Annotated in this window: 40 protein-coding genes; 9 read left to right on the forward strand and 31 right to left on the reverse strand. The window is 62.5% G+C overall.

The window, feature by feature from the left end; genetic code table 11:
* Both R3217_03565 and R3217_03570 read right to left on the reverse strand, forming a co-directional pair.
* On the reverse strand, positions 1 to 225 hold a 225-nt coding region (locus tag R3217_03565), incomplete at its 3' end, for a hypothetical protein (protein ID MDX1454512.1).
* An 83-nt stretch (positions 226 to 308) separates the two neighbouring features.
* Positions 309 to 761 carry a hypothetical protein gene (locus R3217_03570; GenBank protein MDX1454513.1) on the reverse strand — a complete coding sequence of 151 codons (453 nt, stop codon included), beginning with the start codon at positions 759 to 761 and terminating at the stop codon, positions 309 to 311.
* A 173-nt stretch (positions 762 to 934) separates the two neighbouring features.
* Between R3217_03570 and R3217_03575 the strand changes: the two genes are divergently transcribed.
* Positions 935 to 1,828 carry a phosphoribosylaminoimidazolesuccinocarboxamide synthase gene (locus R3217_03575; GenBank protein ID MDX1454514.1) on the forward strand — a complete coding sequence of 298 codons (894 nt, stop codon included), beginning with the start codon at positions 935 to 937 and terminating at the stop codon, positions 1,826 to 1,828.
* 47 nt (positions 1,829 to 1,875) lie between these two features.
* Here R3217_03575 and R3217_03580 read toward each other — a convergent pair whose 3' ends face one another.
* Entirely contained in the window at positions 1,876 to 2,676 is an 801-nt protein-coding gene (locus R3217_03580; GenBank protein ID MDX1454515.1) for an ABC transporter substrate-binding protein, read from the reverse strand.
* Between the two features lie 23 nt (positions 2,677 to 2,699).
* On the opposite strand from R3217_03580, the gene R3217_03585 reads away from it, so the two are divergent.
* The 4 genes from R3217_03585 (at position 2,700) to R3217_03600 (ending at position 7,763) form a co-directional block, all read left to right on the forward strand.
* On the forward strand, positions 2,700 to 3,713 hold the full coding sequence (locus R3217_03585) for a serine/threonine protein kinase (protein ID MDX1454516.1): 1,014 nt from the start codon (positions 2,700 to 2,702) through the stop codon (positions 3,711 to 3,713).
* A 119-nt stretch (positions 3,714 to 3,832) separates the two neighbouring features.
* A complete protein-coding gene (locus tag R3217_03590; GenBank protein ID MDX1454517.1) occupies positions 3,833 to 4,927 on the forward strand; it encodes a GNAT family N-acetyltransferase/peptidase C39 family protein in 1,095 nt (364 codons plus the stop codon).
* Positions 4,924 to 6,411 carry a RimK family protein gene (locus R3217_03595; GenBank protein ID MDX1454518.1) on the forward strand — a complete coding sequence of 496 codons (1,488 nt, stop codon included), beginning with the start codon at positions 4,924 to 4,926 and terminating at the stop codon, positions 6,409 to 6,411. The genes R3217_03590 and R3217_03595 overlap by 4 nt, the downstream gene beginning before the upstream one ends.
* A 23-nt stretch (positions 6,412 to 6,434) precedes the next feature.
* On the forward strand, positions 6,435 to 7,763 hold the full coding sequence (locus tag R3217_03600) for a YihY/virulence factor BrkB family protein (GenBank protein MDX1454519.1): 1,329 nt from the start codon (positions 6,435 to 6,437) through the stop codon (positions 7,761 to 7,763).
* Between the two features lie 13 nt (positions 7,764 to 7,776).
* Here R3217_03600 and R3217_03605 read toward each other — a convergent pair whose 3' ends face one another.
* Positions 7,777 to 8,019, reverse strand: a complete 243-nt coding sequence (locus R3217_03605) for a hypothetical protein (protein MDX1454520.1) — start codon at positions 8,017 to 8,019, stop codon at positions 7,777 to 7,779.
* Positions 8,020 to 8,151: 132 nt separating this feature from the next.
* On the opposite strand from R3217_03605, the gene R3217_03610 reads away from it, so the two are divergent.
* Positions 8,152 to 9,417 carry an aminotransferase class V-fold PLP-dependent enzyme gene (locus tag R3217_03610; GenBank protein ID MDX1454521.1) on the forward strand — a complete coding sequence of 422 codons (1,266 nt, stop codon included), beginning with the start codon at positions 8,152 to 8,154 and terminating at the stop codon, positions 9,415 to 9,417.
* A 6-nt stretch (positions 9,418 to 9,423) separates the two neighbouring features.
* Here R3217_03610 and R3217_03615 read toward each other — a convergent pair whose 3' ends face one another.
* Together R3217_03615 and pmbA are read right to left on the reverse strand one after the other, a co-directional pair.
* Positions 9,424 to 10,482: an isoaspartyl peptidase/L-asparaginase gene (locus R3217_03615; protein MDX1454522.1), complete on the reverse strand. Its 1,059-nt coding sequence runs from the start codon at positions 10,480 to 10,482 to the stop codon at positions 9,424 to 9,426.
* 23 nt (positions 10,483 to 10,505) lie between these two features.
* Positions 10,506 to 11,858: a metalloprotease PmbA gene (pmbA, locus tag R3217_03620; protein MDX1454523.1), complete on the reverse strand. Its 1,353-nt coding sequence runs from the start codon at positions 11,856 to 11,858 to the stop codon at positions 10,506 to 10,508.
* A gap of 109 nt (positions 11,859 to 11,967) precedes the next feature.
* On the opposite strand from pmbA, the gene yjgA reads away from it, so the two are divergent.
* Genes yjgA through R3217_03635 form a run of 3 tightly spaced genes read left to right on the forward strand, consistent with a single transcriptional unit; the run spans position 11,968 to position 14,201 of the window.
* Positions 11,968 to 12,498, forward strand: coding sequence for a ribosome biogenesis factor YjgA (gene yjgA, locus R3217_03625; protein MDX1454524.1), 531 nt, complete (start codon positions 11,968 to 11,970; stop codon positions 12,496 to 12,498).
* A 56-nt stretch (positions 12,499 to 12,554) separates the two neighbouring features.
* The gene (gene purE / locus R3217_03630) at positions 12,555 to 13,043 is read left to right on the forward strand and encodes a 5-(carboxyamino)imidazole ribonucleotide mutase (protein ID MDX1454525.1); all 489 of its coding nucleotides are present in this window, start codon (positions 12,555 to 12,557) and stop codon (positions 13,041 to 13,043) included.
* Between the two features lie 27 nt (positions 13,044 to 13,070).
* The gene (locus tag R3217_03635; protein ID MDX1454526.1) at positions 13,071 to 14,201 is read left to right on the forward strand and encodes a 5-(carboxyamino)imidazole ribonucleotide synthase; all 1,131 of its coding nucleotides are present in this window, start codon (positions 13,071 to 13,073) and stop codon (positions 14,199 to 14,201) included.
* Positions 14,202 to 14,266: 65 nt separating this feature from the next.
* On the opposite strand, the gene tldD is transcribed toward R3217_03635, so the two are convergent.
* From tldD to R3217_03760, 25 genes are all read right to left on the reverse strand, one after another.
* The gene (gene tldD / locus R3217_03640; GenBank protein MDX1454527.1) at positions 14,267 to 15,712 is read right to left on the reverse strand and encodes a metalloprotease TldD; all 1,446 of its coding nucleotides are present in this window, start codon (positions 15,710 to 15,712) and stop codon (positions 14,267 to 14,269) included.
* Between the two features lie 45 nt (positions 15,713 to 15,757).
* Positions 15,758 to 16,576, reverse strand: a complete 819-nt coding sequence (locus R3217_03645) for a carbon-nitrogen hydrolase family protein (protein MDX1454528.1) — start codon at positions 16,574 to 16,576, stop codon at positions 15,758 to 15,760.
* A complete protein-coding gene (locus R3217_03650) occupies positions 16,573 to 16,944 on the reverse strand; it encodes a hypothetical protein (GenBank protein MDX1454529.1) in 372 nt (123 codons plus the stop codon). Before R3217_03650 ends, R3217_03645 begins: the two co-directional genes overlap by 4 nt.
* Positions 16,919 to 20,989, reverse strand: coding sequence for a YhdP family protein (locus R3217_03655; protein ID MDX1454530.1), 4,071 nt, complete (start codon positions 20,987 to 20,989; stop codon positions 16,919 to 16,921). Before R3217_03655 ends, R3217_03650 begins: the two co-directional genes overlap by 26 nt.
* Before the next feature lie 3 nt (positions 20,990 to 20,992).
* A complete protein-coding gene (gene rng, locus R3217_03660) occupies positions 20,993 to 22,465 on the reverse strand; it encodes a ribonuclease G (GenBank protein MDX1454531.1) in 1,473 nt (490 codons plus the stop codon).
* Positions 22,466 to 22,543: 78 nt separating this feature from the next.
* Entirely contained in the window at positions 22,544 to 23,131 is a 588-nt protein-coding gene (locus tag R3217_03665) for a Maf family protein (protein MDX1454532.1), read from the reverse strand.
* Positions 23,132 to 23,135: 4 nt separating this feature from the next.
* Complete coding sequence (gene rlmH / locus R3217_03670; GenBank protein ID MDX1454533.1) at positions 23,136 to 23,606, reverse strand: 23S rRNA (pseudouridine(1915)-N(3))-methyltransferase RlmH; 471 nt, start codon at positions 23,604 to 23,606, stop codon at positions 23,136 to 23,138.
* Positions 23,606 to 23,959, reverse strand: coding sequence for a ribosome silencing factor (rsfS, locus tag R3217_03675; GenBank protein ID MDX1454534.1), 354 nt, complete (start codon positions 23,957 to 23,959; stop codon positions 23,606 to 23,608). Before rsfS ends, rlmH begins: the two co-directional genes overlap by 1 nt.
* A gap of 10 nt (positions 23,960 to 23,969) precedes the next feature.
* Positions 23,970 to 24,602 carry a nicotinate-nucleotide adenylyltransferase gene (nadD, locus tag R3217_03680; GenBank protein ID MDX1454535.1) on the reverse strand — a complete coding sequence of 211 codons (633 nt, stop codon included), beginning with the start codon at positions 24,600 to 24,602 and terminating at the stop codon, positions 23,970 to 23,972.
* On the reverse strand, positions 24,599 to 25,636 hold the full coding sequence (gene holA, locus R3217_03685; protein ID MDX1454536.1) for a DNA polymerase III subunit delta: 1,038 nt from the start codon (positions 25,634 to 25,636) through the stop codon (positions 24,599 to 24,601). Before holA ends, nadD begins: the two co-directional genes overlap by 4 nt.
* A 4-nt stretch (positions 25,637 to 25,640) precedes the next feature.
* Complete coding sequence (lptE, locus tag R3217_03690; GenBank protein MDX1454537.1) at positions 25,641 to 26,150, reverse strand: LPS assembly lipoprotein LptE; 510 nt, start codon at positions 26,148 to 26,150, stop codon at positions 25,641 to 25,643.
* The gene (gene leuS / locus R3217_03695; protein MDX1454538.1) at positions 26,150 to 28,681 is read right to left on the reverse strand and encodes a leucine--tRNA ligase; all 2,532 of its coding nucleotides are present in this window, start codon (positions 28,679 to 28,681) and stop codon (positions 26,150 to 26,152) included. The genes lptE and leuS overlap by 1 nt, the downstream gene beginning before the upstream one ends.
* Positions 28,678 to 30,417, reverse strand: a complete 1,740-nt coding sequence (locus R3217_03700) for an O-antigen ligase family protein (GenBank protein MDX1454539.1) — start codon at positions 30,415 to 30,417, stop codon at positions 28,678 to 28,680. Before R3217_03700 ends, leuS begins: the two co-directional genes overlap by 4 nt.
* 14 nt (positions 30,418 to 30,431) lie before the next feature.
* Positions 30,432 to 31,973 carry an apolipoprotein N-acyltransferase gene (lnt, locus tag R3217_03705; GenBank protein ID MDX1454540.1) on the reverse strand — a complete coding sequence of 514 codons (1,542 nt, stop codon included), beginning with the start codon at positions 31,971 to 31,973 and terminating at the stop codon, positions 30,432 to 30,434.
* A gap of 1 nt (position 31,974) precedes the next feature.
* The gene (locus R3217_03710; GenBank protein ID MDX1454541.1) at positions 31,975 to 32,841 is read right to left on the reverse strand and encodes an HlyC/CorC family transporter; all 867 of its coding nucleotides are present in this window, start codon (positions 32,839 to 32,841) and stop codon (positions 31,975 to 31,977) included.
* A 5-nt stretch (positions 32,842 to 32,846) separates the two neighbouring features.
* A complete protein-coding gene (gene ybeY / locus R3217_03715; GenBank protein ID MDX1454542.1) occupies positions 32,847 to 33,326 on the reverse strand; it encodes an rRNA maturation RNase YbeY in 480 nt (159 codons plus the stop codon).
* Positions 33,326 to 34,291 (reverse strand): PhoH family protein, encoded by a 966-nt coding sequence (locus tag R3217_03720; protein ID MDX1454543.1) that lies wholly within the window; start codon positions 34,289 to 34,291, stop codon positions 33,326 to 33,328. Before R3217_03720 ends, ybeY begins: the two co-directional genes overlap by 1 nt.
* Before the next feature lie 21 nt (positions 34,292 to 34,312).
* A complete protein-coding gene (gene miaB / locus R3217_03725; GenBank protein ID MDX1454544.1) occupies positions 34,313 to 35,659 on the reverse strand; it encodes a tRNA (N6-isopentenyl adenosine(37)-C2)-methylthiotransferase MiaB in 1,347 nt (448 codons plus the stop codon).
* Positions 35,660 to 35,732: 73 nt separating this feature from the next.
* Positions 35,733 to 37,619, reverse strand: a complete 1,887-nt coding sequence (locus tag R3217_03730) for a nucleoside-diphosphate sugar epimerase/dehydratase (GenBank protein ID MDX1454545.1) — start codon at positions 37,617 to 37,619, stop codon at positions 35,733 to 35,735.
* A gap of 44 nt (positions 37,620 to 37,663) precedes the next feature.
* A complete protein-coding gene (locus tag R3217_03735; protein MDX1454546.1) occupies positions 37,664 to 38,650 on the reverse strand; it encodes a UDP-phosphate N-acetylglucosaminyl 1-phosphate transferase in 987 nt (328 codons plus the stop codon).
* 11 nt (positions 38,651 to 38,661) lie between these two features.
* Positions 38,662 to 39,885, reverse strand: a complete 1,224-nt coding sequence (locus R3217_03740; protein MDX1454547.1) for a glycosyltransferase family 4 protein — start codon at positions 39,883 to 39,885, stop codon at positions 38,662 to 38,664.
* Between the two features lies 1 nt (position 39,886).
* Entirely contained in the window at positions 39,887 to 41,044 is a 1,158-nt protein-coding gene (locus R3217_03745; protein MDX1454548.1) for a glycosyltransferase, read from the reverse strand.
* Positions 41,010 to 42,704: a hypothetical protein gene (locus R3217_03750; protein MDX1454549.1), complete on the reverse strand. Its 1,695-nt coding sequence runs from the start codon at positions 42,702 to 42,704 to the stop codon at positions 41,010 to 41,012. The genes R3217_03745 and R3217_03750 overlap by 35 nt, the downstream gene beginning before the upstream one ends.
* On the reverse strand, positions 42,701 to 43,474 hold the full coding sequence (locus tag R3217_03755; GenBank protein MDX1454550.1) for a hypothetical protein: 774 nt from the start codon (positions 43,472 to 43,474) through the stop codon (positions 42,701 to 42,703). The genes R3217_03750 and R3217_03755 overlap by 4 nt, the downstream gene beginning before the upstream one ends.
* Before the next feature lie 73 nt (positions 43,475 to 43,547).
* Positions 43,548 to 44,121, reverse strand: a 574-nt coding sequence (locus R3217_03760) for a sulfotransferase (GenBank protein MDX1454551.1), incomplete at its 5' end; no start/stop codon positions are given.

The following is a 44,121-nucleotide window of genomic DNA, read 5'->3' on the forward strand; positions in this document are numbered from 1 at the left end:
ACCGAAGCGGATTTCCGGATCCGGCAGGACGGCAGCAGCCTGCGCCGCCTCACGGCCAGCGGTCGCTTCCAGTCGCAATTGTTCGCCGACGGCATCGCGTTCGATGGCAATCGTCTCTGCCTCGGACAGGGTCAACGGTTCGCTCGCCTGTGCGGCAGTGGCCTGAACAGCACTGGCCAGGATGCAGCCCAGCAGCAGGGTCCCGGTGGACCTCGAAATGGTCATTTTTGAATACTCCTCTCACGATCAACGCAAGCATGCGCAACTAGCCGCCTGCCTCGCGGCAGCCGGTCACTCGAGAGGAGAGGTCATTCCTGGAAGGAGCAGATCAGGACGTGCAGGTCCCTGCCACTGGGTGGGCAAGGCGGTGAACGGGTTGCTGGAACCGGCAGCTCGCGCAGCGCTGCAACAGGAGGCGTTACAGCCTCGACGGGCACTGCCGGGGAAAGCTCGATATCGGGCGTGCCCAGCAGGGCGGCCGGTTGTTCGCTGCAATCCTGCATCGCATCGACGCAACTGCTGTCGACACTGTCGCAGTGCGGGCAGGCTTCCATCGATGCCATGGACGACATGTCCATGTCGTGCATGGCGTGGCCCATGTTCATGGATGCCGGGTCCATGTGCGCAGGGCTCATGGCTGCTGGCTCGTCATGGGCCATCGCCAGGCAGGGGGCGAGCGCGGTCAGCAGCAAGCTGGCCAGCAGCAATGCGGCCAGGCTGCCGTGCAGCGCATGTCCTTGTTGGCGAATCATTCCAAGCATTAAGCAAGGCACCCAAGTCATTGACGAGAAAGACATATTATCGGTCTTTAACGCGCGCGGCAATGCTCCAGTCGGGCGCTGCGGCCAGGGCGTCACATCTGGACTCGGGAGGCGGAATTCCTCAGAATACGCGGCTTCCGAAGCCCCAAGTCCATGCCCGTCCGGAGACCGCCATGACCGCGCCCCGCGCTCTGTACCAGTCCGACCTGCCCTCGCTGGAGCTGATCCACCGCGGCAAGGTTCGCGACGTCTACCGTATCGATGAAGAGCGCCTGCTGGTGGTCGCCTCGGATCGTCTCTCGGCGTTCGATGTCATCCTGCCGGACCCGGTACCGGGCAAGGGTCGCGTGCTGACCCAGGTCTCGAACTTCTGGTTCGACAAGACGAAACACATCATCGACAACCACATTCTCGATGTGCCGCTGACCGATGTGCTGACCGCAGAAGAAGCGACGCAGGTCGAAGGTCGTGCCGTTGTCGTACGCTCGCTGCATGCCCTTCCCGTAGAGGCTGTAGTGCGTGGTTACATCATTGGCTCGGGCTGGAAGGACTACCAGGCGACCGGCACCATCTGCGGCATTGCATTGCCCGAAGGCTTGCAGCTTGCCGACAAGCTGCCGGAACCGATCTTCACACCGGCCACCAAGGCTGCCGTCGGCGACCATGACGAAAACATCGATTTCGACAAGGTGGTTGAGCTCGTCGGTGAAGAACTGGCGAACAAGGTTCGCGAAGCGACCTTGCAGATCTACCAGTTCGCTTCCGACTATGCCCGCGAGCGCGGCATCATTATCGCCGACACCAAGTTCGAGTTCGGCACCGACAAGGACGGCAAGCTCTACATCATCGATGAAATGCTGACGCCGGACTCCTCGCGCTTCTGGCCGGCCGACACTTACCAGCCCGGCATCTCGCCGCCGAGCTATGACAAGCAGTTCGTGCGCGACTACCTGGAAACGCTGGACTGGGACAAGACCGCACCGGGACCGAAGGTTCCCGAAGAAGTGATGCAGCAGAGCGCGGCAAAATACCAGGAAGCGCTGGAAAGGCTCACAGGGAAAGACTGACCAGGTAACAGTCCAAGATATGAGAAAGCCGGCGCAAGCCGGGTTTTTCATTCAGCCCACGCCTTGATGTGCTTGTGGATTTCCTGCACGCCTTCCATCAGTGCCGCCGGGCCCGGCTGCAGGATGATGGCGGATTTGATTTCGTAAAGGTCGTTGTGCTGCACGGCGGGAATGGCGCCGAAACCCTGGCGGGCAACGACTTTCTCGGGGCGGAATTTCTTGCCGCACCAGGAACCGAAAATGATGTCCGGCTGGCGTTCGATGACGGCAGAGCCATCGGCATGGATGCGATCCTTGGCCAGTGGCATGCGCGCGTTCTCGGGGAAGATGTCCTGGCCGCCAGCAATCTCGACCAGTTCCGACACCCAGCGGATCCCGGAGATCATCGGCTCGTCCCATTCCTCGAAATACACCCGCGGGCGCTTTTTCAGACTCGCTGCCGCGCTGCGTATCTCTTCCAGGCCGGCTTCGAGATTCGACGCCAGCTCTTCCGCCTTGCCCTGAACACCAATCATGCCGCCGAGCACGCGGATCATCTGCAGGATCTCGGCAACCGAACGATGGTTGAAGACGTGCACGTTAAGACCCTGCTTGACCAGGTCGGCAACAATGTCCGCCTGCAGGTCGGAAAAGGCCAGCACCAGGTCGGGTTTCAAATCGATGATCTTGTTGATCTTGGCTGAGGTGAAGGCCGAAACCTTCGGCTTTTCCTTGCGCGCTCGAGGCGGGCGGACGGTGAAGCCGGAGATGCCGACAATGCGCCAGTCCTCTTCCAGCAGGTAGAGGGTCTCGGTGGTCTCCTCGGTGAGGCAGACGATTCGCTCGGGATATTTGGCCGCTTCGGTCATGAGTCTCTGTTAGCATCGCGCCGATGAAAGGCGAAAACCATAGCACAGCCCGCCCCGGGGCCCACCCTTACGACGCCCTGACACCGGACGTCGTGCTGGATGCCGTGGATTCGCTGGGCTTCGTCACGGATGGTCGCCTGCTGGCGCTGAACAGCTACGAGAACCGCGTCTACCAGGTGGGCATCGAGGATGCCCTGCCCGTGGTCGTGAAGTTCTACCGGCCCGCCCGCTGGTCCCGCGAACAGATCCTGGAAGAGCATGCCTTTGCGCTGGAACTGGCCGCCGCCGAGATTCCGCTCGTACCCCCGTTGGAACGAGCGGGAAAGACCCTGTTCGAACACCAGGATTTCCTGTTCTCGGTATTCACCCGCCACGGTGGTCGCGCACCGGAGCTGGACGACCACGACCACCTGGAATGGCTGGGGCGCTTCCTCGGGCGTATCCATGCCGTTGGCGCCGCGAGACCTTTCCAGCATCGCCCGGCACTGGTCGATGCCAGTGGCGGCGAAGCCAGCCTCGCTTTCCTCGAGAAAGGCGACTGGCTGCCGGATTACCTCGCCGAAAATTTCGTAACCACCGCCGAGCAGATCCTGCTGCGTTGCCGGGAAGGGTTCGAACGCGTGGCGTTCACCTCGCTGCGCCTGCATGGCGACTGCCATCCCGGCAACATCCTCTGGACCGATGCCGGGCCGCACTTCGTCGACCTCGACGACTGCATCACCGGGCCAGCGGTACAGGATCTCTGGATGCTGCTGTCCGGCTCGCGACTGGATCGCGAGCAGCAGCTCTGGACCCTGCTGGACGGCTACGAGGAATTCCACGACTTCGACGCAGCCGAGCTCGGCCTGATCGAACCGCTGCGCGGGCTTCGCATGATCAACTACATGGCCTGGCTGGCGAAGCGTTTCGACGACCCGGCCTTCCCGCCCGCCTTCCCCTGGTTCAACACCCCGCGCTACTGGGAAGAACAGCTGAACGACCTGCGCGAACAGCTCGGCCAGATGGACGAACCGGTACTGCGCCGCCACCCCGTTTGAGCCCGATTCCGGACCCTCCCGGACCGGCCTCAATTTCCTCTTGCAAAGCCGCAAATACCTGCCATTATTCGCGCGCCTTGGTCCCGTTCCCGGTGACCAACAAGGGTCATGGAGGGATCATGATCCGCGCCGCCATACGTCAAGACATCAATGCGCTGGTCGCCTTGGAAAGCCGCGCCTTCGAAACGGATCGCCTGTCCCGCCGCAGCTTTCGCCGCATGATCGACAAGGCCCACGCCGATCTTCTCGTTGCCTGCGAGAACGACGTCCTGGCCGGCTACGTGCTGGTGCTCTACCACCGTGGCACCCAGCTCGCGCGCCTCTATTCCATCGCCGTCGATACCGACTTTCGCGGCAAGGGCATCGGCGGTCGATTGCTCGAAGCGGGAGAGGCTGCTGCCGTCGAACGCGGCTGCGTGTTCATGCGTCTCGAAATTCGTGATGACAATTCGGCGGCCGCTGCCCTCTACCAGCAGGCCGGCTACGAGCCCTTCGACAGCATTGCGCACTACTACGAAGACGACGCCGATGCGCTGCGCATGGAAAAATCGCTGGGCAGGCACCTCAAGCCAGCCATCTCGCGCGTGCCGCATTATGCCCAGACCACCGAATTCACCTGCGGACCGGCCGCGCTGATGATGGCCATGCGCGCTCTGGATGAATCGATCCCGCTCGATCGCAAACTGGAGCTGCGCCTCTGGCGCGAAAGCACGACCATTTTCATGACCTCCGGTCATGGTGGTTGCGGTCCCTATGGCCTGGCGCTCGGAGCTGCGCATCGCGGTTTCGATGTAGAGGTTTTTGTGAGCGAACCGGCGGCATTGTTCGTCGACACCGTGCGCAGCGAAGAGAAGAAGGAAGTCATTCGCCTGGTGCACGAAGACATGGCCGAAGAAATTGCGCGACGTGGCATCCCGGTCAGTTTCGAACCCGCCACGCTGGAAACACTCGAAGCCGCTCACGATGCCGGTGGCATTGCCCTGGTGCTGATCAGCTCCTGGCAGCTGTATCGCGAGAAGTTTCCACACTGGGTAGTCATCACCGGATTCGACGACCGTTTCGTCTACACCCACGATCCCTACATCGACAGCGAAGAAGGCAAGACCTTGCTGGATGCCAGCGACATGCCGATTCGCCGCGACACCTTTGCCAACATGGCGCGCTACGGTCGCAATGCCCAGCGTGCTGCATTGATCATTCGAAAGGCACAATGAACAAGACCACCAGGGAAAGCCTCCCCCGCCACTTGATTGTCGTCGAGAAGGCCAGTGACTGGAAAAGCGACTATCCGGCCTATCCGGTGGTTACGGCACGCGAGTACCTGTCGAGCCCCGACTACGCCCGGCGAGGCGTCAAGGTGCTCAACCTGTGCCGCAGCTTCGGCTACCAGACCACGGGCTACTACTGTTCCCTGCTCGCACAAGCGCGCCGGCATCGCATGCTGCCCTCGGTACGCACGCTCTCCGACCTTATGAGAAAGTCCCTGTACCAGCTGGAAGCCGAGGACCTGCACGAGCGCCTGCAGAAGGCGATGAAGAAGGTCAGCGAGGACAAGCTGGAACTCTGGCTGTTCTTCGGCCGGCTGGACGAGGGCGCACCGGCCCATCTTGCCGAACTGGCGCGGGAAATCTTCGAAGCCTTTTCCTGCCCCATCCTGCGCATCGAATTGCGCAAGGACGGCGGCTGGAAGATCTTCTCGGTGCGTGCCGGTTCATTGACGCAATTGAAAGCAGGACAGCGGACGCGCTTCATCAACGCACTGGAAAGCTTCATCAGCAAGCCATGGCGAAATCGAAAGTCGCGCGGCAGCTCTCGCTACGACCTGGCCGTGCTGTTCAACCCGGACGACCCGTTGCCACCATCGGACCTGCGTGCGCTGAAGCACCTTGAACGTGTCGGCAAGACCATGGGTTTCTACCTCGAGATCATCGGCAAGAAGGATTACGCCCGCATCGCCGAGTTCGATGGCCTGTTCATTCGCGAGACCACGCGCATCAACCATCACACCTATCGCTTCGCCCGCAAGGCGGAATCCGAAGGCGTGGTGGTTATCGACGATCCCGAGTCCATCCTCCTCTGCACCAACAAGGTCTACCTCGCCGAACTGCTGCGGGCGAATCGGCTGCCGGCGCCACGCACGGTCGTGTTGCAGGAAGGCATGCTGCAGCAGGCCGAGGCACTGGGCTACCCCGTCGTGTTGAAAATCCCCGATGGCTCTTTCTCGCGCGGTGTCTACAAGGCGGCCAACCGACGGGAGCTGGAAGAAATCACCACCAAGCTGTTCAGGGAATCGGACCTGATCCTGGCGCAGGAATACCTCTATACCGAGTATGACTGGCGCATCGGCGTGCTGAACAGGAAACCGCTGTTTGCCTGCCAGTATTTCATGTCGAAGAACCACTGGCAGATTGTCGATCACAAGAAAGGTGGAAGCTTTTCCGAAGGTGGCTATCGCACCCTGCCGATCGAGGAAGCGCCGGAAGCGGTCGTCAAAACGGCAGTCGCTGCGGCCGGCCTGATCGGTGACAGCTTCTATGGTGTCGACATCAAGCAGAACGGCAACAAGGTGTATGTCATCGAGATCAACGACAATCCTAATCTTGAAGCAGGCGTCGAGGACGCCCACCTGAAGGATGCGCTGTATCGTGCCATACTCGAGGAGTTCGCGCGCCGCATCGACGCGAAGCGCGCCAGCTGACTCATAGCAGCAGAGGAAAGGCGATGTTGACCAGCTTTGGCAAGAAGCTACAGGACCTGCTCTGGGATCGTCCCCTGGAGTCGCTGCCGGCCTGGGATCGCATCCTGACGAAAACCGGCAGGATCGCGTTCGTCGTGATCCGCGACCTGGGCGAGGGGCAGCTGAACCTGCGCGCCATGAGCCTGGTGTACACCACGCTGCTGTCGCTGGTGCCCTTGCTGGCATTCAGTTTTTCCGTGCTCAAGGGCATCGGCCTGGCCGATCGCCTGCGGCCCTTGCTGTACGAGTCCCTGACAACGCTCGGACCGAAGGGCGAGGAACTCGGCGACCGCATCATGGGCTTCATCGACAACGTACGTGCCGACGTCCTCGGCTCGGTCGGCCTTGCGCTGTTGATCTACCTGATCATATCGCTGGTTCAGAAAGTCGAGGCGTCGTTCAACCATGTCTGGCGGGTACAGCAACCCCGCAGCTTCGCGCGCCGCTTCAGCGACTACCTGAGCGTCATCCTGATCGGCCCCCTGCTGATCGCACTGGCACTCGGTATCACCGGCTCTGCATCGAACGCGACAGTGGTACAGAAGATCCTGGCTATCGAGCCGTTCGGCACGTTGATTCTGAAGGCATCGACACTGCTGCCCTACCTGTTCGTGATCGCCGCGTTCACCTTTGTCTACCAGTTCATTCCGAACACCCGGGTCAAGCTGAAGCCCGCACTGATCGGCGCGATCGTTGGCGGCATCGTCTGGCAGACGGCAGGCTGGTTGTTCGCACGGTTCATTGCTTCCTCGACAAATTACATTGCGATCTACTCGAGCTTTGCGATCGTGCTGATCTTCATGATCTGGCTGTACCTGAGCTGGCTGATCCTGTTGTCCGGCGCGCAAGTGGCTTTCTATGCGCAGAACCCGCGTTTCATCATGAAGTCCCGCTCGCGGCTGATGCTGTCAAACGCGCTGCGCGAACAGCTGGCACTGGAAGTGATGTACCAGGTCGGCAAGCGTTTCCATGATCGGAAGACGCTCCTGACCATGGACTCGCTGACGGAGCACCTGCGGATACCGGGCGATTCGATCGCCTCCATCACTTCGAGACTGGAACGTGCCGGCTTGCTGCTGGTGACGGATGCCGACGTGCCGGAATTCATCCCGGGAACCGACCTCGACGTCATCACTGTCATCGACATCCTGGCGGCGGTGCGACGCACCGATCCGGAACTGGATCATGACGATGGCAGCGTGCCGAAAAGCCAGGCTGTCGGAAAGGTTCTGGACGCACTGGAATCGGATGCAATTGAATTGCTGAAGGGCAAGACCCTGCGAGATCTTGTCGATAGCGAAGAAAGGAACTGACGCGCGATACCGCTCAGGAATACTTGAGCCAGTCTTCCGGGTGGCCGTTGCGCACGGCCTCCAGCAGGCGACGGCGATGTTCCAGCAGGTTGACGTAAACCTTGCGCATGGCAACCGAACGCACGTCGTCGGCATGCTCGAGTTTCTGCAGTTCATCCTCGAAGCCACGAATGTCCGCCAGCAAGTGTTCCTCGTTGAAGGAGCTGTTCTCGCTGGGCGGGCTGGATTCGACAATCTTGACGGGATTCGTTGCCACTCGGGTTCCCTGTGGATGGCGTCATCGGTAGCATAGCCCCCTGCCGGCAAGCGGTAATCGGCCATCCGGCACATGCGCTGTCAGCCATGGCTGACAGCTCACCCTTTATGTTCAATCAAGGACCGGAATCGCATGAGCCTGCCCGACAATCCCCTGCCACTTGACCTCGAATTCGTGCGCAACGCCTTTGCCGGCCTCGAGCCCCATGCAGGGGATCACGGGCCACAGGGGGAACAGCCGTGGCTGTTTTTCGACAACGCCGGCGGCGCGTTCGTGCTCGAGGAAGTGATCGAGCGCACGGCGGAATACCTCAGGAGCACGCCCGTGCAGATCGGTGCGAGCTACCCGCGCTCGAAGCTCGCCGCCGACCGCCAGTCAGAAGCCATTGCCAAGCTGGCAAAATGGATCAATGCCGGTCATGAACAGGAAGTCATTGTCGGGCCTTCGGCCTCGGCACTGACCCTGCGGCTCGCCATCAGCTTCGGTGACACGCTTGTCGAGGGTGACGAGATCATCGTCACCAGCATGGACCACGAAGCCAATCGCACGCCCTGGCTCAGGCTGGCAAAGCAGGGTGCCGTCATTCGCACCTGGATGGCCGGCCCGGATGGCACGATGAATCTCGATGATCTCGATGCGTTGCTGAATGACCGGACGCGGCTGGTCTGCCTCGGACATTGTTCCAATATCGTCGGCAACATCGAGCCGGTGCGCGAGGTTGCCGACAAGGTGCACGCCGCTGGTGCAAAGCTTTTCGTCGATGGCGTCGCCTATGCACCGCATCGCCCGGTCGATGTGCGCGAGCTGGATGCCGACTTCTACGTGTTCAGCCTCTACAAGACCTTCGGGCCGCATGCCGGGCTGCTCTGGGGCAAGCGGCAGCTGTTGCTCGACCTGCCCGGCATCAACCACGAGTTCGTCGCCAACGACTACCTCCCCTACAAGTTCCAGCCCGGCGGTGCGAACTACGAACTGACCTGGGGATCGGCGGCCATTCCGGATTACCTGTCTGCGCTGGATGAACACCAGGGTGGTACGGGCGACCGCACCATTGCCTGGGCCGCCATTGCCGACCATGAAAGCCAGTTGGCGCGGCGCTTGCTCGACTACCTGGACGCTCGCGAGGACATCACCATTCTCGGCAGCAGCTCGGCCGATCCGGCACAGCGACTGCCCATCATCTCGTTCACCATCGCGGGAAGGAAATCGCAGGATGTCGTGCAGCAGCTGGAGCAACAGCACATTGCTGCCCGCTTCGGCAATTTCCATGCGAAGCGGTTGATCGAACAGTTCGGGCTGGAACCTGCCGACGGTGTGGTTCGAGTGTCGTTCGCGCACTACAACGCGCTGGAAGATGTCGACCGGCTGGTCGATGCACTCGAGGGCATCAAGGGCTGAGTGTCGTCAGTCGGCGAGCGGCTCCGACTGCATGTCCTCGTCACCGTAGATCGCCGTTCCACGGTAACCGGACGAGTGGATGAAACCGCGGTACATGCCCTCGGAATTGAAATCGAAGACGATGTTCCCCCTGGCGTCGACAGCAATCACACCGCCGGTGCCGGTCGCATCACCCACCTTGCCCATGTTGTCGTGGATCGTGGCACGCGCCGCCGACTCCAGCGAGTCACCCTTGTATGCCATTCGTGCAGCAATATCATGCGCCACGACGGCGCGAATGAAATACTCGCCATGTCCGGTCGCGCTGATCGCGGCCGTGCGATTGTCGGCATAGGTGCCGGCGCCGACAAGCGGCACGTCACCGATCCGGCCGAAGCGCTTGTTGGTCATGCCGCCGCTCGACGTGGCCGCGGCAAGGTTGCCATCAGCATCCAGCGCAACCGCCCCCACCGTGCCGAAAGCACGCGGATCATCACCCGCCAGCACTGCGGCGTCATCGATGCAGCCATTGCTGCCCTGCCTGGCCTGCACGCTCTTCAATGCCTGCCAGCGACGCTCGGTAAAGAAATACGCGGGATCGACCATGTCGATGCCATGCGCCCGGCCCCAGCTCTCCGCACCGGCACCACTCAACAGCACATGCGGTGATTCCTCCATGACCCGCCGCGCCAGCAGGATCGGATTGCGCACGGCCTTCACGCCGGTGACCGCACCGGCATTTCGATTGCGGCCGTCCATGATTGCCGCGTCAAGTTCGTTCGTGCCTGCACAGGTGAATACCGCCCCCTTGCCGGCGTTGAACAGCGGCGAATCCTCCATGACCAGGATTGCTGCTTCGACAGCGTCGAGACTGCTGCCACCACCATCAAGCACATGCCATCCGGCATCCAGTGCCGCATTCAGCGCAGCTCGGTATTCGGCATCACGTTCCGGCGTCATGTCCTTGCGAAGGATGGTGCCTGCGCCACCATGGATCGCCAATGCAAGTTCGCGTTCTCTTTCAGCTGCATCGGCAGCCGGGAGCATCGAGATTGAAACCAGCAGGGAGAGGAAGATTGCGCGCATGCCTAGCACCTCGGATTTATCGATCATTCACCGGCAATCGTCATGCCGTCGATCAGCAGCGAGCCGACCTGGATGTTGCCACGGGTATCGATGTCGCTGCCTGCCGCACGGATGTTGCGATACATGTCCAGCAGGTTGCCGGCGATGGTGATCTCCTCGACCGGATGCACGATCTCGCCATTCTCGACCAGGAAGCCGCTGGCGCCACGCGAGTAATCACCCGTCACGCCATTCACGCCCTGGCCCATCAGCTCGGTAACCAGCAAGCCCTTGTCCATGTCCTTGCACAGCGCAGCGAAATCCATGCTGCCCGGGTGCACCCGGACGTTGCGCACGCCACCGGCATTGCCGGTCGTCTGCAGGCCAAGTCGGCGCGCGGAGTAACTGCCCAGCAGGTAGGTCTGCAGGACACCGTTCTCGACCAGCGCCTTGTCGCGAGTTGCGACACCTTCGCTGTCGAAGCTGGCGCTGCTGGCCGCATTCGGCATGCGCGGTCGTTCGTCGATGTTCATGAATTCCGGAAAGACCTGCTGGCCGGCAGCACCCAGCAGGAAACTGCTTTCACGATACTGCGAGGTGCCACGCATGGCGCCGAGATAATGCCCGACCAGGCTGCGCGCCACTTCCGGCGAATACATTACCGGCAGCTTGCCGGTCGGCAGTCGCCGTGAACCGAGTCGCGCGACCGTGCGTTCGCCGGCGCGACGACCGACAGCCTCCGCGTCGGCCATGTCCGCGGCATTCCTCACGCTGTCGTACCAGTAGTCGCGCTGCATTTCGTCACCGGCTTTCGCCAGCACGGCACAGGACAGCGAATGCGAGGTGCCGCGGTGTGCGCCCATGAAGCCATGCGAATTGGCGTACACCCGCATGCCCGCCTGGCTGGAAAGCGAGGCACCATCGGAATTTTCGATACGCGGGTCCACGTCGCGCGCTGCCGCCTCGCAGCGCAGCGCGATATCGATCGCAGTTTCGATATCCAGTGCCCAGGGGTGCCAGACATCGAGATCCGGAAAGTCGGTGGCCATCAGTTCGGCATCGGCCAGTCCGGCGTGCCGGTCCTCGGCGGTGTAACGCGCAATGGTGCAGGCGGCCTCGACCGTTTCGCGAATCGCGTCCGGCGAGAGGTCGGTGCTGCTCGCCGTGCCCTTGCGCTTGCCGAAGTACACCGTCACGCCAAGGCCCCTGTCGCGGGTACGTTCCAGGGTCTCGACATCGCCCAATCGCACGCCGAGCTCCAGGCCGGAGCCCAGCGACACCGACACCTCGGCCTGGCTGGCGCCACGCTCGGCGGCCAGTTTCAGGACCGTTGCGGCGATGTCCTTGAGTTCCGATTCACCGAGGGTGAATTCGCTGATGGCAAGATCCTGCTTCATGAGATCGGGAGCGTTGTCGGCATTCATGCTTGGTAGTCCGCTTCATTGCGTGGCAAAGTCCGCATTCTAGCTTGCCTGCACCCTGGACTCGAACTGGAACAACCCGACCATGAGCGAAGACTGGCCCGATTTCGACGATGAGCATGACGAAGGCAACGAGGACTGGGGCCCTTCCCGCTCGGCGCGCAAGCGTGACGCCAAGGCCCTGCAGGCGCTGGGCGAGCGCCTGATCAGCCTGAAGCAAGGCGAATACGACAAGCTCGAATTGCCGGAGGCCCTCAAGGACGCTGTCGATGCCGCCCGCAACATGAAGGCCCATGGGGCCCTGCGCCGCCAGCGGCTGCTGATAGGCAAGATCATGCGCCAGATCGATGCCAGCGGGATCGAACAGGCCGTGGCCAGTATCGACCAGGCCCATCTCGCCAGTGCCCGCGCCCATCACAGCCTGGAAGACTGGCGCGAACGCCTGATCGCCGAGGGCGACCCCGCACTTGACGCCTTGCTGGCGGAACAGCCTTCGGCCGATCGCCAGCAGTTGCGGCAACTGATCCGCCAGGCCCAGGCCGAGAAAAAAAGCGGCGGGACACCGAAGGCCGCCCGCAAGCTGTTCAAGCTGCTCAGGGAGCTGTTCGAGGCCTGAGACGCGCCCCCGCAGCAAGGGTTCAAGTACTCCGTAACTCCGAGTAGAATACGCGGATGAAACCACTAGTCGGCGTGATCATGGGCTCGACCTCGGACTGGGAAACCCTCCAGCACGGTGTCGACATCCTGGAAAAACTGGATATTCCCCACGAAGTTCGCGTGGTGTCGGCGCACCGTACGCCCGACCTGCTGTTCGAGTATTGCGGCTCGGCACGCGAACGTGGACTGGAAGTCATCATTGCAGGCGCCGGCGGTGCCGCGCACTTGCCTGGCATGGCTGCGGCCAAGACGTCCCTGCCCGTACTCGGCATTCCCGTGCAATCGAAAGCACTCAATGGCATGGACTCCCTGCTGTCCATCGCCCAGATGCCCGCCGGCATTCCGGTGGGTACGCTGGCCATCGGCAAGGCCGGTGCCATCAATGCCGCACTGCTGGCAGCCAGCATGCTGGCGAACCACTACCCGGACATTCGCGAGGCGCTGGACAGGTACCGTGCCGCGCAGACGGACAAGGTCCTGTCCAAGCCCGATCCCCGCGCCTGATTCCACTGCACCTTTTCGGAGTTCCCGATGAGTGACTCGTCATCCCGTTCTTTTGCCAAGGCCAATACTCGCCCGATTGTAGGCATTGTCGGCGCCGGCCAGCTTGGCCGCATGCTGGCCCTGTCGGGTTACCCGCTCGGCCTGCGGTTCGTCTTCCTCGACAAGAGCAAGGACGCGCCCGGCGGCCAGGTCGGCGACATCATCCTGGGCGAGTTCAACGACCCGGTGAAGCTCAAGGAGCTGTCCGAGGCAGTCGACATCGTGACCTTCGATGTCGAAAACGTCTCGGTCGATGCCGTGCGTGAAGGTGTCAGCAAGCCGTTCCGCCCCTCGGTGGACCTGCTGGAGAAGGCACAGGACCGGCTCGACGAAAAGGAACTGTTTCGCTCCATCGACATCCCGACCGCGCCCTTTGCCGCGATCGATTCGCTGGATGATCTCGATGCTGCCGTCGACCGCATCGGCCTGCCGGCAGTCCTGAAAACCCGCCGCATGGGCTACGACGGCAAGGGCCAGCGCGTGCTGAGAAAGCCCGAGGACGTCAGACCGGCGTTCGAAGAGATCGGCGACGTGCCCTGCATTCTCGAAGGCTTTGTCGATTACGATCGCGAAGTGTCACTGATCGGCGCGCGCAGCGTCAGCGGTGATACCCGCTTCTACCCGCTGTCCGAGAACACGCACTTCGACGGCATCCTCAGCTACAGCGTTGCGCCTTACGAAGACCGGAACCTGCAGGGCCTGGCGGAGCGTCACATGGAACGCCTGTTCGAGCAGTTCGAATACGCCGGCGTGCTGACCATCGAGTTCTTCGAAGCCGATGGCAAGCTGATTGCCAACGAAATGGCGCCGCGGGTACACAACTCCGGGCACTGGACCATCGAAGCTGCGGTCACCAGCCAGTTCGAGAATCACATCCGCGCCATCCTCGACCTGCCGCTGGGCGACACCGCGCCGACCGGCCATGCCGCGATGATCAATTTCATCGGCACCATGCCGGCCGTCGAACCGGTGCTGGAAATTCCCGGCGCGCACTACCACGACTACGGCAAGGAGCCACGACCGGGACGCAAGCTGGGGCATGCCACGCTGACCAGCCAGTCGCGGGCCGAACTGATGACGCGCCTCAAGCACCTGCTGGAGCTGCGCGACAAGGATTGACGTTCATCGATGCAGAACGCAAAGACCGCGCCGAGGCGCGGTCTTTTTTTTGCATTGCAGGTTTCTCAGTGCCCCGTGCCACCCACCGTCAGGCCATCGACCCGCAACGTCGGCTGGCCGACACCGACCGGCACGGCCTGGCCGTCCTTGCCGCAGGTGCCGACGCCGGCATCGAGTTCGAGGTCGTTGCCAACCATGGATACCCGGGTCAGCACGTCGGGACCGTTGCCGATCAGGGTCGCGCCCTTCACCGGTCGCGTGATCTTGCCGTTCTCGATCAGGTAGGCCTCGCTGGCCGAGAACACGAACTTGCCGGAAGTGATGTCGACCTGGCCACCACCGAAGTTGTGCGCGTACAGGCCCTTGTCCACCGACTGGATGATTTCCTCGGGATCGTGCGGGCCGTTCAGCATGTAAGTGTTGGTCATGCGCGGCATCGGGAGATGGGCATAGGATTCACGACGACCGTTGCCGGTCGGCGCGACGCCCATCAGGCGCGCATTGGTGCGGTCCTGCATGTAGCCCTTGAGGATGCCGTTCTCGATCAGGGTGGTGCAGTTGGTCGGCATGCCCTCGTCATCGACATTCAACGACCCCCGTCGATTCTCCAGCGTGCCGTCATCGACAATGGTGCAGTACTCGCTCGCCACGCGCTCGCCGATGCGACCCGAGAAGGCGGACGTGCCCTTGCGGTTGAAGTCGCCTTCCAGGCCATGGCCTATCGCTTCATGCAGCAACACGCCGGGCCAGCCCGGACCGAGCACGACGGTCATGGTACCCGCCGGCGCTTCCTCGGCCTCGAGATTCACCATTGCCGAACGTACTGCCTCGCGGGCGATGTCCATTGCCTTGTCGCCCTTGAGAAACTCTTCATACGACACCCGGCCACCACCACCGGCATAGCCCTGCTCGCGGCGACCGTTCTGCTCGACAATGACCGACACGTTGAAGCGCACCAGCGGTCGCACGTCACCGGCCATGGTGCCGTCACTGGCGGCAACCAGCACCGTGTCGTGCTCGCCCGCCAGCGAGATCATTACCTGCTTGATGCGCGGGTCCATCGCCCGCACCGCCTTGTCGACCGACTGCAGCAGCTGCACCTTGTCGGCAGAGGCCATGGCGTCCATGGGATTGTCGGGAAGATACAGCGAGCGGCCCTCGCGCTGCTGCCAGGCCGGCAGGCTGGCATTGCCACCGGAACGCGCAATCGCCCGGGCGGTGCCGGCCGCTTCCAGCAGGGCCGCCGAATGAATTTCGTCAGCATAGGCAAAGCCGGTCTTTTCGCCCGACACGGCGCGCACACCCACGCCCTGGTCAATGCTGTGGGTGGCATCGCGCACGATGCCGTCTTCCAGCGACCAGCCTTCGTGGCGAGTGAACTGGAAATAGAGATCCGCATGGTCGACCCGTGCGCTGGTCAGTCGGGCCAGGGCATCGCCGAGACCGGCCTCGTCGAGTTCCGCGGGTGCCAGCAATTGGCGCCGCGCCAGTTCCAGGGTGTTGTTGCTCATGATCGTCCTGTCTGAACCTGCCGACCGATGCGGTCAGCGAATGAATTAGTGGCGTCGATGCTCGAGCGCCGGAAAGCGACGCCGGATGTCGGCCTGCCGATCGGTGTCGAATTCCGCCAGCACCAGGCCAGGCTGGTCACCGGCATCCGCGAGTACCCGACCCCAGGCATCGACAACCAGGCTGTGGCCATGGGTCCTGCGCCCGTTTGGATGCGTCCCGACCTGGGCAGCGGCAACCACCAGCGCCTGGTTTTCGATCGCCCGGGCGCGCAACAGGGTTTCCCAATGTGCCTCGCCGGTGGTCGTGGTGAAGGCCGCTGGCAGGGCAAAGAAATCCACGCCCTCGGCGGCCTCGGCCCGGAACAGCTCCGGGAAACGTAGATCGTAACAGATCGCCAGCCCGAGCCGCCCGAAGGGCGTGTCGATGACCGCGGTACCCTCGCCGGGGATGGTCCACTCGGACTCCGCGTACTGCTCGTCACTGTCCGGCAGGGCCACGTCGAACAGGTAACGCTTGTCGTAACGCCCCCGGCATGTCCCGGCATCGTCATACACCAGGCAACTGCCATAGGCCCGCTCGGAGGCCTCGCCTTGCAACGGCAGGCTGCCACCGACAATCCAGAGCTTCTCCCGCGCCGCCGTTTCGGCCAGGAAGTCCTGGACGGGGCCCCTGCCGAAAGTCTCGGCCGACGCCACCCGGTCGCGCTCGGGCAGGCCAAGCCGGGCAAAATACTCCGGTAGCACGGCCAGGCTCGCGCCTTCCCCTGCCGCCCGCTGCAGCCATTCGCCGGCGACTTTCAGGTTGCCTGCCAGCTCCGGGCCGGAGGTCATCTGGATGGCAGCTAAGACCGGCTTGTTGCTCATCGGCGGCTGCGCACGTCCAGCTCGATGACATCGTTGTCGACGCCACCCATTTCCAGCCTCACGCGTTCGCCAGGCAGGCCGAGCGCAATCAGCCAGTCCTTCAATTCGGCCGCCCAGACGGACGATTCCTCGCTGGTACCGTGGCGCAGCAGGATGACGCCGGCATCGTTGCCGTCACGCTGTTCCAGGGCGTGCCACTCGCGCACCGCCTCGGCCACGCCGGGCAGCGAAGTCACCATGTCCGCGCTGCGCGGGCGCGACCAGTCGGCCGCGGTCACTTCGTATGTGCCGGCCGTCGCCGGTGCCGTGGCAAGCAGCAACAACAGGCAAATCGCGAGGCGATCAATTCGATTCGGATTCTGTTTCATCACTCACTTCTCCTGCAGGCGTCGAGCTTGAGGGCTCGTCCGACTGCTCTGCCGGCGTGGCCTGCCCTTCCGCGGGGCGGCCCTCGGTCACATCGGTGATCACCGGCTCGTCCCAGCTTCCGGTTACCCGGTATTTTACCTGGGCGATATCGGCCAGCGGTGCCTTCAGCAGTTGCGCCAGCACCAGGATGGCCGCTCCGACGTTGGGTCCTGCCGCCAGCGCACCGGCCAGGGGCAGGCTGCCACTGACATTGGGATCGACAATGACCAGCTGGTCATAGTCCTGGGCAGCAATGCCGGTGCGACCGACCATCAGGGCAGCCATCGACGGGCCCTTGACCCGGAGGTTGGTGGTGTATGCCGAGCCATCGCTGACCACGAAATCACCTTCCATGGTATCGAAAGGCAGGCCGGCTTCGAAGACGTCCGAAAAATCCAGGATCAAGCGCCGCGGCAAGGCGCCCAGGCTGAGCAAGCCGAACAGGCGCCCGGCACCCTGGTTGACCTCGTCGATGCTGCCATCCTTGAAATCCAGCGAGACCTCGCCGTTGAGTCGTTCCGGTCGCCACACGAAGGGCGGCGCATGCCAGGTCAATGCCAGCTCGGCCTTCGCATCCTTGGCGTGCAGGCCGGTGCGGTAACCGAAATCGGTCAGGGTCTTTTTCAGGTCGGTGCTGACCAGCTCGGCCTGCAGCGATGTGTAATGGCCGTCGTCAAGTCGTTCCCAGCGACCGTTGACCGTCATGTCATGGGTCGGGCTGCGCGCCACAAGGCCGGTGGTCACATAGCCGATATTGCTGCGCTCCAGCCGGCCCTTGGCATGGCCGAACCGGTAATCCCCGATCACCAGTTCGCGAATGTCGAGTTCGACTTCGGGCAGCACGCGCGGATCGACCGCCATGGATTCGGTGCCATCCAGCTCGGCCCTTGCCGGGGTGGCGACCTCGTCTGCCTGCGGGTCCTGCTCCTCGCTGGCCGGTTCGGTGCGCAGGACCAGCCGGTCCAGGTCCAGGACGACCCGGCCGGGCGCGGCCACGCCTTGCGGGACAGTGACGGTCCCGGCCAGGTCGGGGCCTTCGGTCTCGATCGTCCAGGCCTGCTCGCCGAGACGAAAGTCGAACGACTGCTCGGGAAATTCGAAGCCCTTGATCCTTACCTTGTCCGCCGCGACGGTAACAGCCTGCAATTCGGTGCGCCCCGATGCCGACGCCTCCCGCGCTTGCTCCAGCTCGACCCAGGCCAGCGGCTCGGTCAGAGGCACCCGGCCATCGATGAAAACACCCGGCTCGGCCGGCAGATCCGGCAGCGCCGCCTCGCTGCCATGCCTGACCTGGCCTCGCTCAAGGAACCAGCTGCCGGCTTCGTCGCCTGCCACTGGCAGGTCACGAAACAGCAGGCGGGTCGCCAGGCGCTCGGTGATGATTCCGGCCACCTCGAGATGACCGGGCTCGATCGCCCGCAACTGGAAGTCCGCAGGCCAGGCCACACCGGCCGGCTTTTGCAGGGGATGCGGCAGGCTGCTGGCCAGCTGGTCCAGGCCCGTGCGGATATCGACCGTCGGGACGCCCGCCGCCTGCACCGGTATGACCACATCCGTTTCGAAATCGATGCTTCCCGCCAGCTCGGCAGCCCAGTGTGACGGCAGCCACTCGGCCAACGGCGCAACGGCGGCCCGGCCACTGGCCGTGATCTCGACCTGCTGGATACCCGCAGCAGCTTCATCATCCGTCACCGTGGTCATTGCCAGCGTGACGGGATGCTCGAGCAACTGCCCCTCGATGCCCGACGCACTGGCTTGCCTTTCCGAGATCGAGACCTGCCCTTGGAGCTCGCTGACGGGCCAGGGCAGCACATGCGGCTTGAGACTTGCGCCCAGCAAGTCCAGGTCGATATCGATGCCCACCTTCGAATCCTTCACCAGCGGGATGTCCAGTCGCAGCGCGGCCCGCGAAGGGCCACTCGCCTCCATCGATTCGGTCACGCCGCGCAACTTGTCCGCCAGCGGCGTGGCGCGAATGAATTCGAAAGCGGCGCCGAGATCCATGTCGACCTCGGCACTGATATCGAGCTGCTTGTCACGAAACTCCGGAATGCTGGCCTCGCCATTCGCAACCACCAGGCCCATGGAGCGTGCCTGGAGGATATCGATGTGCAGCGACGGTCCGGAAAACTCGACATCGGCCTGCAGCCCGTCCAGCCGCGGCCACCCGGGCACGTAATCGATACGGGTGTCCTGCATCTGGAACGCGATGTTGAAGACACCCTTGCCATCACGATAGGGATAGCTGCTCACCGGGCCGCGCCAGGTCAGGCGCGCTTCCGGCACATGGCCGTCGACCACACCGCGATCCAGCCAGGTCACGAGGGCATCGCTCATGACGCCGACAGGCAAATAGGCCGATTTCTGTGCAAGGTCGACATCGCGAGCCATCGCTTCGACATCGACGCTGACCTCGCCATCGTCGGCTATCGTCACGTTGCCCGTGGCGCTGGCGCTGGCCGCCGGGGTCACCACGTGAAGATCCCGGGCGTGCAGCTCCCATCCATCCAATTGGCGTTGCCAGTCGAGCTGCAATGCCAGTTGCCGGATCGGCAGCGGTTCGCGAAACAGGCGCGGCAGGCGCAGCGCAGAGTCGTTGGCCGTCAGCTCGACGTTGCCGCTGTCGCGCGTGCCATGAACTTCGCCGCTGACTCGCGCCATGCCGGGCAGGCCGCGCGTCGCTGTCATGGAGAAATTCTCCAGTTCGCCACCAACTCGCCAGTCGGCCTCCCGGTCATCCAGCGGAATGTCGATGATCAATTCGCTGACCTGGCCGACCGGATTCACGGCGGCAATCCAGTCAAAGATGGTCCAGTCCTGCTCGTCCCTGCCGCGTGGCAGCGCCGAGGCGATCACCGCCAGTTCGGCCAGCGACAGGTACTGGCTGACCAGCGACAGGCGTTGCTCGCCATCCGCCGGATGCAACCAGTCCAGCTTGAGATGCGTTTCGGGCCAGCGGCCGTGATCACGGACCAGCACCAGCGCGTCCAGGCCGATCCCGCTGCGTTCGCTGTCATGCTCGATGGTCCAGTCGAAAGCCAGCTGGTCGATGCTTTCCAGCTTGGCGAATGCGGAATCCTGGTCGCTGCCAAACCGCAGGCTGCCGGCTTCGAAGCGCCCCTCGCCACCGAGACGCTCTATGCCACGCCCTTCCAGTGTGCCGTCGATGAAAAGCTCGCCGGAAAAGCGCCCCAGCCCGGGCCACTGCACCTGCTCCCGCAAGCGTGCGATGTCGACACGGGTTACGGCCACACCCGCCTGCCACTCCCAGTCTTCCGGCATTCGTGGCGGACCGGTGGCGTCGATGGACAGCGACACGGTCTCCCCCAGCAAGCCGGGCGGCAGGAGATCGAGGTCGATGGAATGTCGGGAACCGTCACTCTGGAAATGCAGGTCGATGTTGCGCACTTCCCAGTTGTCGATGCCGCTGCCAACCGAACTGCGCTGGTCGACAATGCGCAGGTTGGCATCAATGATTTCGACATTGGCTCGCCGCAGGGCCAGCTCCAGGATGTCGCGGAAATCACTGGCCGGCGCATCGCTCTCGGGCAGCGCGTAGCTGGAGACTCGCACGCCATCATCACCGAGCGTCACGGTGGCTCGCAGCTCCAGGATCCTGATGCGATGTGGCCGCAGCTCGTCGAGATGGAGAAAGTCCGAAGCACTGATCACCACTCCCAGCGCTTCCGCCGCAACGATCTCCTCGCCGCTCGCCGGGTCCAGCAGGGCAACACCGGTCAGCACCAGCTCCGGACGGATCCAGTCGAACCTGAGGTCCAGCGCCTCGATGCGCACGGGGAAACCCAGTGCAGTACTGAGCTGGGCTTCTGCATCCTCGGTCCAGGCCGGTACCAGGGGTGATACGAAGCGCAGGATGCCGATCAACAAAGCCAGCACGATGACCAGGCTGGCAAAACCGGTGGCCGAAATTCGCCACAAGCGTCGACCCCAGTGGTCGAGTTTCTGCCGACGCGCCGCGCGCTTGTTGTCTGCCTCAGGGTTCATGATCTACATGGGTACCACGTCGAATTGCTCGGGCGAGTAGAGATTCTCCGACTGCAGGCGAATCGGAATGCCGATGTATTCCTCCAGCTCGGCCAGGCTGGTCGATTCCTCGTCAAGCAGCATGTCGATGACTTCCTGTGCCGCCAGCACCAGGATCTCCTGCACCTTGAACTGGCGCGTCTCGCGAATCACTTCGCGGAAAATGTCATAGCAGACGGTTTCCGGTGTCTTGATCGAACCGCGGCCTTCGCAGGTCGGACATGGCTGGCACAACACGTGCTCGAGACTCTCGCGGGTCCGTTTCCTGGTCATTTCGACCAGCCCGAGCCGCGACAGTTCGGTAACCTGGGTCTTGGCATGGTCTGCTTCCAGCGCCTTCTCCAGCGCCGCAAACACCATCTCCTTGTGTTCGGCCACTTCCATGTCGATGAAATCGAGAATGATGATGCCGCCGAGGTTGCGCAGACGCAGCTGGCGGGCAATCGCCTGGGCTGCCTCGAGATTGGTCTTGAGGATGGTTTCCTCGAGATTGCGATGTCCCACATAACCGCCGGTGTTCACATCGACGGTGGTCATGGCCTCGGTCTGGTCGATGATCAGGTAGCCACCCGATTTCAATGGCACTTTCTTGTCCAGCGCCCGCTTGATCTCGTCCTCGATGTTGTAGAAATCGAAAATCGGCCGCTCGCCGGCATAAAGCTCCACCCTCGACGCCATGTCAGGAATGAAGTGCTCGGTGAACGCCTGCATGCTGGCAAAGGTCTCGCGCGAATCGACCCGGACTTTCTCCACATTGGAATCGAGCAGGTCGCGCAGGATGCGCACAGGCAAGGGCAGGTCGCCATGGATCAAGGTACCCGGCTTGGCCGATGGTGATTGCTCCCTGATGGATTCCCACAAGCGATTGAGGAACAGCATGTCGGCGCGGATGGCATCCAGGCTGGCACCCTCGCCGGCCGTGCGCACGATGTAACCGCCTTCCGGATTGTCCTCGTGCTCCAGGCAGGTGGTGACGACCTCCTTCAGGCGAGCGCGTTCGTCCTCGTCCTCGATGCGCGCCGACAGCGCAACACCACTGCCACCCGGCAGGTAGACCAGGTAGCGCGACGGTATGGAGATGTGAGTGGTAAGCCGGGCGCCCTTGCTGCCGAGCGGATCCTTCAGGACCTGCACCAGCAATTCCTTGCCGTCGTGCAACAGGTCGCGAATGTCCGCCGGCTTGTTGTCGGCCTCGGCCTCTTCACCGGCATATGCCAGCTTGGCGATATCCGAGGCATGCAGGAAGGCCGTGCGTTCCAGGCCCATTTCGATGAACGCAGCCTGCATGCCGGGCAGCACCCGCGAAACCTTGCCACGATAGATGTTGCCGACCAGGCCACGCTTCTGGGCACGCTCGATCAAGACCTCTTGCAGCATGCCGTTTTCCACCAGCGCGACACGCGTTTCGCGCGGCGTCACGTTGATCAGGATTTCCATTTTGCCTTCCGTCCCCGGTGCCGGGAGAACCGGGCAGCCTGCCACGCCCCTGCCGGGACGCGGACGAGGCCCGTCAGCTCAGGCCAGCACCGTAATTTCGAATTCCTTCAGCAGTGCGGCGGTTTCGGCCAGCGGCAGTCCTACGACCGCGCTGTAGCTGCCCTCGAGGCGCTCCACGAAAATCGCCGCGAGCCCCTGGATGCCATAGGCACCTGCCTTGTCGGCGGGCTCGCCGGACCTCCAGTATGCCCGGATTTCCGCCTCAGACAATGGACGAAAACGGACTTTGGTGGCCACAACCCGGGACTTTTCGCCTTGCTGGCCGACGACAGCAATGGCTGTCAGCACCTCGTGCTCGCGACCCGACAAGGCAGCCAGCATGGCGCAGGCCTCGGCCTCGTCGGCCGGCTTGCCCAAGGGCTCCCCATCCAGCACCACCGTGGTGTCCGAGCCCAGCACGACAGCGGCGGGACAGTCAACGGCAATGGCCCGGGCCTTTTCCAGCGCCAGCCGCTCGACGTAATGCTCGGGCGACTCGCCGGGCTGCCAGCGTTCGTCGATATCGGCTGCCTGCTGGCTGAAGCGCAGGCCGAGGCCCGCCAGCAATTCGGAGCGGCGCGGCGACGCGGAGGCGAGAACCAGCTCGGGCTCGGCAGCGTGATCCATGCCGTCAGGCCCGGTGATAGGGGTGGTTGGCCAGGATGCTCCAGGCCCGGTACAGCTGTTCCGCCAGCACGATGCGCACCAGCGGATGCGGGAGGGTCAGGGCCGACAAGGACCAGCGGCGCTCGGCCCGATCCAGCACCGACCGGGCCAGCCCGTCCGGGCCGCCGATGGCGAAACAGACATCACGACCGTCCTGGCGCCACTCGGCGAGCTGGGTGGCGAGCTGCTCCGTGCGCCACGACTTGCCGGTGACATCCAGCGCAATCAGGCGATCACGCTCGCCCACGGCAGCCAGCAGCTTGTCGGCCTCGGCCGCCATGGCGCGTTCGACCGGCTGTGACTTGGACCGCTGACCCAGGGGGATTTCCGTCAGTTCCAGCCGGCAGTCCGGCGGCATGCGATGCGCGTATTCGTCGTATCCGGCCGTCACCCAGGCAGGCATTTTCTGGCCAACGGCGAGCATCCGGAGTTTCATCAGGCCTTGCTGTCTTCTTGCTTTGTCTCGCCATCGACAGACCAGAGTTTTTCCAGGCCGTAAAAGTCACGCACATCCGCGGTCATGGTGTGAACAATGACATCGTTCAGGTCGATCAATACCCACTCGGCATCGCGCTCGCCCTCGATACCCAGCGGTTTCACACCGGCATCCTTCGCTTCCTTGAGAACACTGTCGGCCAGCGCCTTGACGTGACGATCCGAGGTGCCGGTCGCAATCACCATGAAATCGGTAATGGCTGTCTTGCCCCGCACATCGATCGCGACAATGTTCTGCGCCTTCATGTCTTCAAGGGCTTCGGTCACCAGGCTTTTCAGAGCTTCGGGTTTCATTTTCATTCCTTCAGTAAATTCGCTTTTCGCGCAGGTAGCGCGCAACCGGCTCCGGCACCAGGAAGCCGGGATCCTCGCCCCGCCCGACAACATGCCTGATCAGGGTGGAGGAAATCTGCAAGGGCGTAACCTCGGCCATCGCAATGGCACCCCGATCCTTGCCTGGCAGGTCGGCAATCGGGCAACGGCGGGCGCTCAGTTCCTGGTCGATGGCAGCATCGAATTCTTCCGTGCCGCCGGGCCGGCGCATGATGACAACCTGCGCCAGCGAGAAAATCTCCTGCCAGCGATGCCAGCGGTGCAGGCCGGCAAAGGCATCCTCGCCGAGCATCAGGACCAGCATCGCCTCGGGCAGTTCGGCCCTCAGGCTCTCGAGCGTGTCGATGGTATAGGAGGTACCACTGCGCTCCAGTTCCTGAGAATCGACGCTGAACATGTCGTAGTCCGCCACCGCCAGTTCCAGCATGTCTCGGCGCTGTTCGGCCGTGGCGCTGGGTATGTCGCGATGCGGCGGTATGGCGCAGGGCAGCAGCCGGACATGGTCGAGACGTGCCTGCTCGGCCACTTCCAGTGCAGGCCGCAAGTGGCCGTGGTGCACGGGATCGAACATGCCGCCGAAAACGCCCAGTCTCATCTGGCTCATGCCGGCATGGTATCAAGAGAAGCGCCCGCAAGGCGCGCTGTCAGTCTTTGGACAGCGGCCCATACCGCTTCCTTGCCGCTGGCAGCACCCATGCCCTTGACGCTGCGATCTGCCAGCGCCGCTTCCAGCAGCAGATCGTTCCACTGCCGGTGACTGATGCGTTGCAGGGCCTTTTCAAACAGCGGCCCGCGGCTTTTCGGCCAGACGCGCGACGTCAGGCGGCTGGCTGGTTCACCCTTTGCCAGGCGAAATGCCATGTCGGTCAGGGCGCGGATGTCCCGCGTCAGGGACCAGACCAGCAGGACGGGATCGGTGCCCTCCTCGCGCAGACCGTCGACAATTCGCAAGGCGCGATCGGGCCGACCTGCCAGCGCGGCATCCGACAAAAGAAAGACATTGAACCTGGCGCTGTTGGCCACGGCGTCGCGAACGGCCTCTGCATCTGCCTTGCCGTCGTTATCCTGGCCGACCAGCAAGGCCAGCTTGTCGATTTCCTGCTTGGCAGCCAGCAGGTTGCCCTCCACCCGTTCCGCCAGCAGGCGAGCCGCTTCCGGATCGGCAACCAGTCCGGCGGCCGACAGGCGCTTGCTGATCCAGGCGAGCAGTTGCTTCGGGTCCAGCGACCAGCTTTCCAGCAGTCCGCCAGACTTTTCCACCGCCTTGACCCACTTGACCTTCTTGTCGACCTTCGCGCTGCTGATGATCAACACCACCGTATCCTCGGGCGGGTTCTCCGCCAGCTCGATCAAGGCCTTGCCACCGGCATCACCGGGACGACCGGTGGGCAGGCGAATTTCCAGCAAGCGACGTTCAGCGAACAGCGACATGGCGCTGCCAGCCGCATGGATGGCATTCCAGTCGAAATGGCGATCGGTGAAAAAGACTTCGCGTGAGTCGTATCCCTGGGCGCGGGCAGCAGCCCGAATCGCATCGGCTGCTTCTTCCACCTGCAAGGGCTCGTCGCCCGCCAGCAGGTAGACCGGCAGCAGGTTGCCGGCGAGGTGCCCATCGAGGCTGTCCGGATAAAGCTTCACCGGCTCAGTCCGCCGCTGCCGGCAATCCGGTCGCCGCCAGGCGCTCGAGCACCTGCCGGGCCACCCTTTTGCGCAAGTCACTGGCCGCTTCATCGCGGGCAACGCGTGCGCCGAGGGGATCCGTGGGATCCAGGCTAAGCACGGTGTCCTGCTCGGCGGTCAGGATTTCGCCGCTCCTGCTGCCATCCGCCAGCGAAAGACGAATGGACCATTTCGCGGTTATCCGGTATTCGGTGGGCCTGCCATCGATGTTCTTGGAAATCACTTCCTGCTCGACAGTGGCACGGAGGATTCGCAGGATCGCGGTCGCTTCGCCGCGCGAGCGGACCACCGTCACGCCGTTCTTGCCGAGGATGCGCGCCAGCACGCGCCGGACATCGGTGTCCGAGCCACGATAGTCAAGATACGTCTGCTGCATCTCGACGGGCAACGGCAGTTCGCCGCGCAAGTGGAAACCGCAGGCCGCGCATGCGGCAAGCAACAGTATCACCATGCTGCGCATCGGCCAGGACATCAGGTAGCCACCACGTTGACCAGGCGACCCGGTACGACAATCACCTTGCGGATGGTCTTGCCCTCGGTAAAGCGCTGGACGTTGGCGTCTTCCAGTGCGCTTGCCTCGATGACATCCTTGGCCGCGTCAGCCGCAACCTGGACCTTGCCACGCACCTTGCCATTGACCTGCACGACCAGTTCGATGGAGTCGCGTTGCAGCGCGGACTCGTCGACTTCCGGCCAGCCGGCGGCGAGCAGGCTGTCATGACCCAGCTTGATCGCAAGCTGTTCGGCCGTGTCCGGAATGATAGGCCCGAGCAGGCGCACGATGGCATCCAGCGCTTCATGACGCACGGCGCGATCATTGTCGGTTGACACATCGAACTTGTTGACGTTGTTCAACAGTTCCATGGTCGCCGCAATCGCGGTATTGAAGACCAGGCGATGGCCGATGTCGTTCGTCACCTTGCCGATGGTTTGGTGCACCTGGCGACGCAGGGTCTTGCCGGCATCGGCGAGTTGCGTCGAATCGATTGGCGCAGCCGCACCGGAGTCGAGATGCTCCTCGACCGCGCGCGTCAGGCGCTTGATGAAACGCGCCGCGCCATCGATGCCGGCATCCGACCATTCAAGGGATTGTTCGGGTGGTGCCGCAAACAGCATGAACAGCTTGACCGTGTCCGCGCCATGCGCATCGATCATCTGCTGAGGATCGACGCCATTCAGCTTGGACTTCGACATGGTACCCATGCCGTCGTACTCGACCGGCTTGCCGTCGGCCTTCAGCACTGCAGAGATGACTTCGCCCTTGTCGTTCCGAGCCAGCTCGACATCCGCCGGCGGGTAGTACTCGATCTGGCCCTCGCCACCCTTGCGATAGAACACATGGTTCAGGACCATGCCTTGCGTCATCAGGCGCGCGAACGGTTCGTCCACCTTGCAGTAGCCGAGATCGCGCATTGCCTTGGTCCAGAAGCGCGCGTACAGCAGGTGGAGAATGGCGTGCTCGATGCCACCGATGTACTGGTCCACCGGCAGCCAGTCGTCGACCCGTTCGTCCACCATGGCATCCGGATTGTCGCGACAGACATAGCGCATGAAGTACCAGGACGAATCCACGAAGGTATCCATGGTGTCGGTCTCGCGCCTCGCCGGCTGGCCGCACTTCGGGCAATCGACATTGATGAAGTCGGCATGCTTTGCCAGCGGATTGCCACTGCCATCCGGCACCAGGTCCTCCGGCAGTTTCACCGGCAACTGGTCATCCGGCACTGCCACTTCGCCACAGTCGTCGCAATGGATCAGCGGAATCGGACAACCCCAGAAACGCTGGCGCGAAATGCCCCAGTCGCGGAGGCGGTAATTGGTGCGCGGCTTGCCGAGGCCCTTTTTCTCCAGTGCGGCAGCAATGGCGTCGAAGCCATCACGGAAACCGAGGCCGTCGAAATCGCCCGAATTCACCAGCTGCGAGTTTTCCTTGCTGACATACCAGTCCTGCCAGTTCTCGCTGTCGTAATCGGCATGGCCATCGACCGCAACGACCTGCTTGATCGGCAAGTCGTACTTGTTGGCGAAGGCAAAATCGCGCTCGTCGTGTGCCGGCACGGCCATCACCGCACCCGAGCCGTAATTCATCAGCACGTAATTCGCGACCCATACCGGCAGCTTTTCGCCGGTCAGCGGGTGCTCGGCCTCGATACCCAGCGGCATGCCCTTCTTTTCCTGGGTTGCCAGCTCGGCCTCCGTCGTGCCGCCACGTCGACATTCATCGACGAAAGCCTTGATGTCGGCATCGGCTTCGGCAGCCTTCATGGCCAGCGGATGCTCGGCAGCAACGGCTAGATAGGTCGCACCCATCAGGGTATCGGGACGCGTGGTGTAGACCTCGATGTCACCCTGCGCACAAGGGAAGGTGATGTCACAACCGTGGCTGCGACCGATCCAGTTGGCCTGCATTGCCTTGACGCGATCCGGCCAGCCATCCAGCGTGTCGAGGCTGTCCAGCAGCTCGTCGGCATACCGCGTGATGTTCAGGTAATACATCGGGATTTCGCGCTTCTCGACCAGCGCGCCGGTGCGCCAGCCGCGACCATCGACCACCTGCTCGTTGGCCAGGACGGTCTGGTCGACCGGATCCCAGTTCACCGTGCCGGTTTTCTTGTAGGCAATGCCGGCTTCGCGCATGCGCAGGAAGAACCACTGGTTCCACCGGTAATAACCCGGGTTGCAGGTCGCCAGCTCGCGATCCCAGTCAATCGCCAGGTTCAATGCCTGCAGTTGCCCGCGCATGTAGGCAATGTTCTCGTAGGTCCACTTCGCCGGCGGCACGTTGTTCTTGATCGCCGCATTCTCGGCCGGCAGGCCGAACGCATCCCAACCCATCGGCTGAAGCACATCGTAGCCCTGCAGCTTCTTGAAACGTGTCAGCACGTCACCGATGGCATAGTTCCGCACGTGCCCCATGTGCAGCTTGCCGCTGGGGTACGGGAACATGGAAAGGCAATAGAAATTCTTCGCCGGCTTGTCGGCCGCTGTTGCTTGCTTGCTCATGATTTTCCGGAAATTGCTGGCGATGCCTGGTCAAGCGGGCGGTCGAGGCCGCCCTCGCGAGGTGCCGTCGCCAGGATCAGCACCATCATCGAATAATACGTGATACCGAGGGAGTGATTGAAGATCGTCTCGGTCAGGCCGGAGATGAAAATGACGCCAATAAAGGCCATGCCGGCCCGGCCGTACGCGTCCCGTCGACGCCAGAACAGCCAGAATGGCGCCGCGTAGACAGCCAGCAGGCTCAGCAAGCCCGGGATGCCACGCTCGGCAGCCACGGTCAGGATCTCGCCGTGGGCATGGTCGAATTCGCCGACCCTCGCACTGATTTCGCCCGCCGCTATCGCCCTTGACCAGGACTCCCGGAGACCACCCGGCCCCAGGCCGAGCAGCGGCCGGGCCAGGAAGGCTTCGATAGCGCTGCGCCAGAGCTGCAAGCGCAGGCCGACAGAGGTGTCGAGGCCCGCGAAGCGGTAATCGGCAACCGCATCACGTATCGGCAGCAATTGCAGGCTTTGCTGCGACGGAATGTCGACGAACATCAGCTCCCGGCCGCTGACCAGCGGGCCGAACTCGACGGCTTGCCACTCATCCCCGGAGATGTACTGCTTATGCAGCTTGCCGGAAAACTGGATCAGCAACTTGCCTTGCCCCCTGGCAAGGAATCGCAGGGTACGGCCTGCGGCATGGTAGCCTGCGGCCGGCATTCTTGCCCCGACCTCTGTCCGGGTGCCATTGGTAAATTGCAGCACCTGCCCGGCCTGCGAACACTCGACCGGCGCCTCGGCTGCGGGAATCGATACGGTCGCGACGCCCGTGCCTTCCAGTGCGGCCGCGATGAAATCGATCCTGCGGACGATCCCCTGCAGGACCACCGGGTCGGAGACACAACCCAGCGTCCTGTAAGCAGCAGTCTCGCCGCTCGACTCCAGCGCCGCCAGGCTTGCCGAAAACTCCGCGTCCATCGCAGCGAGGCGTTCGCCCATACGCTGGCCAGCCGGGCTGATCCACAGCGCCGTGGTGACCAGCAGCGCCAGGCCTGCTGAAACCAGCCACCGCTGCACGGACAGGCGATTCCAGAGGACAGCAGCAAGCAGTGCCAGCACGCAAAGCGACAAGACTGCGCCGCGGGTGCCTGACAGGATGACGGCGACAACCGCCATGAACGCAGCAAGGAAAAACAGGAAGCGCGCCTGGCCCTGGCGATGCAGGCCAAGCACCCCGAGCGAAATCGCAAACGCCGCACTCAAGTGGCCGAACAGGATGGAAATGCTGGCGCCCGACGCACGGTGAGCCGGACCCGATGCCAGCATCACCTCCGCAATCGCCACCAGGCCGACCAGCAGGCCACCGGCAATGAAGGAAGCATCCAGCCACTTCCTGCTGGCAAGCGGCAGCGCGGTCGCCACGGCAATTGCCACCAGCACGAGTCCCGCGACCAGGAAGCGGATATCCCTGCCGAGCAGCTTGGTTGCCAGCTCGGTGTGCTCGTCGCCGATGAACAGGATGAGGTAGAGAACCAGGCCCACCAGGAAGTAGGACGCAAAGGCACGGCGAACCGCCAGCAGGTCGCCAGCGATTCGCGGCCCGCTGCGTCGAATCCCGAGGTAGATTCCTGCCAGTGCCAACAGCGTGAAAATGACGCTGGCCGCCTTGCTCACTACCAACGACAGCACGGGGAACAGCAACAACAGGCCGAGCAGCCATGTCACCGGCCGGCGCAAGTCTGTGGTCGACATGACAGGCCGCTCGTTCACGCGCTTGCATCCTTGCGCTTCGGCATGCTGAAGGCGAGCAGCAAGCAGGTCGCCCACACCACCAGGTTGCCATGACTACCGTAGGGCGAGCCTCCAGTGCGGGGCTCGATGCTCGCCATTGCGGCTGCAGTCTCGGACACCGGCATGCTCAGCAGCTTGCCGCCGTCGAATGCCAACAGGCCACTGATGCCCGTATTGGTCACCCGCACCAATGGCCGCGCGGCTTCCTTTGCTCGCATGCGCGTAATCTGGAAATGCTGCTTCGGACCAATGGACTCACCGAACCAGCCGTCGTTCGAAATATTGATGACAAAACCGGCCTCCGGCATGGCATCCATCGCCTCGCTACCAAAAACCGCTTCGTAGCAGATCAGCATCGCTGCCGATACGCCGGGCCAGAGCTCAAGCCTGTTATCGCCTTCGCCAGCTTCGAAATCGCTGTAGGGAAGGTTCATCAGGCGCAGCCATTCGCGCACCGAATCGGGAACGGGGAAATACTCTCCGAATGGCACCAGGTGGCGCTTGTGATAGAACCGCCGCTCTGCCCCTCCGATCACGACCGCGCTGTTGTAGTAGACGCCGCGCTCCCGGTCATGCACCAGAACGCCGGTTACCAGGCGCTGTTCGGGAGCAAGCATTTCATCCTCGATATGCATGAACAGCGTGTCATCGAGCTGCGAATACAGGAGTGGAATTGCCGCTTCAGGCCAGATGACCAGATCCGCGTCATGCAGCACGTCGCGCGTCAGGTCGAGATAGGTATCGATTGTCCTCTGGCGATATTCCGGCAGCCATTTCTTGTCCTGCGGAATGTTCCCCTGCACCAGGGCCACCTTGATCGCATTGCCCGTTGGATGCGTCCACTGCACGGCCTGCAGCCAGTAGCTGGCAGAAAGGATCGCCATCATGATAGCTGCGGCTGCAGCCCGGAACTTCAGGCCGCTTGAAATGCAAAGCAACAGCGCACCACCAAGCATCATGACAAACAGCGAAACCATGAAAACGCCGCCAACCGGCGCGAAGCCCGCCAGCCAGGTATCAAGCTGACTGTAACCCAGGCTGAACCACGGAAAGCCGCTGAGAAACCAGCCACGCATGTATTCAAGCAATACCCAAAGGGCAGGCGCAGCCAGCAGGTAGCGGCGCCAGTTCACTCCTGCCGGCCCAGGTGCCGCAGGCCAGTATCGATTCAACAACCATGCAAAACCTGCGTAGTACGCCGCCATCAAGGCCACCAGGCAGATCATCAGGAAAACAGCCAGTATCACGGGCGCTTTGCCATAGACATGCAGGCTGATATACAGCCAGTGCATGCCGATGCCGAACAGGCCGAAACCGAAAGCAAATCCGCGCCAGGCTGCAACCCGTGGCGACTGCCCGTCGATCAGCCATAGCAAGGCCAGCGGCAGGATCACGGCGAGAGGAAACAGGTGGAACGGCGCGAAGGCCAGGACCAGCAGCCCACCAAGCGCAAAAGCGGCTGGCAAAGCCAGCCGCTGTTCTTTTCTCAGCGCTTCGATGAAGTGCGGCAGCCTCAAGTCACTCGCTCTCCTGCCGCGCGATGCGCTTCACTTCCAGCAGGTGCAGGCGACGATTGTCGGCCCGCACGACCTTGAAACGGAATGGCTCGAGCTCCACCACCTCGCCGCGCTTGGGCAGGTGACCGATGGCATTCATGACCAGTCCGCCAACCGTGTCGAACTCCTGGTCGCTGAACTCGGCATCGAAGTAGTCATTGAAGTCATCGATCGGTGTCAGCGCGCGCACCGTCCAGCGGGAGTCGTTGTGCTTGATGATGGTGGCATCTTCCTCGACGTCATGCTCGTCGTCGATCTCGCCAACGATCTGCTCGAGCACGTCCTCGATCGTCACGAGCCCGGCAACACCGCCATACTCGTCGACCACGATGGCCATGTGATTGCGACTGCCACGGAACTCCTTCAACAGCACGTTCAAGCGTTTGGACTCTGGAATGAACGTCGCCGGTCGCACGTACTCGCGAACATTGAAGCTGCCCGGATTTTCCACCCAGTAGCGCAACAGGTCCTTGGCCAGTACGATGCCGAGCACCTCGTCACGGCTCTCGCCAATCACGGGATAACGGGAGTGACCGGATTCGATGATGGTCGGCAGCACGGTTTCGAGCGAGCAGTCGCGCTCGACAACAACCATTTGCGAACGCGGCACCATGACATCGCGCACCTGCATGTCCGTGACCTGCAGCACGCCTTCCAGCATGGCCAGGGCATCGGCATCGAACATTTCGCGTTGCTGGGCATCCTGCAGGACTTCGATCAGGTCGTCCCGATCGCGGGGTTCACCCGTGAATGCGCTGCCAAGGCGGCCCAGCCAGCCTTTGAGCCCGCTTTCCGGGTGATTGCTACTCGGAGGGTGATCGTCAGACATGATGGTCATGCTTCCTCAAGATAGGGGTCTGGATAGCCTAAGCGGCCCATAATGGCGGTTTCAAGCGATTCCATGGCCTCGGCCTCGGCATCGTTCTCGTGATCATGGCCCAGCAGGTGCAGGCAACCGTGTACTACCAGGTGAGCCCAGTGGGCATCGAGCGGCTTGCCCTGCTCGCCCGCCTCGCGCGCCACCACGGGCGCACAGATGACAAGGTCACCCAGCGGCACCGATTCCAGTGCCTCGCGCACTGCCGCCGGCAGTTCGTCGATGTCTGCAGGGAAGCTCAAGACGTTGGTCGGGTAATCCTTCTGCCGGTAGGTCCTGTTCAGCTCGCGACCCTCGTCCTCGCCAACGATGCGGATCGACAGTTCGCACCCGGCACCAAGATCCGCCAGCGCCTCGCCAGCCCAGCGCTCGAAACGGGCAGGTGTCGGCAGCGCCGCGCTCTCGACCTCCGGCTGGATCTCGAGTGCCAGGTTCATCAGGATTTCTCGCCGGCGTCGTATGCCTGCACGATGCGCTGCACCAGCGAATGCCTCACGACATCCTGGGCCGAGAAGAAATTGAAACTCACCCCGTCGACATCCTTCAGCACTTCGATGGCATGGCGCAGGCCTGAGACCTGGCCGCGCGGCAAGTCGACCTGGGTGACGTCACCGGTGACCACTGCACGCGATCCGAAACCGATGCGGGTCAGGAACATTTTCATCTGCTCGATGGACGTGTTCTGTGCCTCGTCGAGAATGATGAAGGACTCGTTCAGGGTGCGGCCGCGCATGAACGCCAGTGGTGCGACCTCGATGACATGCCGCTCGATCAAGCGAGCGACCTTGTCGAAGCCCATCATTTCGTACAGCGCGTCGTACATGGGCCGCAGGTAGGGATCGACCTTCTGGCTCATGTCGCCGGGCAGGAAACCGAGCTTCTCGCCCGCTTCCACCGCCGGGCGCACCAGTACCAGGCGTCGCACTTCGCTGCGTTCCAGCGCTTCGACAGCGCTGGCGACTGCAAGGTAGGTCTTGCCGGTGCCTGCCGGACCGATACCGAACGACAGATCGTGATCACGAATGCTGGCCATGTAGCTGCGCTGCGAAGGACCACGCCCGCGAATCGGGCCGCGCTTGGTGTGCACGACCACGTCCGGCTGGTCGGCCGGCGCCTTGCGCTTGCCATCGACCTCGGCTTCCTGGATGGCCAGGTGCACCTGCTCGGGATCGATCTCGTCCTTGCGCGTGTCGGCGTAGAGATCCTTCAGCAGCTCTGCCGTGGTATTCGCGGCCACCGCTTCGCCGATCACGCGGAAGCTGGCACCACGGTTGCTGATCTCGACACCGAGACGTCGCTCGATCTGTCGCAGGTGCTCGTCAAAGGGACCACATAGCATGGCCAGACGCTCGTTGTCTTCGGGCGTCAGAAGGATGTCGATGGTATGCAGGGAATCAGTCATTGAATGCTCGAGAAGCAGGCGTCAGGCAGTCTGGCGAGCAGCATCGCCCACCAGTCGGCCACGCAGGGAGTTCGGCATGCGCGCGGTGATCTCGAGATCGACGAACTGGCCGATCAAGGAAGCCGGGCCGGCAAAGTTGACCCAGCGATTGTTGTCGGTGCGGCCGGCAAGTTCCTCGGCGTTCTTGGTGGACGGACGCTCGACCAGCACGCGCTGGGTCGTGCCCACCATCTGTTCCGTGTATTCCTGGTTGAACTGGATGATGCGGCTTTGCAGGATCTTCAGGCGTTGCTGCTTGGTCTCGTGCGCGACATCGTCCTCGAAGGAGGCCGCCGGCGTGCCCGGGCGTGCCGAGTAGATGAAGCTGAAGGCCTGGTCGAATTTCACATCCTCGATCAGCTTCATGGTCTGCTCGAAGTCCTTGTCCGTCTCGCCGGGGAAACCGACGATGAAATCGGACGACAGGGAAATTCCCGGGCGCGCTTCACGCAGCTTGCGCAACTTCTGCTTGAACTCGAGCACCGTGTGACCACGCTTCATGCCGGCCAGGATGCGATCGGAACCGGACTGCACCGGCAGGTGCAGGTAACTGGCCAGTTTCGGCACGTCCCGGTATGCCTCGATCAGGCTGTCGGAAAATTCCAGCGGGTGCGACGTCGTGAAGCGAATGCGCTCGACACCATCGATCTCGGCCACGAAGCGAATCAGCAGCGCCAGGTCGCAGAGCGTGCCGTCATTCATTTCGCCGCGGTAGCCGTTGACGTTCTGGCCCAGCAAGGTGATTTCCTTGACGCCCTGCTCGGCCAGCTGGGCCACCTCGGCGATGACATCATCGAAAGGTCGGCTGACTTCCTCGCCACGGGTGTAGGGGACCACGCAGAACGTGCAGTACTTGGAGCAGCCTTCCATGATCGACACGAAGGCAGTCGCACCTTCCGAACGCGGTGCGGGCAGGTGATCGAATTTCTCGATCTCGGGGAAACTGATATCCACGACTGATTCGCGCTTCTTGCGCACATCGTCCAGCATGACTGGCAGGCGATGAATGGTCTGCGGGCCGAACACCAGGTCCACGAACGGTGCGCGCTCGATAATGGCTTCACCCTCCTGGGAGGCCACGCAACCACCGACACCAATCACCAGGTCCGGCTTCTCGGCCTTCCAGTCCTTCCAGCGGCCCAGCTGGGAAAAGACCTTCTCCTGCGCCTTTTCGCGGATGGAGCAGGTATTCAGCAGGATGACGTCGGCAGCGGCCGGGTCATCGGTCGTTTCCAGGCCATGGGAATCCGCCAGCACGTCCAGCATCTTGGCCGAATCGTACTCGTTCATCTGGCATCCGTAGGTCTGGACGTAGAGCTTCCCGGGCATTTGCGCTAACTCGTTGAAATCAAGAGCGGAATTGTAGCAAGCGGCGGGCAAGCCGGTCCATGCTGGAGAGCCCTTACTTGACCACCCGGAGCGAGGCCGCCTCGGCTGCAGGATCCTTGAGACGGTCCATATTGCCCGGCGGCGTGTGGAAAGTGGGTACCAGGTTCCGCAGGGCCTCGAGGCACAGGACCGGGTCGTTCTCGGCCACCGCAGACTCCATGCGCTGCAGCGCGTCATCCAGTCGTTCGGTATCCAGCCCGGCGCTTTGCGCCAGCAGCAACTTGGGATGCGCCGTGCCAACCCGATCCTCGAAATCGTAGAACAGGTCCTCGTGCATCTTCTCGCCCGGTCGCAGGCCCGTGAAGGTGATGGGAATCTCGCTGCCCGGAATCTTGCCGTACAGACGGATCATGGTCTCGGCCATGTGCAGGATGGAGACAGGCTCGCCCATGTCGAGCACGAACACTTCGCCGCCCTTGCCGGTCACGCTGGCCTGCAGGATCAGCCCGGCCGCCTCGGCGATGGTCATGAAGTAACGCGTCACCCCCGGATCGGTCACGGTCACCGGTCCACCCGCCGCGATCTGGCTCTCGAACAGGGGCACGACCGAACCGCAGGAGCCGAGCACGTTGCCAAAGCGGGTAGTGATGAACTGCGTGCCGGCAGCATTGCCGAGACTCTGGCAATACAGCTCCGCCGCCCGCTTGGTGGCACCCATGATGCTGGACGGATTGACCACCTTGTCGGTGGAAATCAGGATGAATTTCTTCACGTTGTTGCGAATGGCGCAATCGGCCACCGTGCGGGTACCGAGCACGTTGTTCCGCACGCCTTCGCAGGGATTCTCTTCCACGATGGGCACGTGCTTGTAGGCAGCCGCGTGGAACACCATCTCGATCGCATTGCGACGCATGCAGCTGTCGACACGAGTGGCATCGATCACGCTGCCCAGCACGGCCTGGATATCGACATCCGGGAACTGCTTCTTCAATTCGATCTCGATGCGATAGAGATTGAACTCGGCATGATCGAAAACCACCAGGCGCTTCGGCTTGCGAGCTGCCAGCTGGCGACAGAGCTCCGAGCCGACGGAACCACCACCGCCGGTGACCATGATCGAATGGCCAGAGACGACACTGTCGATGTCGGTGTCGTCGAGATTGATCGATTCGCGACCGAGCAGGTCCTCGACGGTGATCGGCCTGAGCTTGCTGGAATATCCGTGCACCGCTTCCGGCTCGCTCAAGGACGGCAAGGTCGCCACGCGCACCTTGCTTTCGATGGACAGGCTGACTATCCGGTTCAACAGCTTGGCGTTCGCACTCGGCATGGCAATGAGCACCATGTCCGCACGATGATTCTCGGTAATTGCGGGCAACTGGTCGATCCGGCCGCGAATGCGGACGCCGTGAAGCTCCTGGCCCTGCTTGCGGGGATCGTCATCCAGGATTGCCACCGGTCGGAACGCACCGTTGCGGCTCAGTTCGCGGACCAGGATTTCGCCAGCGCGCCCGCCGCCGACGATGACCGCCCGGGGTCGTGAATCGAAATCCAGCCGCAGACCATGATCGACAATGGCGCGATAGAACACGCGCGCACCACTGACACCTGCCAGCAGGAAGATCGGGTACAGCACCAGCACGGTGCGAGGGATCTCGGCCATGCGGTTGTAAAGGAACAGGGCCAGGGTGGTGACCAGCACACCGCAGGCCACGGCCGAAAAAATCCGCAGGAAATCCGGAATGGACGCAAAGCGCCAGACACCGCGATAGCAACCGAAGACCAGGAAGGCGCCAGCGTGTACCGGGACCGCGACTGTCAGGAAGGCCAGGAACCCAGACATGTTCTGCGCCGGCACTTCGCCGAAATTGAAACGCAGCCAGTACGCAAGCACGACCGCCACCGCTGTCCACAGCAGGTCATGAGCAAAGACCACGAATCTCTTGAAATGCAGCCCCACGCAACGGCACCTTTTCAGGACCCGCATCGCGCGGGTCGGTATTTCTAGACAGCCCCCCGGGGACAGCGACGGACGATGACCCCGTAAAGCACGACGTGCAATGCCACCTGCAGCCCGAGCACGAACCAGATCAGTTCATTTCGGACCCCGGAGGCCAGCCACAGGGCAAGCCCGGCATTCACGCAAACAAGGGCAAATTCTAGCATAAGTACTTGATATACCGGCAATCCCGCCAGGCAGAGGCGCTGGTATGCATGCTCTCGATGCGCTTCCCAGATCCGCTCGCCCCGCCAGGCCCGGGCAACCAGGGTACAGCTGGCATCCACCAGGAAGGTCAGGAATGGCAGGATGACGAGGGCCGGATGGATTCCGGCCTCCAGCACGGCATGAATGGCCAGTCCGGCCAGCAGGAAGCCGCTGGGTATCGAGCCGGCATCGCCCAGGAAAATCCGTGCTGGCGGCAGGTTCCAGGGCAGGAACCCCGCCATGGCAGCGGCCAGGATGGCCGCGACAAGCCAGCTGTTGCCGGCATCGCCTTGCCACAGCAAGACCGCCAGCGTGCTCGCGCCCACAACGCCCATGGAGCCTGCCAGCCCGTCCATGCCATCCATGAAGTTGAAGAGATTGGTACACCAGGTCATCAGCAGGACCAGCAGGCCAAGCTGCCACCAGGCCAGCTCCACCATCCACAGGAACAGCAGGGCAGCGCCGAGATGGACGAGCAGGCGCAACGGCGCCGAAAGATCGGCAATGTCATCCAGGACGGACAGGGACAACAGCATCACCCAGCCGCCGATCAACATCAGCAAGCCGACGGGCGCCACGTCGACATGACCCAGGACGACGCCCGACAGCAAGGCAGCGATGCCGGCGCCGGCAATGGCAAGACCGCCGGTGCGCGGCGTCGGCACCGAATGCAGGGAGCGATGATTCGGGACGTCGGTGATCGCCAGCCAGCCACGGGATAACACCCATGTCAGCAGGAAAGACAAGGCAAAGGCGCCAGCCAGCAACAGCATCGTGATGTCCATCCAACCCCCGTTCAGGCTCGATCCGCCTTCTCATTGCGCAGGACACCGGCCAGGGCCTTTTCCAGCCGGGCGGCATGATGCTCGACCAGGAATTCGGCCTGCACGTACTCCCGACCTGCCCGGCCAAGCGCTGCCCGTTCCTCGCCAGACCGGTCGCGCAGGTCGCGAATGGCTGCCGCGATGGCCTCTGGATGCTCGGACGGAACGCGCAAGCACGCGTCGCAATCCCGTTCCGGATGGTAGCGCGCTTCGGAACCGAACAGCACCGGCCGGGACATGGCCAGGTAGTCGAAAATCTTGTTGGCACTGACACCGTAGCGATAAACCGGCACGTCCTTGAACAGGATCACAAAGGCGTCGGCCTCGGCCAGCACGTCATAGATCTCGGCCTTCGGCACCGCTGGCAGGAAGTGGACATTCTGCAGGCCCTCGTCAGTCGCGCGTCGCTGCAGGCGCTCTCGTTCCGGGCCCTGGCCGATGAGGCGGATTTCGATGTCATCGACACCCTGCTGCTGCAGGCAGGCCGCCGCGTCAAGCAAGGCATCGAGGTGATTGGCCAGGCCATGCGTACCGGAATACATCAGCACGAAGTTGCCATCACGAGGTGCCGGCTCGGCAAGCTCCGGCAGCCGGTACAGGGCGTTCGGGACCCAGGCAAACGGGCATTCACGCCGGGCGACCGCGTTGATATGGCGCTCACTGCCCGGCAGGGCGGAAACGACCAGTTGCGCCCGACGATAAAGCAGCTTTTCCAGCAACCGGAAGGCCAGGATTCTCGGATCGAGGCGCGAGTACCCGCCGAGATCGATCAGGGAATCCGGCCACAGGTCCCTGATTTCCAGTACGAATGGCCGCTGCAAGCGGCGCGACAGCCACCAGGCACCCACTGCGGCAAACAATGACGGACTCGAGCCGATGACCACATCGGGCACCCGGTCCGGACGCAGGCGCGCCACCTGCCACATGAAATTCAGCATGTTGCGAATTCGTCCCAACGTGTTGCCACGGTAGGCCGGCGTCTTCAGCCACTGGAATTCGACACCCTCGACTCGCTCGCGACGACCGTCCTCGTCCGCTTGCAGGTGCGGATCGTGGCCAGCGAAATGATCATGGGATCCTGCCAGCAAGGTAACGGTGTTGCCGCGGGAAACCAGCGCGCGCGAGTAATCAAAGGCACGTGACAACCCGGCCTGCTCTGGCTTCATGGCGTATTGATGGACATACAGGATATTCACGTCATCCGCTCCCGCCACCCGCGCCTTCGGCGAGCTCGTCGTACAAGGCCAGCAATGCGGACGCTTCCTGTTCCCAGCTGGCTTGTGTCTCGACATGTCGACGACCCGCCGCGCCCTGCTCGCGCAAGGCGCCGCGCTCGAGCCAGCGTGTCACCTCGGGCCAGCCCTGCGTGCCATCCTTGAGGTCGACCGCCAGGCCGGCGCCCGCAGCCTGCACGATATCTCGCCACAAGGGGAACGCCGTGACAATGACCGGCAGGCCGGACGCCATGTATTCGAAGAGCTTGGTTGGCAAGGCACGTCGGTAATTCACCTTGTCATGCAGCAGGCACAGGCCGATACCGCCGCCGCGCAGCAGCTTCGCCACGCCCTCGCGATCCAGCTCGCCGTGGTAATCGCAAACGCCATCGCTTGTCGCTCTATCAAGCATCGCCTGGCAAGCAGGATCGACCCTGCCCGCCAGTTGCAGGCGCCGACCGGTGGCTTGCGCCAGGGAAAGCATCTCTTCTAGGCCCCGGTCGCGTGAAATGCGACCGACGTAGACAAGATCCTCGGGGACGGCAGTCGCGACCGAAAACTGCTCCAGGCGCGGGAAATTGCGGAGCGTCACGCATTGCACGGGAAGCGATGACAGGCGCTCATTGATGTCCGTCGTGGCCGTGATGACCGCATCGAAGCGCCGCATCAACAGGCGCGCCAGTGCATTGCTTGCGAAGGCCACGGGCCTGCGCAGGAATCCGGGGATCCATGGCTTGGCCAGCACCTGCAGGCCGATGTCCTCGTGCGCATCATAGATGTAACGGCAGCCCGGCAGGCGCGGCAACAGGCCGACCAGCAGCAGCTCGGGGTCGTGCAGGTGGACGATGTCGGGGCGGGTCTTGTTAATGATCTTCCTTGCCGCCAGCCACGACGTGAAGATTCGGCGCAGGCGACCCTGGCGAGCAGGAAAGGAGATTTCCTCCACGTCGACAGGTGCTGGAGAAGCGGTTTCTACCGGCCCGGGTCGACACCAGGTGACCGCATGGCCGTGCCCGGCAAGCGTCCGGATTTCCTTGTCGACAATACGAGGGTCCCGCGAAGGGTGGACACTCGAGAGAACAAGCACCTCGAGGCTCTTTGCAGCTTCAATCGATTTCGAGATCATCTTCGATATCGTCATCAGGCTCGGATTGCGAAGCTGCAGCATCCTGGCGCGATTGCTCCGACACCAGGTCGAGATCGTCATGCAACAGCTGGCCATCTTCATCAAGGGCCAGGAGGCGGACGCTTTCCAGCGAGCGATACTCATCATGGTAATGACCGGCGAGCACCAGCAAGCGACCGGCAAACTGCCCGTCACGTAGTTGCTTGAGAATGCCCGGATTGCGCAACCAGCGCCTGAATACCGAGTCGTCGATCACAATGTGCGAATCGGCGGGACCGGCGAGTGCCACCAGATACAGGACTTCTGCCTTGCGCTTGGCCGGAAGTCTTCGCCATTCGCCCAGCGACAATGGCCGGTCTGCGTTCTCGGCCAGCCACGACTTCGTCGCGCTGGCATCGAAACCAGGCTCTTGCTCGTTGCGATTCGCCTCCTTGAGGCTCGGGAAGGCATGGCTGATCGACTTGCCATCCGGATAGCCAGACATCATCAGCGGCAGGATATTGTTCGCCGTCACTCCATCCAGCGCGGCAACAAGAGCCTCTGCGAGCCCCCGTGACCTCGGCGCATTGCCCGTCATGATCACGGGAATCGAATCCGACGACACCGCATTGCTTAACCGGCTGCGGACGTGACCCTGTGGCAATTTCAGTTTTTCGAAAAGGGCAAGGACCATCGCCACCTTCCGATAGAAACGATTGAAATTCGTCACGCCGCCAAACAGTCCCTTGAGACCCATGAACACCCTGTTGAGCACCAGGACATAGAGGACCAGATAGGACCACTGCGCAGACTGACCCTGCGGCAGCATGGCAAAGGAGCCCAGCACGAGCGCCATGGCAGCAATGAACGTCAGCGTGCTGAAGAACTGGCTGACATAAAGGTATTTGAGACTCTTTCTCCGCGCCTGGAAATTCATGCTGACAGCAGGCTCGCGGATGACCTCGCTTGAATCGACCGACGAGCTGACCATGCCGGTCATCTTTTCTTCGATGTATCCCCGAATACGACGCGATGTCTCGGCCCGGCTGTCATCCATCGCCCGGTTCCAGTTGGCGGCCTTGATGCTCAGTCGTCGCTGCGCGGTCAACGAAGAAACGGCCGCCAGCGCCACCAGCAGCGTGAGGACCGGCTTCAGGTAGAAAAGGAATACCAGGCCGATCAATACCGTCAGCACCTGCGGGAACATCTTGAGGATGATGCGGAGCACGCGGTTCGTTGATGCGCCATGACCGATCGCGGCACTGAAAATGACCTGCTGCGCATTCTTGTTCTCGGCATCGCCGAGCTTCCTGATCGCGGTGAAATTCCTGTCGGCATCCAGGCGATCGAGAATACGGCGCACCACTTCCACCTGGTAGGAAGACGAAATTCGCAGGATCAGCAGCCCCGAGGCGAGCTGGGAGCCTGCCTGCAACAACAGCAATCCGACGAATACCGAGCCGACCAGCCAGATCGTCCCGGCCTCGCGGGGATCGAGCGACCACTCCTTGAATTGAATGAGCTCGCCGGACTCGAAGTACATGACAAATCCGGCGACCAGGCCGATACCGAGGAACTGCAGGACAACCGCGAACACGCTCGATGCCAGCGCACCGGCTGTCAGCCAGGGCACACGCCCCAGCGCATCAGCCAGGAAGCTAGCCAGCGTAGAGAGGTATTTCGCAAAATTCCTCACTTCCCGCCCTTCGTCAGCTTCGCGAGCATTGCCCTGAAGAGCCTCCTGAGCGGCAATACCGGCGAAGTCGTCTTGGCGTCGGAGGCTACGAGATAGGTCGGCTCGAAAGCAAAGCGCTTCTTCCATCGGCGCAAGCCGTCGCCACCCTGGTAATAACCTGCATACATCAAGGACTTGAAGCCTTCACCACAGGCATTGCCCGCCTCGAGCAACCACTCCATGACACCGAGGTGAAGTCTGTTTACAACGCCATCCTTCAGGTAATCGCCATGGCCGATAATCATGCTGTACAGGCCGTAATCACCCAGCCTGCGCAAGTCGATGTACGCCAGGAGACGTTCGTTGGTAACAACGTCACCCTGCTTGTAGCCGTCGACTTTCTCGAAGATTCCCCACCAGAGGTCGTAATGGACCGGGCAGGAGGGCATCTCTGTTTCGAAATGCTTCGAAGGAGCGCCGCCCATCTCGTCGATCGAACGGCGATAGGATGCTTTCATCTTCCCACCGCTCCGGACTTCCTTCGATGTGTTGATTTCGACGATGTCTGGAATGTGCATGCGGCGGTCAAAAGGCTTCACATAATATCCAGCCTTGTCTGCCTTCTTGGCATCCCGAATCGCATTGCCCTTCGATATTTTCCGGCACGCCTTTTCATAATCGTCGAAACTCTCGAAACCGAGATCGAGGCAAGCGGTAATGACCTGACCTTCGATGACATCGCCGATACCGATGAACTTTCCGCCCAGCCGATCAGCATTGCGCTCAACCATCGATCTACAGCGCGCCGAACCTGTGCACTTCGGATGCCCGAGACCGTAGTCGATATGCTGAATCCTTACTTCTTCATTTTCGTTCATTTTTGGCATCCGTATTCATATACCCGAGCGAAACAAGACTGGCACCCGCCACCTTCTCGAAAGCTTCAATCTGCTCTGGCTTGAGATCGCGCCGATATCGTCCCAACGCAGAATCGTTAATCGGGCGGGCGACCTGGTCCCTGCTGGGGTGTCTTACCTTGGTCTCGTACAGGGAATGGCCCTGCTCCGAGTGAGCAAGGACTGCCGGATCCCAGTCCACGCCGAGAAAGTCGAGCAAGCGCCTAATCGTTTCTTCGGGCTTCATGACGATGTCTTCATAGCGCACTTCGGTATAACGTACCGAACCGCTCGTTGCTCTTGCGCCGTCGATTACGGAGCACCAGCCGGCAGCTGCTCGCGAAATGTCGCCATAGCCCCAGCTGCCATGCTCGGAAATCTGCGAGGCTGCAACATCCCGACCGTCCCTGATGATGTGGATATAGGTGGCGTCCGGGAACGTCTCTGCATACTTCTCGAGATTCTTGATCTCGCGCATGATCTTGAAGCCCCAGCGGGACTTGCCGTCCTTTTTCGCATTTCGCTCGCCGAGCTCGCGCACA

It is taken from the genome of Gammaproteobacteria bacterium, assembly GCA_033720895.1.
In the GTDB taxonomy this organism is placed as follows: domain Bacteria; phylum Pseudomonadota; class Gammaproteobacteria; order Natronospirales; family JAJUFS01; genus JAWWBS01.

What these genes read in the sequence shown, in the direction of transcription:
- R3217_03635 (MDX1454526.1), top strand. Translation starts at nt 13,071, where the DNA reads ATGAGTGACTCGTCATCCCGTTCTTTTGCCAAGGCCAATACTCGCCCG.
- R3217_03720 (MDX1454543.1), bottom strand. Translation starts at nt 34,291, where the DNA reads ATGACTGATTCCCTGCATACCATCGACATCCTTCTGACGCCCGAAGAC.
- R3217_03590 (MDX1454517.1), top strand. Translation starts at nt 3,833, where the DNA reads ATGATCCGCGCCGCCATACGTCAAGACATCAATGCGCTGGTCGCCTTG.
- R3217_03655 (MDX1454530.1), bottom strand. Translation starts at nt 20,989, where the DNA reads ATGAACCCTGAGGCAGACAACAAGCGCGCGGCGCGTCGGCAGAAACTC.
- nadD (MDX1454535.1), bottom strand. Translation starts at nt 24,602, where the DNA reads ATGAGCCAGATGAGACTGGGCGTTTTCGGCGGCATGTTCGATCCCGTG.
- R3217_03755 (MDX1454550.1), bottom strand. Translation starts at nt 43,474, where the DNA reads ATGGTTGAGCGCAATGCTGATCGGCTGGGCGGAAAGTTCATCGGTATC.
- purE (MDX1454525.1), top strand. Translation starts at nt 12,555, where the DNA reads ATGAAACCACTAGTCGGCGTGATCATGGGCTCGACCTCGGACTGGGAA.
- R3217_03745 (MDX1454548.1), bottom strand. Translation starts at nt 41,044, where the DNA reads ATGACGATATCGAAGATGATCTCGAAATCGATTGAAGCTGCAAAGAGC.
- R3217_03610 (MDX1454521.1), top strand. Translation starts at nt 8,152, where the DNA reads ATGAGCCTGCCCGACAATCCCCTGCCACTTGACCTCGAATTCGTGCGC.
- R3217_03700 (MDX1454539.1), bottom strand. Translation starts at nt 30,417, where the DNA reads ATGTCGACCACAGACTTGCGCCGGCCGGTGACATGGCTGCTCGGCCTG.
- R3217_03615 (MDX1454522.1), bottom strand. Translation starts at nt 10,482, where the DNA reads ATGCGCGCAATCTTCCTCTCCCTGCTGGTTTCAATCTCGATGCTCCCG.
- rng (MDX1454531.1), bottom strand. Translation starts at nt 22,465, where the DNA reads ATGGAAATCCTGATCAACGTGACGCCGCGCGAAACGCGTGTCGCGCTG.
- rsfS (MDX1454534.1), bottom strand. Translation starts at nt 23,959, where the DNA reads ATGAAACCCGAAGCTCTGAAAAGCCTGGTGACCGAAGCCCTTGAAGAC.
- ybeY (MDX1454542.1), bottom strand. Translation starts at nt 33,326, where the DNA reads ATGAACCTGGCACTCGAGATCCAGCCGGAGGTCGAGAGCGCGGCGCTG.
- R3217_03585 (MDX1454516.1), top strand. Translation starts at nt 2,700, where the DNA reads ATGAAAGGCGAAAACCATAGCACAGCCCGCCCCGGGGCCCACCCTTAC.
- R3217_03735 (MDX1454546.1), bottom strand. Translation starts at nt 38,650, where the DNA reads ATGGACATCACGATGCTGTTGCTGGCTGGCGCCTTTGCCTTGTCTTTC.
- R3217_03645 (MDX1454528.1), bottom strand. Translation starts at nt 16,576, where the DNA reads ATGAGCAACAAGCCGGTCTTAGCTGCCATCCAGATGACCTCCGGCCCG.
- miaB (MDX1454544.1), bottom strand. Translation starts at nt 35,659, where the DNA reads ATGCCCGGGAAGCTCTACGTCCAGACCTACGGATGCCAGATGAACGAG.
- R3217_03650 (MDX1454529.1), bottom strand. Translation starts at nt 16,944, where the DNA reads ATGAAACAGAATCCGAATCGAATTGATCGCCTCGCGATTTGCCTGTTG.
- yjgA (MDX1454524.1), top strand. Translation starts at nt 11,968, where the DNA reads ATGAGCGAAGACTGGCCCGATTTCGACGATGAGCATGACGAAGGCAAC.
- tldD (MDX1454527.1), bottom strand. Translation starts at nt 15,712, where the DNA reads ATGAGCAACAACACCCTGGAACTGGCGCGGCGCCAATTGCTGGCACCC.
- leuS (MDX1454538.1), bottom strand. Translation starts at nt 28,681, where the DNA reads ATGAGCAAGCAAGCAACAGCGGCCGACAAGCCGGCGAAGAATTTCTAT.
- lptE (MDX1454537.1), bottom strand. Translation starts at nt 26,150, where the DNA reads ATGTCCTGGCCGATGCGCAGCATGGTGATACTGTTGCTTGCCGCATGC.
- R3217_03575 (MDX1454514.1), top strand. Translation starts at nt 935, where the DNA reads ATGACCGCGCCCCGCGCTCTGTACCAGTCCGACCTGCCCTCGCTGGAG.
- R3217_03570 (MDX1454513.1), bottom strand. Translation starts at nt 761, where the DNA reads ATGCTTGGAATGATTCGCCAACAAGGACATGCGCTGCACGGCAGCCTG.
- R3217_03580 (MDX1454515.1), bottom strand. Translation starts at nt 2,676, where the DNA reads ATGACCGAAGCGGCCAAATATCCCGAGCGAATCGTCTGCCTCACCGAG.
- R3217_03665 (MDX1454532.1), bottom strand. Translation starts at nt 23,131, where the DNA reads ATGGATCACGCTGCCGAGCCCGAGCTGGTTCTCGCCTCCGCGTCGCCG.
- pmbA (MDX1454523.1), bottom strand. Translation starts at nt 11,858, where the DNA reads ATGAAGCAGGATCTTGCCATCAGCGAATTCACCCTCGGTGAATCGGAA.
- R3217_03600 (MDX1454519.1), top strand. Translation starts at nt 6,435, where the DNA reads ATGTTGACCAGCTTTGGCAAGAAGCTACAGGACCTGCTCTGGGATCGT.
- R3217_03595 (MDX1454518.1), top strand. Translation starts at nt 4,924, where the DNA reads ATGAACAAGACCACCAGGGAAAGCCTCCCCCGCCACTTGATTGTCGTC.
- R3217_03710 (MDX1454541.1), bottom strand. Translation starts at nt 32,841, where the DNA reads ATGTCTGACGATCACCCTCCGAGTAGCAATCACCCGGAAAGCGGGCTC.
- rlmH (MDX1454533.1), bottom strand. Translation starts at nt 23,606, where the DNA reads ATGAAACTCCGGATGCTCGCCGTTGGCCAGAAAATGCCTGCCTGGGTG.